Origin of the sequence: Paenibacillus cisolokensis, assembly GCF_050481165.1 — a bacterium.
Lineage (GTDB): Bacteria > Bacillota > Bacilli > Paenibacillales > Paenibacillaceae > Paenibacillus_AH > Paenibacillus_AH cisolokensis.
In genome coordinates this window covers 1-57,671 of sequence record NZ_JBCNFP010000029.1, presented here as the reverse complement: position 1 = coordinate 57,671, position 57,671 = coordinate 1, and the positions used below count along the sequence as shown (strand labels likewise).

Here is a 57,671-nt window from a genome sequence, read left to right as displayed (position 1 = left end):
GCGCGATCAGATCGAAGCAAGAATCCAGCAGTTTGCAGCCGAAGGCAAATAAAATACGGAAATGTTCGCTTTTCATCCAGTGAGTACATGAGATGAAGATTGGTGAGAATGAAGAAAAGAGGAGGGGTTCTCCTTCAAGCTGAAAAAAGAATAATCGCCTAAACTTAGGAGGCTGCTTATGAACGCGCTAATATTTCGCGGGCCAGGAAAGTTCGAGTGGGTGGAGAAAGACAAGCCGACGATTCAGAAACCGACGGATGCCATCGTAAAAATCACGAAAACGACGATTTGCGGCACGGACTTGCATATTTTGGGCGGCGACGTGCCGGCGGTAACCGACGGCCGGACACTGGGACACGAAGGTGTCGGCATCGTTGAAGAAGCGGGGGCGGCCGTCAACAATTTCAAGCACGGAGACCGCGTGCTGATTTCCTGTGTCACATCCTGCGGAAGATGCGAGTACTGCAAAAAAGCGATGTACGCGCATTGCGAAGACGGCGGCTGGATTTTGGGACACCTCATCGACGGCACGCAGGCGGAATACGTTCGCATCCCTTACGCCGATACGAGCATGTATCATATTCCTTCGGGTAGCGATGAGGAAGCGCTTGTCATGCTCAGCGACATTTTGCCGACGAGTTTGGAAATCGGGGTCATAAACGGCGGCGTTCAGCCGGGGGATGTGATCGCGATCGTCGGGGCCGGTCCGGTCGGGATGTCGGCGCTTCTGACAGCGCAGTTGTATTCGCCGGCGGAGATTATCATGGTCGACCTTGACGATAATCGCCTGGAACTGTCCAAAAAGTTCGGAGCTACCCATACCATTAACAGCTCCGAAGGAAATGCGGTCGAGCGCGTGATGGCCTTGACCGATGGCAAGGTGTCGATGTGGCGATTGAGGCCGTCGGGTTCCCGGTAACCTTCGATATCTGTCAGCAAATTTTGAAGCCGGGCGGACGGCTGGCCAACGTCGGGGTGCACGGCAAGCCTGTCGAGCTGCATCTGGAAAAATTGTGGATTCGCAATGTCAAGATCACAACCGGGCTGGTTAGCACGAGCATGACCCCGATGCTGCTAAAGACCGTGCAGTCCGGGAAGATCAAACCCGAACAATTGATCACTCACCGTTTTCCCCTGAACCAGATCGCAGAGGCGTACGAGGTGTTTAAAAATGCAGCCAAAGCAAAAGCGATGAAAGTCATTTTATACAACGATTGAATTCCCGTTGAAAGGAACGGTTTACACCGTTTTTTTTCTTTTTTCTGGGATCAAACATTACTCCCTGCTCTCCCTGTTGTCCATCGCCGCGGGGTTGCTGCTCGCATGGCTGATGTGGAGAATGGTTTACGTCCCGCTGACGCAGTTAAGCAAAGAGATCCGGCAACTGGGCAACAGCAGATTCCATTCGGAAATCAAAAAGACGAACATCCCGGAATACGACGAGCTGCTGCATCAGTTTTGGCGCACGCGCAAACAGGTATGGGAGCTTCTGCTCGAGGTGGAACAGAAAGAGAAGCGCCGTGCCGATCTGGAAGTCGAGAAGCTGATGTACCAGATCAATCCCTACTTTCTGTACAATACGCTGGATACGGTTTCATGGATCGCCCGTCTGAACGGGCAGGATGAGATTGACAAGCTGGTCACGTCCTTGAACAAGCTGCTCCACTATAACCTGGGCAAGCAGGGGCAGGAAACGACCGATGTCCGACAATACAGCCTTATCCGTTCAATATTTGAAGCAGTTGTTGGAGGCATGGAACTGATATGTCCGTCGAGCAGCAGATCGACAAGTTGTTGTCGCGTATGACGTTGCAGGAGAAAATCGGGCAAATGATCCAGACGGGCACGTTCGAGGAAGCCGACAAGGAGAAGATTCGAATGGGCCGGATCGGCTCCGTGCTCGGCGTAACCGGTGCGGACCTGGTTAACGAGCTGCAGCGGATCGCGGTGGAGGAGTCGCGGCTCGGCATACCGCTATTGATCGCCGGCGATGTTATTCATGGCTACCGCACGACGTTTCCGATTCCGCTCGCGGAAGCTTGCAGCTGGGATATGGCCTTGATCGAGGAGACGGCCGCCGTGGCCGCCAGGGAAGCGTCCGCCGCCGGCATTCATTGGATTCTCGCGCCGATGGTCGATATCGCGCGTGATCCGAGGTGGGGCCGCGTCGCTGAAGGAGCGGGCGAGGACGTCTGGCTGGCGGCGGCAATCGCCCGCGCCCGCGTAGCGGGCATCCAGCGAACGATTGGGAAGACCGTCCGCACATGGTCGCTTGCCCCAAGCACTTTGCCGGCTACGGGCTCGCTGAAGCCGGAAGGGACTATAACACGGTCGATGTCTCCGAGCGGAGGCTCAGGGAAACGTATTTCCCACCGTTCCAGGCGGCCTTGGAAGCGGGGGCCGGCACCATGATGTGCGCGTTCAATGAGCTGAACGGCGTGCCGTGTACGGGCAACCGGTGGCTTCTCACCGACGTGCTGCAGCAGGAATGGGGCTTCCAGGGCTTCGTCGTGAGCGACTGGGAATCGATCGACGAGCTTGTGCAGCACGGCTTCGCCGAGTCCAGGGAGGAAGCGGCCCGGATCGCCATCGAAGCCGGCGTGCATATGGACATGCAGGCCCGAGTCTATAACGAGTACTTGGAGCAGCTCGTGAACCGGGGGATCGTGCCGGAGTCTGTAATCGATGATGCGGTGCGAAGAATATTGCGCATCAAATTCCGGGCGGGCTTATTCGACCAACCGTATACGCCTCCCGAGCATGCGGCTTCGCTGCTCCTTCATCCCGACCATGTGAGGACGGCCAGGGCAATGGCGCGGGAGTCCATCGTTCTCCTGAAGAACGAGCATAACGTGCTTCCTCTGACAAGCCGTGTCCGTAAACTGGCGGTCGTCGGACCGCTCGCCGACGATCGGGCTGCCGTTCTTGGCTGCTGGGCCGGTCAGGGACGCAGCGAAGACGCGGTGTCCATCCTGCAGGGCATCGTCGCGACGGCGGAACCGGATGTGGAAATCATGTTTTGCCGGGGATGGCGCGAAGAGACCGCAGAACCGGACATCGCGCAAGCCGTCGATATCGTCCGGCAATGCGAGACCGCCGTTGTCGTATTGGGGGAAACCGCCGATATGAGCGGCGAGAACAACAGCCGCACCTCGATCGAGCTTCCGAGCGGTCAACTCGAGCTGCTCAAGGCGATCCATGCCACGGGCGTGCCGGTTGTGCTCGTCCTGGTGAACGGCCAGCCGCTCGCGCTGGAATGGGCGGACCGGCATATACCGGCTATCGTGGAAGCGTGGCATCTGGGAACACAAGCAGGCATGGCCGTCGCCGATATTTTGTTCGGCAAGCATAATCCGAGCGGCAAGCTGCCGATCACGTTTCCGAGAAGCACCGGTCAAATTCCGATTTATTACAGCGCGAAGAAAACGGGCAGACCGGGGCTGAAACGTTATGCGGACAGCGAGGTTGAGCCGTTGTATCCGTTCGGCTACGGACTGAGTTATACCCGGTTCGAGTACGACCGGTTATCGATCAGCAGCACCGAGATAAAGGCCGGCGACACGATAACGGTATCGGCGCGGATTACGAATGCCGGAACGATGGAGGGCGCGGAGACCGTCCAATTGTATATATGCGACGAGGCTGCCAGCATCACGAGACCGGTCAAGGAATTGAAAGGGTTCGCGAAAATTTCGTTGAAGCCCGGAGAAAGCCATCTGGTGGAGTTCCGGCTTTCCGCCGAGCAGCTCGGATTTTTCAATGCGGACGGCCGCTATGTCGTGGAACCGGGCCGCTTTACGGTGTGGATCGGCCCCGACAGCAGAGGGGGATTGTGCGGAACGTTCTCCGTCATTCCCTGAATTTCGGATGAAGCATAAACGGCGGGGGAACGGCGCATGTCCTGCAACGGAATCGCCGCCCCCGGGACCGGATGCCGGATCGAACCGGCCAATCGTCCGGCTGCCGCCCGGATCAAAATAAAGGGGAAAGCAGACGCGCAAAAATTTCTTTCCGTTTCTGGGATTTCGGCCGCTTCTCGAATTCCGCGGGCACGATTTCTTCGCTTTCCCCAAGATCGCGAAAAAAATCGGCAACGAGGCGGTTGACGACCTGGCCGTCAAAAAACATCGCATTAATTTCGAATTGGCCGATAAAGCTTCGCATGTCCAGATTCGCGCTCCCGGAGCAAGCCGTTTCGTCGCATATCACAACTTTGGCATGGATAAACCCTTTTTGATAGCGATAAAACCGGATGCCGGCCTGCAGCAAGTCCTGAACGAAAGACAAAGAAGCCCAATATACGACCTTTGAATCCGGAACCGCGGGAATAATGACGCGCACATCGACGCCGCGCATCGCAGCCGTTTTTAATGCCAGGAAGACGGCGGGATCGGGAATGAAATAAGGGGTTTCGATATAAATGCGCTTTTTCGCCGATACGATCAAGGTGAAAATCAGCTCGAGAATCGTTTCATCCGGTCCGCTTTTGATCATTTGCACGAATTCGTTCCCTTGCGCCGGCCGAACGGGATAATAGACAGGATCGTCCAGCAGCTGCCGTTTGACCACAAACCAATCCCGGGCAAAGGTATACTGAATCCACAGCACCGCATCCCCTTTTATGCGAAAATGGGTATCCCGCCAGTAGCCGATTTCCGCTTTCCGCCCCAAATATTCGTCGCCGACATTCAACCCTCCGATAAAGCCGACTTCTCCGTCCACCACGACGATTTTCCGGTGATTTCGATAATTGATCCGCTTGTTCAGGAAGGCGGGTACCGGGGGAGAGAAGCACCCGATTTCCACGCCGGCATCCTTGAGCTCCCGCAAATACGTTTTCCGCAAGCGAAGGCATCCGATTCCGTCGTACAGCAGCCTCACGTTTACGCCTTCCCGCGATTTTCGGATTAGTAATTGTTGGAAACGCTTGCCGATCTCATCGTCGCGTATGATGTAAAATTCAATATGGATATAAACTTTTGCCAGGGAAATCGATTCGAACATCGCCGCAAAGGCTTCCGTTCCTTCCGTATAGACCGTTGTCTGATTGCAGACGGTAATGGGAAGGAAAATGTTGTTTTTTAGCATCGCCCGCAAACGTTCGTCGCCAACGTGCTGCCGGACCGTTTCCGGCGGGAGACGCTGCGCGCACCTGTCTGCAAGTTTTTCCTTTAAAGGGGCCAGCATCCTGTTCGTTTTGCAGCGTGCGGGATCGATCCGGGAATATTCTTTGCCGATAAAATAATAAGCCGCGAATCCGATCAGCGGGAAGACCATCAGGATGACCAGCCAGGCAACCGCTTTTTGCGGACGGCAATATTCATTAATTAGCACGATTGCCATCTGGCCGATGATCAGCAATAGGGCCGATATGATCCAGAGCAAGGGTATCGTCTCTCCTCCATGGCCGCCTGAGCGTGTTGTCGTTTCGTAAGAAAGAGCTTTGATTAAGTTGTCCCAAAAAAGTTCGAACCCGACATGGGAACTTCCGGTTTTGGGATAAAAGTTATCCCATATGTAGAATCTATCCATATCAAAAGACTGGAAAAAAGGAGCTGACCTGTATGGGATTCGGCAAACAAGGCGGCGACAAGCTGATTATCGGCATAGATGTGGGATCGACGACCGTCAAAGCTACGGTGGTGAATCCGGAAACCAAACAAATTCTGTGGTCGGACTATCATCGCCACCATACGAAACAAGCGGAAAAAGTATTGGACATGCTGGTTGCGATCGGCAACGAATTTCCTGACATCATACAGGAAAACATTCGCGTCTTTGCGACGGGTTCCGGCAGCGGTCCCATTGCCCCGCATATTGGAGCGAAGTTTGTCCAGGAAGTAAATGCCGTTACGATGGCTGTCGAGCATCTTCACCCCGATGTCGGGAGCGTCATCGAATTGGGGGGACAAGACGCGAAGATTATCATTTTCAAGGAAAACGAGGAGACGGGGAACAAGCAGGCGCTGACCTCTATGAACGACAAATGCGCATCGGGGACGGGCGCCACCATTGACAAGTGCATGATCAAAGTGGGAATGCCCATGGAAGAAGTGGGAAAGCTGCACTTCGACGTCACGCGTGTCGCCCATTTCGGGTCGAATCAGCCTGCCTGTTTGTTCTCGTTCACCAGGAGCATTTGATTTTTTTTGTGCAAGCCTTTTTTGTAATATACCGCAATCAGGAAGACAAACCAGAGCGGTCCGACCACGAGGGCGATCCGCGTGTCCGGCGAGAAAGCCATCAGGATGATGACCAGAGCCAGAAACGCCAAGGACACATAAGAGCTGTAAGGCGCCCAGGGCATTTTGTAGGCCAGCTGGCTCCGCTCGGTTTCGGACAGCGATTTACGGAACCGCAGCTGCGAAATCAGGATTACCGCCCAAGTCCATACCGCTCCGAACGTGGCAATGCTCGTCACCCAGATGAATACTTTTTCCGGAACCAGGTAGTTCAGCACGACGCCGACGAGCAGCGCGAGCGCGGAGACAATAATGGCGGTTGCGGGTACGCCTCTCTTGTTCAACCGATTGAATTTCGGAGAAGCTTCCCTTTGTTGTGCCAGATTGAACAGCATGCGGCCGGTGCTGAAAATCCCGCTGTTGCAGGAGGACAAAGCCGCCGTCAGCACGACAAAGTTGATGATGCCCGCCGCATACGGAATGCCGATCTGATCGAAGGTCATGACGAACGGACTGCCTTTTTGCCCGATTTCATTCCAGGGATAAATGGACATGATCACGAACAGAGCGCCGACGTAGAAAATGAGAATTCTCCAGAAAACGCTGTCAATAGCGCGGGACAGCGACTTTCTAGGGTTTTGAACCTCGCCGGCGGTAACCCCGATCATTTCAATCCCCAGATAAGCGAACATGACCATCTGCAAGGATAAAAATACGCCTTTGAAACCGTTCGGGAAAAATCCGCCGTTCTCCCACAAATTACTGATACCGGTCGGGATGCCGCCGTTGCCGATACCGAAGGCAATCATACCGACTCCAAGCACAATCATGGAGATGATGGCTACAATTTTAATCAGCGCAAACCAGAATTCCAGCTCGCCGTAAGCTTTGACGGCAATCAGGTTGACAGCGCTCATGATGACCAGCGCGGCCAATGCCCAGATCCAGCGCGGCACGTCTGGGAACCAGAACCCCATATATACGGCGACCGCCGTAATTTCCGCCATGCAGGTAATGACCCACAAAAACCAGTAGTTCCAGCCGGTCAAATATCCGAACAGAGGTCCCATATAGTTGCGTGCGTATCGGCTGAAGGAACCGGCAACCGGGTTCTGAACGGCCATTTCCCCAAGCGCGCGCATGATGAAAAAGATCGCGAGGCCGCCAAGGGCATAAGCAAGTAAAATCGCAGGCCCCGCCAATTTGATGGCGGATGCGGAACCGAGAAACAATCCGACCCCGATCGCCGCTCCCAGGGACATCAATGTGATGTGCCGTTGTTCAAGCCCCCGTTTCAACTCGGTTGTGTTGGAATGATTGCTCATGTTGAAACCCCTTTCAAGTCATCAATCCGTTTGACCGGGGCTTCGATAGTCTGGATACGTTGGCGGAGGCGATCTACAGCGCGCTCTGCTGTCCGGTCACGATCGAAGACGCCAATCACCGGCTGTTGGCATACAGCTCTCATGAAGATATGACAGATCCCGCCCGAATTTCAACCATTATGGGACGCAAGGTTCCGCAAAAAGTGATCGGCTCGCTATGGAGAAACGGCGTGATGAAGCGTCTTTTGCAGAGCGAAATTCCGGTCCGCATCTCCGCGGTGGAGGAGATCGGGCTGGGGGACCGGGTGGCCGTCGCGATCCGAAAAAATCAGGATGTGCTCGGTTTTATCTGGGTATTGGAAGTGAACAAGCCGCTCGACGAACCGGAGCTGCGTCAGCTCCAATGGGCGGCCGAAGCTGCCCGCTCGCAACTGGACCGGCTTCAGATGAAATCCCGGAAAGAGGAGAAAAGCTATCACGATTTTTTCTGGCAGCTACTGACCGGCCACCTGAAATCGGACGAAATCGTTCGCGGAAGGGCGAAGCAGCTGGGGCTGCAGCTGCCGGAACGGTATCACGTGACCGTGCTCCAGTTCGATGCGCCCATCTCGGACAAGCTGCACCAGCAAATTCGTTATACATTGGAAACGACGCCTTTCGTCCGGATCGTCCTGCATGCGGTGACCGATTCCCAATTGGTGCTGCTGGCGGCGGCGCCTTCCCCCTCTGCGGATGATGAGGAGGAGCCGCAGGAGCCGCTTCTGCGAATGGTCCGCCAAATGAAGCAGCGATTCGGGATTTCGCCTGTCCAAAGCTGCAGCGGGATGATCTACGACGACTACGCCATGGTGGAACGAAGCTACCAGGAAGCCTCCGCGCTGCTGCAGATCAAGCAGCGGTTTCCCGAGGAGACGAAAGCGGTGTTTAACTACACCGATCTGGGTTATTACCGCTATCTCCCTCATATTTTGCAGGAAAAGCAGCTGCACCGGTTCGAAAATCCCGCGCTGCGAAAAATACGGAAGTATGACCGTGAACTTCACAGCCGCCTGCTGCAAACGCTCGAAGTGTTCCTGAACAACGACAGCAATGTCAAAGCTGCGGCGGAGCTGCTGCATATTCACATTAACACGCTCACCTACCGCTTGAAGCGTATCGCCGAGATCGGGGGGATCGATCTGAACAGCATGGATCAGAAGGTTACGCTCTATCTCGATTTGAAGACGGAAAAAATGGAGCAGTAACCGGGAATGACGTTCCATCGCGCAGTGGAGGCTTTGTTTATTTTCACAAGACCCCGGCTATTTTTTCTGAATTTGAAACAACGAAATAAAGCGCTTTCTCCCTTATACTTGCGGTAGACCGCAAAACAAAAGGGGAGATACTGATATGAAAATCGGAATTCCGAAAGAAATCAAAAACAACGAAAATCGGGTGGCGATCACGCCGGCGGGCGTCGACGCTTTCGTCAAAGCCGGACACGAAGTGATAATCGAAACGAATGCCGGAGTCGGAAGCGGTTTCACCGATGAGGACTACGCCGCAGCCGGGGCGACGATTTTGCAACAGGCGGCCGACGTCTGGGCCGGCGCCGATATGGTCATGAAAGTGAAAGAGCCGCTGTCGTCCGAATACGGCTATTTCCGTGACGGACTGATTTTGTTCACGTACTTGCATCTGGCGGCGGAGCCGGGATTGACCCGGGCGCTGATGGACAAAGGCGTTACCGCCGTCGCTTACGAAACCGTGGAAGTGAACCGCACGCTGCCGCTTTTGACGCCGATGAGCGAAGTGGCCGGCCGGATGGCGCCCCAGATCGGCGCGCAGTTTTTGGAAAAGCCTTACGGCGGCAAAGGCGTGCTGCTCGGAGGCGTGCCCGGCGTGAAGCGGGCCAAAGTGACGATTATCGGCGGAGGCATCGTAGGCACCAATGCGGCGAAAATCGCCGTCGGGCTCGGCGCTCACGTGACGATTATCGATCTGAATCCGGAACGTCTGCGTCAATTGGACGATATTTTCGGCAGCGGCCTGCAAACGATGATGTCCAATCCGTTCAATATTGCCGAAGCGGTGGCGGAATCCGATCTGGTCGTGGGGGCGGTGCTCATTCCGGGCGCAAAAGCGCCGAAGCTGGTTACGGAAAGCATGATCCGCTCCATGAAGCCGGGTTCGGTCGTTGTGGATGTGGCGATCGACCAGGGCGGGATTATCGAGACGGTAGACCGCATCACGACCCATGACGACCCGACGTTTGTCAAACACGGTGTCGTCCACTACGCTGTCGCGAACATGCCGGGGCCGTTCCGAGAACGTCGACGATCGCGCTGACCAATGTGACCTTGCCGTACGCCCTGCAAATTGCCAATAAAGGCGTCATCCGCGCCGTGAAGGAGAACAAGGCGCTGCTTCAAGGGGTCAATGTCGCAGCGGGAAGCGTGACGTACAAAGCGGTGGCCGACAGCCTTGGCCACGAATACGTCCCGGTCGAAGAGGCGCTGGAGAAAATTCCGTCTGTCCTGTAACGATGTCCGTCTCCTCCGGGCTTCGGTCCGGAGGAGGGATGCAATTGCCGCATCGGACAGCAACGTTGCCAGAACGGAGGCGCTACATCATGTTTGGTTACAGAGAGACTTGGGCCGAAGTTTCGCTCGACGCCATAGCCCATAATGTAAGGGCGATCAAAGCGGGGATCAAGCCTTCCTGCCGCTTCATGGCGGTGGTTAAGGCGGACGGTTACGGTCATGGCGCGGTCCAGACCGCCAAGGCGGCGCTTGAAGCCGGAGCCGATCGGCTGGGCGTGGCCTTGTTGGACGAGGCGTTGCAGCTGCGGGTGTCCGGCATCGATTGCCCCATTCTCGTGCTGGGGTACATGCCCCCCGCGTCCGTCGAAGCGGCTGTAAAACATCGCATCGCCGTGACCGTATCCACCAGGGAAGAGCTGGAAGCCGTGATGGAATGCGCGGCCAGCCATCGGCAGCATGCCGATGTGCATTTGAAAGTGGATACGGGGATGTCGCGGCTCGGCGTGACCGACCGCGAAACGGCTCTTGACCTGGCGCGGCTGGCAGCGAGCTCGCCATGGATCAGGCTGGAAGGCATTTTTACGCATTTTGCCAGCGCCGACAGTCCGGACGAGACGTACACCCAGGGCCAGTTCCGGACGTTTCTGGCTTATATCGCGCATCTGGAGCGCCACGGTATCCGGGTACCGGTCAAACATTGCTGCAACAGCGCGGCGACCCTGCGTTTTTCGGAGATGCATCTGGATATGGTTCGGGTCGGCATCAGCTTGTACGGCTTGCTGCCTTTTGCCGGACCTGTGCCGGGATTGCCCGAGCTGCGGCCGGCGATGCAGTGGAAAACGAGAATTGCGGCGTTGAAGCAGATACCCGCCGGGCAGCCGATCGGATACGGCTGCACGTATCGGCCGGAACGGCCCAGCCGGATCGCGGTCATTCCGGCCGGATATGCCGACGGGCTGTCCCGCCGGTTGTCCAACCGGGGCAGCATCATGATCGGCGGACGGAAAGCGCCGATCGTCGGCAGGGTATGCATGGACCAGACGATGGCAGATGTCAGCGCCATCCCCGGCGTTCGGGTCGGGGACGAAGCGATCCTGTTCGGCTGCGCCGAAAAAGGCTGCCTGCCGGTCGACGAGATGGCTTCCCAGCTGGATACGATCCACTACGAAATCGTCTGTACGGTCGGCAAGCGGGTTCCCCGCGTATACTTGCAGGGACGGACGGTCATCGAGACCGTCAACCATGTGCTCTCACAGACGGGAGCTTTATGCTGTCATTCTGCCGAATCATCCGGCACTTTGTCATTACACGCCACAGGAGGTCATCATGAACCAGCAGGTGGGAATTAGCGGCACGGGCAGAATCGGCCGGCTGTTAATCCGGAAAGCGTTTGCGTCCGGCATCCCGGGGGCGCAAGTTACGGTAATCAATTCGACAAGCCCGATCGGGACGGTAGCGCATTTGCTGAAATACGATACGGTGCACGGCAAATGGGACGCCGACATTCAAGTCGAAACAGACAAGCTGATCATCAACGGGCAAGAGGTGGCGTTCGTTTCGGAACGCGATCCGTCGCTGCTGCCGTGGGACAGATACGGGATCGACATCGCGATCGACGCCACCGGCAAGTTCAATGATCGTTCGGGAGCGTCGAAGCATTTGACGGCGGGCGCGAAGCGTGTCGTCGTGACGGCCCCCGGCAAAGACCTGGATCTGACGGTCGTGATGGGTGTCAACGAATCTAGCTACGATCCGGACAAGCATACGCTGTTGTCCACCGCATCGTGCACGACGAACTGCCTTGCGCCGGTGCTGTATATTCTCGACCGCGCGTTCGGCATCGCCTCCGGCTGGATGACGACGGTTCACGCCTATACGAACGATCAGAACCATCTCGACAATCCGCACAAGGACTTGCGGCGCGCGCGGGCCTGCACGCAGTCGATCGTGCCGACTTCCACCGGTGTCGGCAAAGCGCTGGCCGGGGTGCTGCCGCATCTGGCCCCCGTCATTCGGGGGTTGTCGCTGCGCGTGCCGACGCAGGACGTTTCGCTTGTCGATTTGACGGCCGAGGTTCGCCGTCCCGTATCCAAAGAAGAAGTGCGACAGGCGTTCAGGGCAGCGGCGCAAGGCACGCTCGCGCCGTATGTCGAGTACAACGAGCTGCCGCTCGTATCGTCGGACTACGTCGGCAATGACAAGTCGGCGGTTGTCGACGGCCTTTCGCTGATGGCTTCGGGACGGCAAGTGAAGGTGCTGGCATGGTACGACAACGAATGGGCGTACGCCTGCCGGGTGCTGGATTTCGTCGCCCATGTCGCCGGACAGCATGCGGAGAAGGCGAGCAAGCGATTAAGCGAAATGCCGATACGCTGCTGACGAACGGGTGCCGGCTTTTTTACCGAGAATGCGGTAACTTTGCCGTCAACGGAAAGGGGACGAATCGCGTCAGTTCTTGGACACGGTTCCATGCCCTCGTTTCTTCACCAAAGCAATGCAGAACAGCAGCATCGGCACACCGAGCAGTACCGTCAATATCGTAAAGGTAACCGAGGTCCCGAGGGCATGGATAAGTTCCTGCAGGTTGTTTGCAATCCAGTGACTGAACACAATTAAAATAAAACCGAGCGGGTAGACAATAGGCCGGTAATCGGACAGATTCATCCATTGAGCGGCGGCAAGCACGAGTACGTAAAAAAACAAATAAATTTTCATAAAAGCGCCAAATACCCAAATCGCGACATATAGTGATTCCAGATGAGAGAAAAATTCGGCCAGGCTGATGTACCTTGCCAAAATGAGAAAAGGATAAGTGAAATGGCCCGTAATTTCTCCCAGGAGCAGCAGCGTCACCAAATTGGCAATCACCAACGTCACGATCACCGCGATTAAAGCGATCGAGACGCTTTTGGCCGCTTTCTCGCGGTCGCTGACAAAAGGAAGAAGAAACGTTACGGTAATAAATTGGCAGTACCAGGACTGCAGAACGGTTGAACCCGCAACCGAAGGCATAATCCCTTCCGCCATGACCGGAAAAATATTCAACGGCTCCAGATCGGGTATGATCGGAAGCACGTTCGATAAAAAAAGAACGATAAAAACAGGCAGGATCAGCTGCGCGAATCTGCCCGTTATTTCTACGCCTCCGCGCGAGGCTATTGCGCATACCAGCACCATGGTGCCCGACACGACGATGAGCGGGGTCTCCGGGAGAAAAGCCTCGCTCACGAATTCGCTGTACAGACGAGTGGTACCGCTGTTGATATATAAATAGATAAACAGGATCAGGAATCCGATCACTTTTCCGGGCCATCGTCCGATAATTCGCTCGCTTGCCTGGACGATATTATGACCCGGATACATGTCATGAAGTTTGAAAGCCAGATAGATGGTCATCCATCCGCTCAAAGACCAAATTGGCGAAATCCACAAATCCTGTTTCGCATATCGGAACGAAATCGACGGCGAATTGAGAATCGCCGTAGGGGCAATGACCAAATACATCAACATTCCCAGCTGCAGTGCCGAAATTTTCCCTTTCTCGATCATTTTCAATGCCCTCTTTCCATGCGTTTATTTCTCGAAAATTGTCCCCAGCGGTTTATAAATGGCGTTCATCAAATGCGTAGGTCCCGGCATTTCCGGATAAAACACGAGCAGGAAAGCCAGAATTCCTCCCAAAACGGTTAAAACGGAAAAGGCCGTCTTCTCCTTTTTCATTTCTCTCTTCATTTTCGGCCATTCGTATACGGTCATGATCGCCAATACGACCGCTATTCCCAGCATAAAAGCCCATCTCATCGTTTCACTCACCTCTATTACGGCTTAATAAGGCTTTTACCGGTCATTCCCGGTATTGAAATGACAGTCCTTGTCTCCAGTTTCACTTTCACTTGCGGAAAGATCTCATCCCAGCGATCCTCAGCCCGCTTCCACGTTTTCGGATACTTTCGGTAAAAAGCGTCGGCAAAACCGAAAATGTCGGCGTTCATGTTTTGTGCTTTCGTCAGGGCCAGCTTCACCCGATGCTCAATATCGTTTCCAAGTTCCGTCTCCAGCTCTTTAACATTATTCGGTTCCATCAGATTCAGGTCTGTCGTATTTTCAACGATATCGTTCAGCGTCTCAATCCGGGCCGTGATGCTCCAGTTATCGCCGTCAATGTGCGGGACCAATGCCGTACTGCTTTTTTTCAGTTCGAAGGATACATATCCTTGCGTATTTTTCGGGGAGAAGGTGATGGTGGCCAAATTGATTTCGTTTCTCAGCCACATAACCCCCCTGGTGGCGTATTCGTTTATGCGGCCGACCATTTTCCCGTTTTTCAAAACGGCGGAGCCCATAATAAACGGAAACGGCGTTTGCTTTTTGAAGCCCGGTTTGATTTCCAACCAGGGGATGATTGCAGCCTTGGATTTGCCCGCCATCATTTGCGCCAATTCTTTCAACGTAATATTCAACCCGGTTTGGGACTTGGCCACTTCCCGCAGCTTATCTGCGATCGTTCGTTCAATCGAAGGCGGAAGCATCAGCACATCTTTCGCCAGCCCTTTGCTGACGAATACGTTGCCGCGTTCTCGCGGAGCGGGGTGCCGGGTCAAAAATTCGATCGGTTCGCCAATGCCTTGCTTTGCTAATCTTTCCCCGAAAATAAACACCTCGTCATGTCCCCAAAACACTTTGCGCGGCAGCATTCGCTGCAGCTTGGATGTCGCATCCGCCAGGGTGAGCCCTGGCGCGGATCGAACGACGGATACATTGGCCCCCCCGCCGCTGGAGTCGGACATCCCTCCTATCTGTTGACCGCCTGTGCCTGATTGAGATGTAACATATATATTTACGGACAGCTCAGGGTAACGATCTTCCGTCAGATCGATACCAGCCGCTGTAATGATCGCCAGATCGTTCACTTCCGTTCGGTCCCAGCAGCCGGCCAGCAACAGAGAGTGGATGGAAAAGAAGAGCAGGAGAAGAACGGTTTTTCGTTTCGTCGTATCCATGCAAATCCTCCTTTCGGTTACCCTTCTCCATTGCCTTTGGGCGGATGAGGCTGCTGTCCGGGGGCCTGCCGGTATTGGTTCCATTCCCCGGTTAAGTGAGGACGGGTATTCATCTTCCAACGCGGAGCGCGCCAGAGCACGTCTTTCAGATCGTTGCGTTTCAGAGGAGCCAATGGCGACATGTAGGGAACTCCAAACGAACGAAGCGTGAGAAGATGATACAAAATGACAATCACCCCGAGGATCAAGCCGAGCAATCCCAGGAAGCCCGCAAGGAACATCATCGGGTAGCGAAGAAGTCTCATGGCAATGCCGACGGTGAAGCGGGGAGCCATAAACGAAGCAACCCCCGTCACCGCCACGGCCAATACCATTGGAGCGGAAGCGATACCGGCCGCAATCGCCGCTTGACCGATCACGAGCGCCCCGACAATACTGACGGCCTGCCCGATTTGCTTCGGAAGTCTGGCTCCGGCTTCGCGCAGCGCTTCAAATACGGTTTCCATGATCAAGGCCTCTATAAGCGCAGGAAACGGCACCTGTTCCCGTGACTTCGCCATCGTTAATAACAGGGCGGTCGGTAGCATTTCCTGATGGAACGTAATAGCGGCGACATAGAACGAAGGGCCCAATAACGAGACGAACAGAAACAGGTAGCGAAGCCAGCGAATGGCAGAACCTACAAAGTATCGCTCGGAATAATCATCCGGCGATTGCAGCAGGGAAACGATGGTCACCGGAGCGATCAGTGCACTGGGGGTTCCGTCAACTAACACGACGACATGCCCTTCCAGCAAATACGAGCTTGCCACATCCGGACGTTCCGTCGACAGAAGTTGAGGGAAAGGGGAATAAGGGTTGTCTTCAATCAATTCCTCGACAGCTGCGCTTCCTAATATACCGTCGACCTCAATCCGCTGTAATCGGCTCGTCATTTCCTGAATTAAACCAGGGTCCGCAACTCCCTCGATATAGACAATTGCGATTGGGGTTCTGGAATAGATCCCGATATTCATCGACTTGATTTTCAGGTTCGGACTTCTAAATTTCCGCCGCAGCATAGAAGTGTTGGTCCGCAGCGTCTCGACGAACCCTTCCCTTGGGCCCCTTAATACCGATTCGGATATCGGTTCTTCAATTCCGCGTTTTTCAAACTTCGATAAAGCGAACGCCAATCCCTGATTTTGTCCGTCCATAAGCAGGACAGGATTTCCGCCAGATACTTCCGCGATAATGTCCGCTACGGTTCGGACGTCTTTTATGGAAGAGACGGCAACCTTTTTGCGAATATTCGGCAGTGTGTGCTCCGCATCGATATTCTGCTGAAGCGGTGCCAGCACATGCTGGTCGGCCTCCTCGAGATTGACAAGACCATCGATGTATGCAAGTAAGGCTTTTGTCTGTTCGCCGATCAAAAACTGATGGAGAATGACGTCGGAGCAATCCGCATAGACGGTCTGCAGGAGTTTCAGATTTTCGTTCAGAGCTTCAGAAAGATGGATCTCAGTTTGCGGATCTTTGCCCGGGGCGGCAATTGACGGTTTTTGCCGATCGGAATGCAGCAGCCGGTTCAATCGTTTCTTCATGTTGCCCATCGCGATCCCCCTGTCAAAAAATAACAAGACCGAAAAACCCCGTTTTCATCCGTTTCCTATTATGGGTTATAAATGCACCCAATATGCAAAATTTTGGCGTTGGCGGGCGGGGCGGCTGGGAGACTTGTGGCGAAAGCCTGTTTCCAGGAAAGAGGAAGGTTTTTGACTTATAAATCATAAGAAAAATTTAATATGAGTAATATACACAAATTTAAGTTACCTTATTGCGTTTAATATAACTCATATTTTATAATTATGACATACTAATTCGAAGCGATTCGAGAGGGGGGTTACCATGTCTGACCGCGTCGGTTCAAACAACGAACTGGGAGTCGTCATTTGCCGGGTATGCAATGATGTCCTTTATACCTTGCCTACGAATGGCTATAAAAAATTTTACAGCGTTTGCACCAAACCGGAATGTTCCGGACAATTCAAAAAAGGAGAGGTCACTTCAACATGACGGAAAAATGGGTTTATTCCTTTGCCGAAGGAAATGCGAATATGAAACCGCTATTGGGGGGGAAAGGCGCGAATTTGGCGGAAATGACGCGGGTCGGGCTCCCTGTGCCGCAAGGATTCACCATTACGACCGAAGCGTGCCGCGCTTTCTTCAAGTCCGGCAAGCGCATGATGCAAGAGCTGAAACCGCAACTGCTGCACGCCCTTGAGCGGCTTGAAGCCGCGAAAGGACAAAAATTCGGCGACGGGTCCAATCCGCTTCTCGTATCCGTCCGGTCGGGCTCCGTCACTTCGATGCCGGGGATGATGGACACGATCCTGAATCTCGGGTTAAACGACAATACGGTGGCCGGATTGGCGAAGCTAACCCGGAACGAACGATTCGCTTACGATTGCTATCGCCGGTTGATCCAGATGTTCGGCAATGTGGTATTCGGAATTGAGGCGATTCATTTCGAACAACTGCTGCTGCGCTTGAAACATTCGCTTGGCGTCAAGCAAGATCAGGAAGTGGCGGCCGAGGGCTGGCGGCAATTGATCGACGATTACAAATTGTGCGTCAAGCGCCACGCGGGAAGAGATTTTCCGCAGGATGCGCACGAGCAGCTTGAGCTGGCCGTGGAGGCAGTCTTTAAGTCGTGGAACAATCAGCGGGCGCAAATTTACCGCAAAATCAACCGGATTCCCGATTCGCAAGGCACAGCCGTCAATGTGCAGAGCATGGTATTCGGCAATATGGGGGACGATTGCGGAACGGGCGTCGTATTTACGCGCAACCCTTCCACGGGCGAAAATGCTTTGTTCGGCGAATATCTCGTCAATGCGCAGGGCGAAGATGTCGTGGCAGGGGTGAGAACGCCGCAACCGATCGACAGATTGAAATCCGACATGCCGGACATCTATGACCAGCTGGCGCGTGTCTGCAAGCAATTGGAGCATCATTACAAAGATATGCAGGATATCGAGTTTACCGTGGAAAGAGGAAAGCTCTATGTACTTCAAACGCGAAACGGCAAACGTACCGCCCAGGCGGCATTGAAAATTGCGGTCGACCTGGTGGCCGAAGGCGTAACGGACAAATATGAAGCTTTGCAAAAAATCGAGGTTTCCCATCTCGACCAGCTGCTTCACCGGGGCTTGGACGAATCGAAAGTGACGGAAGTATTGGCCGTCGGGCTGCCCGCCTCTCCTGGCGCTGCGATCGGTGTCGCGGTATTTGATGCGGATACCGCGGCGGAGTGGAAGAAAGCAGGGAAGCGGGTCATTCTGGTGCGTCCGGAAACGACGCCCGAAGACATTCATGGCGTGCTCGCTGCGGAAGGCGTGCTGACAAGCCGCGGAGGGATGACCAGCCATGCGGCCGTGGTGGCGCGCGGTATGGGTAAACCTTGCGTTTGCGGCTGCGAGAGCATCCGTATCGATCCGCAGAACAAGCATATGCTGGCGGATGGCATCACCATCGCAGAAGGAGACTGGATTACGTTGGACGGGGTCACCGGAAGGGTTATACGGGGGGCCATTCCGCTTCAGGAAGCCAAGGTGACGGATGAGCTTGTCCGGATGCTGCAGTGGGCCGATGAAGTGCGAACGTTGCGCGTCTACGCGAATGCCGACAACCCCGAAGATGCCAGAACGGCGCGCGCATTCGGAGCGGAAGGAATCGGACTTTGCCGGACGGAGCATATGTTCTTCGCACCGTCCCGTCTCGCCGTCATGCAGAAGATGATTATGGCGGATTCGCCGGAAGAACGCAAGAAGGCATTGGATCAATTGCTGCCTATGCAGCAGGCCGATTTCGAAGGGATCTTCGAAGCGATGGACGGCTTGCCGGTTACGATCCGGCTGCTGGACCCGCCTTTGCATGAATTTTTGCCTCAATTGGACGAACTGCAGCACAAGCTTCAGCAGGCGGATTCGGACGCGGAAAGACAGCAATGGAAGCACATGATCCGCAAGGTTCAATCGCTGCACGAATTCAACCCGATGCTCGGACACCGGGGATGCCGATTGGGAATTGTTTATCCGGAAATTTACGACATGCAGATCGAGGCCATATTCAAAGCTGCGGTCGCCTGCATGGACAGAGGAATCGCCGTGCTGCCGGAAATTATGATTCCGCTGGTCGGCGATGCGAGCGAATTGAAAATGTTGCGGGAGCTGGTCGATCAAGTGGCGGATCAGGTGCTGGGAGCGGACCACAGGCGCGATTGCAAGTATAATGTCGGCACGATGATCGAGGTGCCGCGCGCCGCGTTGACCGCCGACCGCATTGCGGCCCATGCGGACTTCTTCTCGTTCGGCACCAACGATCTGACGCAAATGACGTTCGGATACAGCCGGGACGATGCGGAAGGGAAGTTTCTGTCCCATTATTTGGACAAAAAGCTTCTGCCCCATAATCCGTTCCAGGTGCTCGATGCCGAAGGCGTCGGCCAACTGATCGAACTGGCCGTCCAGAAAGGGCGGTCGCTCAAGCCGGCGCTGAAAACGGGCATATGCGGGGAGCATGGGGGAGACAAGGACTCCATCGCTTTTTGCCACCAGACCGGGCTGGACTATGTCAGCTGTTCGCCGTTCCGGATTCCGACGGCGAGAATCGCTGCCGCCCAGGCGGCCATCATGCAGCAGCGTCAGGCCGGGAAGCCGGAAGAAGCGGCAGCGGTTTGATCCTTCTGTCAGATCGGTTACAATGGTGGGAGATATACGATTTTGCAGGGGGGAACCATGATCGAACTATCATCCCGCCAATTGGAAATTTTGGAACTGGTACAGAAGCATGCTCCGATTACAGGGGAACAAATAGCCGAGCTTCTTGGCGTAACCCGGCCTTCTATCCGTTCCGATCTGTCGCTCCTTACCATGCTCGGCTATATTGACGCGAAACCGAAAGTCGGTTACTTTGTCGGCAACCGTACGGCGAAAGAAACTTCGGACGTGGCGCAGATCACGCAGCGGCTCGTAAAGGAAGTGATGAGCATCCCGGTCGTGCTTCGGGAAACGGCTACCGTGAACGATGCTGTCGCCACCCTGTTTCTTCATAATGTAGGGAGCCTGATCGTAGCGGATGCGTCAGGCGCGCTGGCAGGCGTCATATCGAGGAAAGATCTGCTCAAATTGACGCTTGGCAACGCGCAGGCTCCTTCCGTTTTGCTGGGCATGGTCATGACCCGTTACCCCAATATTATAACGGTCACGCCTGAAGACACCGTCCATGAAGCGCTGCGGAAAATGATCGAGCACGAAGTTGACGGTTTGCCGGTCGTACAGCCGCTCGACCGGGCAGATGGGGGGAGCGGCGTGGAGGCGGTGGGCCGAATTACGAAAACGACCATTGCCAGGCTTCTGTTCGACATGACCGCGCATCTGCAGTAAAAATCAGATTGCTGAAAAAGATGCAATAGCGAAAGCGCCTTGTTCGTTGCGCTTTCGCTATTGCCTTTTTTGGTGAATTTCGGGCTAGACCTCGTCCGCCCCCGGCATCACGATCGTCTCTCCCGCGTCGTCCCAGCGCCATATCCGTTCCTTGCCTTGAAGACGAACGCCGCCCAGCCAGCAATCGATGCCGTTTAGAGCCACCCGGTCTTCTTCGCCGTCCAGGACGCGGCGTCCGGCCTTCGTCAGCACGACGCGGGCGTTGCGGAATTCGGGCGAGGGGGCGGAGTCGGCGCAACCGGGCATGGCGTCGCCGGCGTCTTCGATGCGAATCAAGGGATGCGGACCGGACGCCATCTGCTCCAGAATATGCCAATATTGAATATCCCCCATGCCGAACCAATGAAGCCGCTCTCCCGTTTGCCGGAACAACGCCAAAGGCTGTTGCAGGCCGCGGCGCACCTCTTCCAGCGTCGTTGTTTCCACGATGCCGAGTCCGTTGCGGAGGGAAGGAAAGCGGGACAAATGGAAGCGAAACGCCTCGCGAACGAAGGGCAGCGCGGCCACGTCCCCCTGAAGCAATCGAACGAGATGGCGCGGATCGGGCGAGGCGTAGGCTTCCCAGCATGCCCGGCCAAGCTCCAGCTCCCGCCGCCCGACCGGATGCCACGTACCGGACAGCGTTTTCAGCTGTTCGACAGTCAATTGGCCGAGCCCCCGGAAAGATTCGACCCCGGGAAAAGAACCGATGCATAGCAAATTCAGTGTTGTCCGGCCCGGCGATTGCCTTGAAAACCAGTGCAGCAAATAGCATAACATCGTCTGGTCAAACAGGTCGTGTTCGAACCAAAGCACGATTTCGTCGTAGTCTCGGAAATGGCTGAGCCGCTGTTCCTGCGATCGGCAGCCCTCGATATACTCCTGGCGCGGAATCCGCAGCGCGTTCTCCAGGTAATCGGCGCGGAGCGCCCGGCCAGCCGGCTCGGACGGATCGGGAAAGACCGGACCTTCCGAATAAATTTCCCGCCAGACGAGTATGTCGCCGCGAACGTCGCCTTGCTTCAGCTTGGCCGCCACCGTATCGCCGTTGACAATATGCAGCATCCGTTCCGCCTCCTTTCTTTCCTATTTTATAACAATCGGAGGTGTTTGGCGCGGATAGATTTCCATAGATGCAATGGAGACTTTTGATGTATACTGGTCGTATCTCACCGACTCGAAAATGGGGATTTTTATGGCGTACGAACTCAAAACGAAAGAAACGGATCATTCGGTCGTCGAGTTTATCGAAAATGTCGAGAACCCGAAAAAACGCGAGGACGCATACCGGTTGCTGGATATTTTTACGGAAACGACCGGCTATGAGGCGAAGATGTGGGGACCGAGTATTATCGGATTCGGTTCCTACCATTATAAATACAAAACCGGTCACGAAGGCGATGCGCCTCTCGTCGGCTTTTCACCTCGAAAAGCAAAAATAAGTTTGTATTTGATGCTGGATGAATCGGTAAGAGAAGAATTGTTGCCCAAACTCGGAAAACATACGTCCGGCAAAGCTTGCGTATACATCAATAAATTAGAAGATATCGATATCGAGGTTTTGAAAGTGTTAATCAACCAATCGATCAAATTTTTGAAAGAAACGTATCCCGACTGAATCTGTCCCGCCCTCATATGCCATGCAAAGCCGGAAACCGCAATATTGCGGTTTTTTCTTTTAAACCGGAAACATATACTCCTAGTACACAAGCAGAACTAATTGCGCGCAAGGGAGGGATGAGTTTGGATCAAAAGATAGCAGTCATCGTGATCCACGGAATAGGCCGGCAGAAGGAAAACTTCGCCGATCCGTTCACCCGGTTGCTGCTGGAGCAATACGCAAAAGAGACGGGCGAGAAGCATCCGGAACAGCATTTGGCCATCGAACCGGTCTACTGGGCGAAGGTGCTGGAAGAAAGGGAAGAAGCTTTGAAACGAAATATCGTTCGTCCCTATCAATTGCGTTATCAATGGCTGAGACATTTCGTCATTCATTATCTGGCCGATGCGGTTGCTTACCAACCGCTTGGGACGAACGATCAAACCTATCAGGCCATTCATGAAACGATCAGCGCCGCCTTGCATCGATTGTCGGAGGTGGCGGGAGCGAATGCGCCGCTTTGTGTCGTGTCGTACAGTCTGGGCGCCGTCATTGCGAGCAACTATTTTTACGATTTGCAAAACGCGAACGGCTGGAAGCCCGTTATCTTCAATCCGGACTCGGCATTGGAACGGGGAGACACGCTGTTGCTGTTTTACTCCTGCGGCACGACGCTGCCGTTATGGAGCTTGCGCTATCTTGATTTCGACAAGCCGATCCGCGTACCAAGCCGCCCCATGCGCGAGCTGTCCCCGGATATCGAAGGAGAATGGATTAATTTCTATGACAAGGACGATATTCTCGCTTATCCTCTCCGCGGCGTACATCCGGCCTATGCGGATGCGGTTCGGGAGGATATCGAAGTTCATGTGGGAAACTGGATAACCGGTTGGAATCCGTTTAGCCACAGCGGGTATTTCGCCAGCGACCGGGTCGTCGGGCGCATGGCCGAAGGATTGGCCAAAGCTTGGCGGCAAACGAATCGGCTGGCCTGAGGGCCTTCCGTCAAATCGTCGCCCGTCCGTTGGCCCGCACCGTCATCTGTCTAATCGCCTCCGGTCCGTTGCGCGCCCCGCCTTCAACGCCCCCTTCTCGCGGCAGATTGCTTTAGCAGATTGCTTTAGCGAAAAAATGATGCAAAAATACAGGAATTTTGGATTGAAAAGGTAATAATGGAACGAAATTCTGCGAAAATGCAGTAATTTTTTGTGATTTTCGCTTGTCTGGCTTGAACGGGTTCAAAAAACTGTATAATCGCAGGAATTTTCACATTTTGGTTATTTTACCCCCGGAAAAATTGCACTTTTACAGCTTTGTTCGTTATTGGGTTTCATCTTCCGGATACCAGCCGCCGCGGAGCCGGAGTAAAGCAAGCCATTTCGGGACTGATGGCAGTTCGCAGCGGGGTTGGAGCGAGCGAATAAGACCCTGGAGCTTCGCAATTCGTCTTATATAGCAGCATTTTACACAATTCGCGATCCGGACAGCCGGCGTTCGGTCCGCCCCGTCCATTCGGTATAAAGAAAAGCATTATGGGGGGAAATTAATACTGTCGATGGAAAAAACCGGAGGTTCGGACGATGCCAGGAAGCAAGGACAAACAGCGAATGTGGAGCGTTTTATTCGGGAATGTTCAGAAAGCTCTAGGGTCCCCCCCGGATCTGATCTGCCGATCGGTGTTGGTGAAGGAAGAGCAATCGGTACAATGCATGTATCTGGAAACGATGGTGGATACAAAGATATTGGACGATTATGTCTTGAAATCGCTAATGGCGGGCACCTTCCCGGAAGCGAAGCATCCCGATGCCGCAGCAGACGGGTTTTTCCGCGAACTTCCCTTGTCGTTAAAGCCTGAAGATTTGCTGAAGCAAACGGTCGATGCTCTGTTGGCGGGTCAATGTCTGTTTGTCGACCCCGCAAGGGAGCGCATTTATATGATCGATGCGGCCGCTCCCAAACAGCGCCCGATTGACGAACCGAAATCGGAATCGATCATCCGCGGGCCGCACGAAGGCTTCACGGAAAGCATCGATACCAATATCGGACTGATTCGCAAAAGAATCCGAAATCCGCATCTGCGAATGGAGAAACTGAATATCGGCAATCAAACCCGGACGACCGTGATGTTGATCTATTTGGACAATCTCGCTCCGAAGTCATTGGTGGAGGAGGCGAGGCGGCGGCTGTCGGCCATCGAAACCGATAGCGTGCTGGAGAGCGCCTACATCGAGGAGTATATTCAGGATCGAATATGGACTCCCTTTCCCACCCTCACTAATACGGAACGTCCTGATGTGGTATCGGCCCACTTATTGGACGGGAAAGTAGCTGTTATGGTCGACGGGACGCCGAATGTTCTTCTGGCCCCGATAACGTTTTTGGAATTTTTCAGTTCGCCGGAAGATTATTATCAGCGGGCGGATATCGCCACGTTTCTTCGCTGGATTCGCCTGATTTCTTTTTTTACGGCCGTCTTCGTGCCTTCGATGTTTGTTGCCGCAACGACTTTCCACCAGGAGCTGATCCCTACCCAATTGTTAATCAGCTTGTCGGCGCAGAGAGAAGGGGTTCCGTTTCAGGCGTTCGTCGAAGTAATGCTGATGGAAGTGGTGTTCGAAATTATCCGGGAAGCGGGTCTCCGCATGCCCAGAGCGGTTGGGCAGGCGCTGTCGATCGTAGGAGCTATCGTGTTTGGACAAGCGGCAGTGGATGCCGGTCTCATCTCTGCCGCCGTTGTCATTGTGGTGGCCATCACCGGCATCACCAATTTTGTCGTCCCTGTCTACAGCTTCGGCGTGTCCCAGCGCCTCGTCCGCTTTTCGTTCATATTGTTGGCCGGTACGATGGGGCTATTCGGCATCTTGTGCGGCGTGTTGTTTCTGGTCGCTCACCTCGTGTCGCTCAAATCGTTCAGTGTCCCTTACTTGACTTCCGTGGCGCCGGCCCATAAATCTGACTGGCAGGATGAACTGGTCAGAATGCCCAGACCGTGGATGCATGCCAACCGGTTACCTGGATTTATAAACCTTTTGAAACGAAAAAAATGACCTGGAGGAACGATAATGGCGCGTATATCGGCAGTCAAAGCGTTCATCCCGATTGTTCTGATGTCCATTCTGCTGACCGCCTGCTGGGACAAGACAGAATTGAACGAACTGGCGCTTGTCAGTATGGTCGGCGTGGACAGCGATCGGGAAAGCGGCTTGAAAACGATTTATTACCAGATCATTAACCCGTTAAGCAGCGTATTTTCCAAAGGAGCGCCCGGAGACAATGAAGCTCCTATATACACGTACAAAATTGCCGGGCGCTCTTACGGGGAAATGAAATCGACCATTCATAAATTATTATCGCGCAAGCTTTTTGTGGCCCATTATCGAGCGCTGATTGTTTCGGAAAGGGCGGCCAGGCAAGGAATACGCGACTTCGTCAACTATATCGAAATGCAGCCCAATGGCCGTTCCTCGATCCCGTTGCTGGTAGCGGACGGCCCGATATCTCGTATCATGAAAACCTTCACTCCGTTGGAAAGGGTACCCTCGGAAGCCATTGATTCGAAGCTGAAGCATTTGACCAGCGATTCGTTATTAGGGGGAGAACATGTGAAGGTGAGGGATTTTATTGAACGGATGCAAAAATCGGAAGCCATTGTGCTGCCGATGATCAAGGAGACCGAGAAAAAAACGAATTCGAACAGCAACCAGGCGTCAACGCAAATCGACGCCAATCAAAACAATCTGATTATTGAAGGGGGAGCGGTGTTTCGGGATTACCGGATGGTGGGCAAGCTCAATGATACGGAATTGATATGGTATCACTTGTTAAGCGGCGATAAGGGGCGGCACACCAAACTGTTCGAGGTGGACGGAAAGCGGATAACGATGCAAATGCAGTTGGCAAACATGGACTGGTCGGCCCATTGGCGCAATCATAAACCGGTTGTCACGATCCATATCGATCTTGAACTGTCCACCGTTTATGCCATTGAATATGTTCCGCAGTCCCGGAATGAAGTGAAACAACTCGAGAACGAAGTGGCGCAAATCATTCAAGATGATTTGTACGCTTTTTATCAAAAAACCAAAGCCAATGGGTGGGAATTGCTGAAGACCAAGGAGACCGTGGATCGGTACTTGACGAAGAAGAACCAAGCCGAAAAGGTCATCGCGATGAAAGACGTGGAGGTCATGATCAATGTGAAAGCCAGACTATTGCAGATCGGAAGCATTAGAAAAACGTACTAGGAGGAAAATCCAAAATGAATTCGAGGATGATTTCGCGCTGGCAGTTTTTCCTTCTAACCATTAATTATATTTTGGGAACTTTGTTCTTTGTACTGATCCAGGCGCTGATCCGTCAAGGCGGACAGGATGCCTGGCTAATGCCTTGGTGGGCAGGCACGGCCGGCATCCTCTTTGCCTTGATCTGGATTATCCTTTATCGCTGCCATCCAGGAAAAAGTCTGGTTCAAATCTCGCGGGCGACGTTGGGCCGCGTCTTCGGGACGGTTATCGCCACTTTATATTTTCTGTACTTTTGCATCTTGGCCGGATGGGTGCTGCGGAATTTGAGCGATTTCATGAACGGCACCATTATGCCTGAGACACCGAAGAGCGTATTCCATTTCATGTTTTTGCTTGTCGCTTGCTACACGGTGGCCAATGGCGTCGAAACGATTGCACGGCTCAATCAGGTGCTCACTCCTTTTTTGTTTTTTCCTTTTTGGTTTGTCATGTTGCTGGCATCCGTCAATTGGGACTGGAGCCGATTTCAGCCTGCTTTCCTTATCGAAAATTGGAAAAATATTATTGGATTTTACTCTTTTTTGGGCTTTCCTTACATGGAAACGATCGTGCTGATGATGTTGTTTCCGTTGGTAAACAAGAGCGCCGGCCGTTCATTTGTTATGGGGATCGTGACAGCAACCCTATCGCTAAGTTTGATCCTGTTTATGATCATCGGTTTATTGGGGATCGAACGGGCATCCAGGCTTACCTTTCCGATCTATTCGGTCGTGCAGGAGATTTCCATCGGCGAAGTGATGATGAATATTCATTCGGTTATTTCGGTTATTCTGCTCATTCTGATTTTCATCAAATTGTTGGTGCTCGTATACGCCGCTTATGCAAGCTTGAATCAGATGTTCCTTCCGGCAACCAAATGGCCTTTTCTGATTGCTATAACCATTATCATGACGGCCATGGCCGGATCGATTTATGAGAACCCGATTCAGAACAGGGAATGGAACGAAAAGTATACGTTTGTGTACGGCTCTTTCTTCGCCCTTTTTATTCCCTGTTTGCTTCTTGTCATAACTTGGGTGAAGAACATCGTTCGGAAAACATACAGGAGGTCAACCGGTTGAATATGCTGACGTTTCACATCTGGTTCGTACCTTTAATCGGCGTCGTTTTGTTTCGGCTGCTGCAAAAGAAACATATTCGGGATGCGGTTGTCTTTCTGCCGTGTCTTTTGTGGGATACGGGTTATGGCTATGCATTGTCAATCAGCGTCCCTTTATTATTACGATCTTTCTTGCCAGCATCATCGAAGCGATCAAGAAAAGTTTTTAAATCCGTAACAGAAGGGCAGAATGAGGATGAAAGTGGGACTGGCTTTGGGGGGCGGAGCGATACGCGGGCTCGCTCATATCGGCGTGTTGAAAGTTTTGAAGAAACATCGAATCCCGATCGATTTTATTGCGGGTACCAGCATGGGCGGCGCCATAGGCGGGCTGGTCGCGGCCGGAATCGACATCGAGGAAATCGAAGAGTTCGTGCTGCGCACCCCTTCCTATCGGCTTGTGGATATCGGAATCCGCAAGCGCGGGATTTTTGCCGGAAACAAAATTTACGCCATGCTGATTCGATTTCTCGGAAATAAAGGGCTTGGCGATATTGTGATCGAGAATCTGGCGATTCCGTTCCGTGCCGTGTCGGTCGATCTGATGAAAGGGGACGTTTTTGTTTTTGACGAGGGCAGTCTCGTCCTGGCCATTCGGGCCACCACATCGGTTCCCGGTATTTTCTCCCCCGTTCGCCATCGGGGCAAAGTGTTGGTGGACGGGGGCGTGCTCAACAATCTCCCGGCTGATCTGCTGCGTCCGGAAATGGATGTCGTCATCGCGGTCGATGTCGAAAGAGAGCATGAAGAGCAGGAGCCGCGCAATCTTTTCGAAGTGGTCTACCGTTCTTTTACGATTATGACGACGGTGCAGCGCCGGGCCAATCTCAAGTACGCGGATGTCGTGTTTCGGCCGGAAGTCGGGCATTTCTTCGCCTTCGACATCGGCAGAATCCGCGAGTGCATCGAAGCGGGGGAACGGGAAGCCCAAAACAAAATTCATGAAGTGCTGACATTGCTGAATTGAACCCGAAACGGAGGCTGCGGTGACGATGGATGCTGTCAAGAAAGGATTGGCGTTCGGTCTCAGATGATGGGAAAAAGAATGCGCCATATCAGTCGGTATCGGGCGATCGCCCTCGCTTTAATTCGTCATGGATTCGGATTTGTAGTGGAGGAAATCGGTTTTGCCCCGTTTCTCTCCCTTCCCCGCAGACGGTTCCCGGAGCCCGAGCAAAAGGCCCCCAAAACGGTTGGCGAACGGATCCGGCTCGTTTTGCAGGAACTGGGCCCCACTTTTGTGAAATTGGGGCAAATCGCGAGCACGCGTCCCGACTTGCTTCCCGAGGAGATCATCGTCGAACTGGAAAAATTGCAGGATCGGGTCCCGCCTTTTTCATTTCAAGAAGTATGCGGCATCGTGCGGGATGAACTGGGGGATGAATGGCATAACCTGTTTCAGCGTTTGGAAGAGCTGCCGCTGGCCGCGGCGTCGATCGGGCAGGTTCATCGTGCGGTGCTGCGGTCGGGCGAGAATGTAGCGGTCAAAGTTCAGCGGCCGAATATCGCCGGCGTAATCGAAACGGATCTGGAAATACTCCAGGATTTGGCCGCCCTTGCCGAACATCGTCTGGAATGGGCGAAAGCGTACAAAATTCGCGATATGGTGGACGAATTTTCCAAGGCGCTGCGCGCGGAACTCGATTATACGATCGAATACCGCAATGCGGAGAAAATGGCGAACCAGTTCGGAAGCGATCCTGCCGTTTACGTGCCGAAAGTGTTTTTCGAGTATTCGACCAAAAAAGTGCTCACCATGGAATATATCGAAGGGGTAAAGCTGAACGATCCGGTCAAGCTCAGGCAGGATGGATATAACACCAAACGGATAGCGGAACGACTGGCAAGAGCGATTTTTCAGCAAATTTTCCACAACGGATTTTTCCACGGAGACCCTCATCCGGGAAATGTGTTCGCGCTGCCGGGCGACGTGATTGCCTTTATCGATTTTGGCATGGTCGGCCGGCTGAATCCGGAGATGAAATATCATTTTTCGTCACTCGTGATCGCCCTGATGCGCAAAAGTTCGGACGGCGTCATCAAATCGATCCTCCGCATGGGAATCGTGCCCGATGATGTGAATATGGCGGCGTTGCGCGATGATGTGGAACAGCTGAGAGAGAAATATTACGGCGTTCCGTTAAGCCGCATCAGTCTCGGTGAGGCCGTCAATGACTTGTTTCGCACCGCGTTTCGGCATTCCATCCGCATTCCGGCGGACTTGACGGTACTGGGGAAGACGTTGCTGACCGTGGAAGGCGTGGTGGAAAAGCTGGACCCCGATTTCAGCATTTTCGATATCGCGGAGCCCTTCGGGCGTCAGTTGCTGAAGGAACGGCTGCATCCGAAACATGTGGCGGAATCGTTATGGAAACGCGTTAACAATTTCGGGGAAATCTTGATCGATCTGCCCAAACAGATGAAAGAGGCAGCCATATGGATCAAACGCGGGAAATGGCGGATCGAGATGGCCGTACCCGAACTGGATCTCATATTGAGGAAATTGGACCGAGTCGGCAATCGGCTGTCATTCAGCATCGTGTTGCTCGCTTTCAGCATCATTATGGCGGGCGTCGTAATCGCTTCTTCTCTGGGGCGGCAATCCACCCTGCTGTGGAGGATTCCGGTGATTGAGATCGGTTTCGGCATGGCGACGCTGATGTTCTTGTGGCTGCTCTTTTCGATCATCCGATCGGGCAGATTTTAAGGCTTGTTCGCCGAAACGATACTGCGACCGCCATATTGCTCAAAGGTATTGTTTTCCATGAACAGGAAATAATAAATGCTATACGTTGACCGGACGACCGGAGACGTACATTTTTGCGGGAAATCCGGTCAAAGGACGGTTAAAAAAATAAAAAATTGGCCTTGCGCTCTCTTGCCTCCATCCCCCTTATCTCGACGCTAGCCAATTCCATGCTGATTCCTGTACTTCCGAGCATCTCCAGAGAATTAAAGATCAGTTCGCTGCAGGTCAGCATGCTCATTACGGTATACGCGGTCGCGGCGATTTTGCTGATTCCCGTCGCAGGCTATTTATCGGACCGTTACGGACGCAAAACGATCATTATTCCCAGCTTGATCATAACGGCAATAGGCGGCGCCATCTCGGGATTGTCGGCGATCTTCCTGGAACAGTCGGCCTATTGGCTCATTCTTCTGGGCCGTCTGCTGCAAGGGATCGGCGCGGCCGGCGCGGCGCCGATGGTCCTTCCGCTTGTCGGGGATCTGTTCGAACGGGAGCAGGAAGTGAGCGAAGGGCTCGGTATAATCGAAACGTCGAATACGTTCGGGAAAGTGTTGAGTCCCATCGTCGGAGCGGCGCTCGGGATGCTGGCATGGTATGCTCCGTTTCTCGCCATTCCTTTGTTTTGTGCCATTTCAATCGTATTGGTCGCCTTCCTGGTGGAAGCGCCGAAGGAACCGAAACCGCAAGTGAACTTGAAAGCATTTGTTCAATCGATCCGTACCGTTTTCCGCGAGAAGGGGAGATGGCTGTATGCGGCTTTCCTGATCGGGGGAATTTGCATGTTTGTCGTGTTCGCCCTGCTGTTCTATCTGTCGTCGACGCTGGAAGACAAGTACAGACTGGACGGGGTATGGAAAGGCGCGGTGCTGGCGATTCCGCTCGCCACATTATGTATGGCCTCGTATGTGACAGGCAAAAAAATCGGCAAAGACAAAATACGAATGAAATGGGTAAGCTTTGCGGGATCGGTCTTGTTGACAGCATCGGTGCTCGTCATCGGCTGGTGGGAGAATATCGTCTATATGATCGCCGCCATGGTGTTCAGCGGGATTGGGATCGGGCTGCTGCTGCCCTGTCTGGATGCCATGATTACGGAAGGCATCGAGAAGGAGAAGCGCGGGACGATTACTTCGTTTTACAGCAGCATGCGATTCATTGGCGTGTCCCTGGGCCCGCCGGCCGTGTCGCTGCTCGCGCAATCCGGCCATTCGGTCTTGTTCGCGACCGTCGGCGGCATTTGCGCCGTGACGAGCTTGCTGTCGTTGTTTTTCATCCGGCCGCGAGAAAGCGGAAGCCCGCAAGGCAGCGTCAGCTAGCGGGGTTCCCTGCTTGTTGCACGCATTGAAATCTTCCATCGGTCATAGTTTCACAATGGTCCTGCCGCGTTGCCGGCCTTTCAATATGTCCGACAAGGCGCCCGGCAGCTCGGCCAACGAAATTTCGCTGCATATGTCGTCCAGCTTGAAATTCGGTTTTAAATCGGTCGCCATTCGCTGCCACAACCGCAGCCGCAAATCCATCGGGCAGTAGACCGAATCGATGCCCAGCAAGTTGACGCCCCGGAGAATAAAGGGAAGCACGGTCGTCGGCAGCTCGCTGCCGCCTGTCAATCCGCTGACCGCTACGGAACCGCCGTATCGGATCGCGCTCAAAATATAAGCGAGCGATCGGCCGCCGACCGGATCGACAGCACCCGCCCACAGCTGCTTGCCCAACGGGCGAATATTCTCCGGCAGCAGCTCCGAGCGATGGATGACGGTTCCGGCTCCGAGTCTTCGCAAAAAGTCATGCTCGGCATCCTTTCCCGTACTGGCCGCGATCTCGTATCCTTTGCGGGCCAGCATGGCGACCGCCATACTTCCGACCCCGCCCGTCGCCCCGGTCACCAGCACCGGTCCTTTGTCCGGCGCAACGCCGTGCTCCTCCAGCCGATGAACGGACAGCGCCGCCGTGAACCCGGCCGTACCGTAAGCCATCGCCTCTTTCAAGGTGAGGCCTTCGGGGAGGGGAACGACCCACTCAGCGGGAACGCGCGCGTATTGGCTGAATCCTCCATGATGCGAAACGCCGAGCCCGTAGCCGGTCACCAGCACCTCATCGCCTTCCTTGAACCGCGGGTCCCGCGATGACGCAACCGTACCCGCCAGATCGATGCCCGGCACGATCGGATATGTCTTCACGACTTGTCCGTCCGGGATCGATGCAAGCCCGTCCTTGTAATTCACGCTTGAATAAGCTACGCGAATCGTCACTTCTCCTTCGGGCAAGTCTTCGATCGTCAGGTCCTGCACGTCCAGGCCAAACCGGCCGTTCTCACGGCTCACTACAAGCGCTTGAAAGGTTGGCATGCGATGATCCCTCCAGATCGTTCATCCATCCGCCGGTAAGGAATGGACGTATTCTTCGGATATCATTTTAAAATATAAGGATAACATGAACAACAAAAATTGTCTTTACATTATTTTCCCTATGCCATACGATAAAAGTGGCTAGCGCCATGACATAACGAGTGAACAGGGAGACGAGGCTGCCTGGCTTGTCTCTCTTTTCTTTTTTTGAACGGGTGAAGAAAGGAGACGGATCGGATGGCACACCCCCCGAAACATATTGTATCGGCTGCCGCCATTGTATTGAATGAAGAGAACAAAATTTTGCTGCTTCGGGGACCGAGGAGAGGCTGGGAGATGCCCGGAGGGCAGGTCGAAGAAGGCGAATCGTTATGCTCCGCCGTCATCAGGGAAACGAAAGAAGAGACCGGCATCGACATCGAAATTATAAGATTTTGCGGCATTTTTCAAAACGTTCGAGACTCGATATGCAACACGTTATTTTTGGGGAGACCGGTCGGCGGACAGTTCCGGACGTCGGACGAAAGTTTGGAGATCGGCTATTTTACTATCGAAGAGGCGCTGAATATGGTCACATGGAAGAACTTTCGCGAACGGATCGAATACTGCATCACCCGGCAGGAACCGTTTCTGGTGGAATTCAATGCATGATGGGAGGGACGATGCCCGATTCGGGAGAACGATGACTACCTATGAATCGGGGATCAGAATGATGCTCATTCCGAACGAAGACGGCATTCATTGCCATATGTCCTATGCGAACGGGCCGCAGGCCGTTCACGGATTTATCGTTCCGGATCCGGAAGCGGCATACCGGCAATTGGAGGAACGGGGAATTCAAGTCGGAAGCATGTCCCGCTATCAAGGCCTGTCCTTCGGTTTTCATGATCCCGACGGGAACAGGATCGAGCTGTGGGGCGACTATCCGAAAGCGCTAACAGCGGGCGATCATGCAGGAGCGCGGAATCGGGAAGTGCGAATTCAGCGGCTGGAAACGCCGGATCAGGCGGAGGGCTGGAGAGCGGCATTCGCCAAGCACGGTTTGGTCAGAAGCGACGATTACTATGACGATTGCTTGCGGGAAAATCGGAACGGTACGCGGATGACCCTATTGGCTATGGTCGATGGGGAACTGGCGGGTTGCGCGCATGTCAAGTACATATCGGGCTATCCTTATTTTCGCGACCATGGCATTCCGGAAATTAACGATTTGAATGTGTTCCCCGAATATCGGAGGAAAGGAATCGCGAATCAGCTGCTCGATCAGTTCGAAAGCCGAGTTTCCGCCACCCACAAGCGAATCGGAATCGGTGTAGGACTGTACCGGGATTACGGTCAGGCCCAACGGATTTACTGCCGCAGGGGGTACATACCGGACGGAAACGGGGCGGCCTATCACGGCCAGGCGGTAGAACCGGGTTCGACTATCCGTGTCGACGATGATTTGGTATTGTATTTTACAAAAGAGTTCTCCCGATAGCGGCGGAACGGGTACCAAGGCGATAAACTTGAATAAGGAGGGGACGATGAACTATCCGCTATACGATCGTATCGGAGCCGGCTATGACACGACCCGAAAGGCCGATCCGGAAATATGCCGCCGGAGACAGCGGGATAATTGGACAGAAAGGACCGAAATGGAAAGCCGATATCATAAAGGAGATGAATGCCAATGTTAAACGCCGGACAGAAAATAACCCCGTTCCTGACGTTCGACGGTCAGGCCGAAGAAGCGATGAATTTCTATGTTTCGTTGTTCGAGCAATCCGAGATTGTCAGCATAACCCGTTACGGTCCGGAGGGATTCGGGAAGGAAGGCAGCGTGATGCACGCGACGTTTACGCTGAACGGCCAGGTTTTCATGTGCATCGACAGCAGCGTTAAGCATGAATGGACGTTTACGCCCGCGGTTTCCTTGTACGTTTCGTGTCAATCCGAAGAAGAGATCGACCGGCTGTTCGACCGGCTGTCGCAAGGAGGCCAAGTCCTGATGCCGCTCGATTCGTATCCGTTCAGCGCCAAATTCGGTTGGGTGAACGACAGATACGGCGTATCCTGGCAATTGAGTCTCGCCCGGGACTGAATCGAGCGAAACGCCCGGCCGGTACATTGTCCTGTCGGATGAGGGGAGACCTGGCGTTCTTGTGTGCGGCTTGGTGGCGTATATATGATGGTGAAGTTGAAGTCCGGCCATTGACAGACCAACGGTGCAATGGTATGATTGCAATCAAAAAACACACTAAAACGATAAGAATTATATGATATATACCGATAAGCGAGTCTACCGGTCAACCGGAGGCACGGAGGTGATTCAGTGATTTCACCCCGTGCCTTTTTTGATTTTACGAGCTGGAGGTATCTCTATGGATTTGCGATTATTAAAAACGTTCCAAACGATCGTCAGGCGGCGGAGCTTCCAAAAGGCGGCGGAAGAGCTTCAATATGTGCAATCGACCGTGACGATGCAGATCAAAAAGCTGGAATCCGATCTGGGCGTCCAACTGCTCGAACGGAGCAAAAAGGTCCGTTTGACGGAAGCGGGCCGGCTGTTCTACGAGCAGGCGGAGCTGCTGTTGAAAAACTATGAATATCTTCAAAATCTGATGAAGGAATGGGAGCAGGGAGAAGCGGGCATGATCCGGCTTGGCGCGATGGAACCGGCCGCCAGTTGGCGGCTTCCCGCCCTATTGGCCTCCTTCCGGGAACGGCACCCGAACGTGCAGCTCCGGATGCAAATCGCCAATACTTATGTGCTGCACCGGATGCTGGAGGATGACATCATCGATTTGGCCATTTGCACGACGCCCGATTCCGGCGAAGGCATGCTGTTTGAGCCGCTGTTTACGGAGAAGCTGGGGCTGCTTGTTCCTGCCGGAAGCGAATTGTCGGCCAAGCCCGAGATCGTGCTGCAAGATTTGGAGAACCAGCCTTTGCTGCTGACGACGACCGCATGTCCTTTTCGCCGCGAATTGGAGCGATTGCTCGCAGAGAAAGGGGTGACGCCCAAATGGGGGCCGGAGGTCGGCACCTTGTCCGCCCTTCCGTTCTATGTGAAGCAAGGCTTCGGCGGCGCGTTCGTCCCTTGCATTACCGTTGCCCCTCCGCCGGAAGGAACCGTGCTCAAGCCGATTGCGGACTGGAATGTCGGACTCGTCACCGGACTGCTGCGCAAGTCGGGCAATACGACGCTTGGATTGGCTGGCGACCGGCTCCTTGCCGCGTTGCGGGAATCGTTGACGAATTCGGCTCTCGGCAGCGCGTCGATTCAAAAAAATTGAACATTTTCATGATTTATTTCCATTTTACACCCCGGGCTATTGGCCCCTATAATGTTAATAAATCCGATGTGACAACATGGGGATTGACAGAAGAGAGGCGGTGAACGTTCAACATCATGTGCACTGCTGAATTCCTTGCTCTGCCCGAAGCGGTGTCTTTGGTGCGCAGCGGGGATACCGTCGCCATTGGCGAAAGTCTGGAGATGTCGCCGATGGCGTCGATCCGGGAACTGATTCGCAGCGGCGTCAGGGATTTGCATCTCGTATGCAGCGGGTCGGCGGCGATAGGCGCCGATCTGCTGATCGGTGCCGGATGCGTCCGTTCGATCGAATTGTCCCATATGATGCTCGGCGAGTTCGGATTCGCCCCCCATTTCAGACGCTCGGCGGAGAAGGGAGAGGTTCGGGTTCTGGAGCATACCTGTCCGGCCATGGCATCCGCGCTTCAGGCGGGCGCGATGGGCATCCCGTTCATTCCCGTGCACGGGCTGCTCGGAACGGATCTGTTGACGGTCAGGGAAGACTTCCGTCTCATCGATCATCCGTACCGGCCGAACGACCGGATCGCGGTTGTGCCGGCGATTCGGCCCGACGTCTGTCTGCTGCACGGCTATCAGGCGGACCGGGACGGCAACGTCGTCGTCAGCCGGCTGCAGAATGCGCGGGTACTCGCCCAGGCTTCCCGAAGATGTGTCGTGACGGTGGAGGAAATTGTCGAATCCGGACAACTCGATCTCCGGAGGGGAACATGGCTTTCCGCCCGATATATCTCCGCCATCGCTGAAGTGCCGTACGGCGCTCATCCGACGGGCTGTCCCGGGTATTACGAAGAGGATCGCGAGCATATCGGCCGGTATGTGAAATCGGCCGTTCAACCGAAAGATTTCACAGAATATTTGGACAATTATATTTTCGCCTGTGCCGGGCATGCCGAATATGCGGCGGTTCATGCGAAGAAAGACGGGGGGTATGCCGTATGAATTGGACGCCCGCCGAGCTATTGATTTGCACGTTGTCCCGCCGGTTGCGCGACAGGGAGACGGTCGTCGTCGGCAACTTTTCGCCGGTCCCTGCGGCCGCGGCTCTTCTGGCGCAAGCAAGTCATGCGCCGCGGGCCAAAATCTGCATCCTGGGCGACGAGCGGAACTGGCCGTACGAAGAGGCCCAGCAATTGTACGATGCGGTGCAGCGCGGGGAGGCGGACGTCTTCTTCCTGAGCGGTGCCCAGATCGATGCGTACGGCAATGTCAATTTGCATGCGATCGGCCGCTACGAATCGCCGGAGGTCCGGCTTCCCGGCGGCGCCGGCGCCGCATTGTTTTATTACCGGTGCAAACGGATACTCCTGTTCAAAACCGATCATCGGCCGAGGGGGTTTCCGGAACGGGTCGACTTTATTAGCGCCCATGCCGGTCCGGAATACCGGCAGGACGGACTGGGGCAGTTGGACGGCGTATATACGCCGCTTGCGGTCATGAGACGTTCGCCGCATACGGGCCGGCTGCGGCTTGCCGCCGCGGCACCGGATACGACCGTGCAGGACATTTGGCAAAGAACCGGATTCGAGCTGGAGTCGGAACCGGAACCGGAACGGATCGAGCCGCCTTCCCGCGAAGAACTGCAGTTGCTCCGGGGCTTGGTGAAAGACAAGATGACGGGGATTTACCCGAGATTTGCAAAGGAGGAGCTGGGTAATGGTTGAGTTTATTACGATGGCGCCCACGTCGGGCGACGGACAATATGTCGGCAATTCGCAAGGAGGGACGGTGTCCCGGCTGCAGGGCTGGAGCGAGACGACGGAACGCGAACCGTCGCTAGCGTATATCTCCCGCATTGCCGAGGCGGCGGAGAAAGGAGGCTTCGGGACGCTGCTGCTGCCGACCGGGAGCAGTTGCCTCGACTCGCTGGCGATTGCGTCGGCGTTGATCCCGAAGACGGAACGGTTGAATTTCCTGTTTGCGGTCAGACCGGGGTTTACGGCGCCGGCCGTGTTCGCCCGGCAATTTGCCACCTTCGATTACTTGTCCGGCGGACGGGCGCGGGTCAATATTGTGACCGGCGGCATCCCGTCGGAATTGGCCGCAGACGGTGATTTCCTGGAGCACGACGCCCGCTATCGGCGGACGGAGGAATTCATTACGCTGCTGAAACGGCTGTTCACGGAGCAGAACGTCAATCATAAAGGCGAATTTTATCAATTGGAAAATGCCACCCTTTTCCCGAAACTGGTGCAGCAAAGTCCGCAAATTTATTTCGGCGGCGCTTCGCGGGCAGGAGTCGTGACCGCAGCGTCGGTCGCCGATGTCTACATGATGTGGGGGGAAACGCTCGACAACACCCGGGAACGGCTTGAGGAGGTCAAGCGGGAAGCGGCGTTGCGCGGCCGGACTTTGAGCTACAGCCTGTCCTTCCAGGTCGTGCTCGGCGATACGGAAGAGCAGGCCTGGAACAATGCGAAGAAACTGATCAGCCGGATCGATCCGGCCGTCCTGGAGAAAAAGCGGCAGTCGTTTACAAAAGGGGACTCCGTCGGCGTGAAGCGGCTGCATCAATTGATGCTCGAATCGAAGGACCGCGATTTCCGCGTCGGCCCCAATCTGTGGGCAGGTCTGACGCAGGTGCTGAACGGCAATTCCATCGCCCTTGTCGGCACTCCCGATCAGCTGGCGGACCGGCTTATCGAATATATCCGCCTCGGCTTCGACAAAGTGCTTCTCCGCGGCTTCCCTCATCTGGAGACGATCGAAGCGATCGGCCGCGACATTATTCCGCGGGTACGCGCCCGGCTGGCGCAGCAGTCGAAAACCGCCGTAGGGGAGTGAGGAACGATGACGATTCGTTACGGCTTGGCCGCATTCGAGAACGATCTTCGCGCCATTTTGGGCCGGGCGTCCGACTTCCGGCAAATTATCGAGGAAGCGCGCCCGCTTTTCCGGCAGCTGCTGGATGATGACGAGCTCGTTCCGGAAGCGTACCGGCAGCCGCTGCCGGATAAATATGCGCAATATTTGCTGTACAAGCCGGAGGACAACGTTTTCTCGGTTGTCGCCTTCGTGTGGGGGCCAGGCCAGACCGCGCCGGTTCACGACCATTTGACATGGGGGCTGGTCGGCGTCTGGCGGGGCGGGATCGAGGAGAAACGATACCGCCGGACCTGGATCGAAGACGGGCGGCAGGAGGCGTATAAGCTGCAGGAAGTCCAGACAGTGCGGGCTTCGCAAGGCGATATCTCCTACGTTTACCCGCCCGATCGTGACATACACGGCGTGTCCAATCCGTTTGACGATACGGCCATCACCGTTCATGTTTACGGAACGGATATCGGACAGCAGCAGCGGTTTATCTACGACATCGATTCAGCGGACGCGCGCCCGGTTGTTACCCGGCATGCCAATGCGCAGCCGATTTACGCGGCGGGGGCGTTGCCGGACAGGGACGTTCCGGCCGGCCGGTCCGGTCTGCGGAAGGAGGGGTGACAGCAAGGTGAGCAAGTTCGGCAAACCCGTAAGACCCGGCGGCGGTCCGTTATCCGGTCTGCGCGTCATCGAGTTCGGCCAGATCGCAGCGGGGCCGTTCACCGGCATGCTGCTGGCCGATCTGGGCGCGGATGTCGTCAAAGTGGAGAAACCGGACGGCGGGGACGGCATGCGGGAATGGCCTCCGTTTTTCACCAATAACGAAGGCGATGCGTACAGCGCCAACTTCGCGTCGCTGAACCGCAACAAAAGAAGCGTGACGATCGACTTCAAGTCCGAGGCCGGGCGGCAGCGGCTGCGTCAGCTGTGCGATCGGGCGGACATTGTCATCGAAAATTTCCGTCCCGGCGTGCTGGGCAAGTACGGCTTCGGTTACGAAGCGCTGGCGGAGACGAACCCGCGGCTTGTCTATTGTTCCATTTCCGGCTACGGACAGCAGGGACCGTATGCGAAGCGGGGCGCTTTCGACGTGACGATTCAGGCGATCAGCGGGCTTATGAGCGTGACGGGCGAGGAAGACGGCATTCCCGTCAAATGCGGCGTTCCGGTGGCGGACTTCGCCGCCGGGTTATACGCGGCTTACAGCATTGCCGCCGCCGTCTTCCAGGCAAGGGAAACCGGGAAAGGCGCCTATATCGATTGTTCGATGCTCGGCAGCGTTCTCGGCATTTCCGCCTTGCAGACGAGCGAATATTACGGCAACGGGACGCCGCCGAGGAAACTCGGCACCGCTCACCCGCGCAACGCGCCGTACCAGGGGTTCAACGGCAGCGACAAGCCGTTCGTCATCGCCGCCGGCAACGACAAGCTGTGGCGGAGCGTCTGCGAGGCGGTCGGCATGCCGGAGCTGGCGGACGATCCGCGATTTGCGAGCCAGACGCTCCGCGCGAAGCGGCAGAAGGAGCTTGCCGCCATCTTGCAGGAGCGGTTTGCGCGCAAGCCGGCCGCGGAATGGCTGGCGGAATTCGAGCGTCGCGGCGTGCCGTGCGCTCCCATCAATACGTATGAGGACATTTTGCACGATCCCGCGGTCCGGGAGATGGGACTGATCGAGCCGCTGCTTCTCCCCAACGGGGTGACGACCAGCACCGTCAAGTTTCCGGTCCACATATCGGGGACGGAGACGGCCGTATACCGTCAGCCGCCCCGGCATGGCGAGCATGACGACGAAGTGTTCGCGGAATGGCTGGCGCCCGCCGTCCATTCAACCATAAACAGGTAATTTGACATTTGACAAGGAGGAATGAAACATGGCTGAAGTTAACGTGATTTTGTGGAGCAGGGAAGGATGTCAGGCTTGCCGGCAGACGAAGGCCTATTTAAAGGAAAAAGGATACGCGTATTCCAATATCGACGTGGAAGGAAAAGACTTTTTGCGGGATGTGCTGGAATTGAAATACGGCATTCGCCACGTTCCCGTCATCGAGATCGGACGGGACGGGGTGTACGAGGCGGTATTGGACGGCGATCCTAACCGGATCGAAGCTTTGCTGGCCGGGTATCGAACGGAAGGGAAGCCGGCAGGCGTTTAACGAAAGACGATGGGGGAGACATTCAGATGACGATCGGCAATGCCAAACAGGACAACTTCAAACGGAATCGGCTCACCGGCATTTGCCTGCTGATCCTGCTCGCCGTTATCGCTTCCATGCTGGGAGGCTGCGCTTCCCAAAGCGGGAATACGCCGGCAGCAGGGGAACAAGCGAAGGATAACGGGACGTTTCGGGTCGGTTATCAAAAAGGAGGCGAAACCCTCCTGCTGAAAAAGAAAAAGCTGCTCGAAACGAAGCTCGGGGAGATAGGGTACAAGGTGGAGTGGGCGGAATTCAATACCGGCAGCTCGATTCTGGAAGCGCTCAGCACCGGAAACATCGATTTCGCCAATTCCGGAGATGCCCCGTCGGTGTTCGCGCTCTCCAAAGGCCATGATTTCGTCTACGTCGCCAGCACGCCTTCGGCCGAGAAATCCGAAGGGATTCTGGTGAAGGACGATTCGGGCATCAACAGCGTCGCCGATCTGAAAGGGAAGAAGATCGCGTTCAACAAGGCGTCGATCTCCCAGTATTTGCTGACGCTGGCGTTGCAAAAGGAAGGTCTGACGATCGATGACGTCGAGCCCGTCTATCTCAATCCGCCTGAAGCGAGCGTCGCGTTCGCGCAAGGACAGGTCGACGCATGGGTCGTGTGGGACCCGTATTTCACCGTGGCGGCCGATACCGAAGGCAACCGGATTTTGACGGATGCCACCGGCATCGTTCCGTACCGCTCCTTCTATGAGAGCACGCGCCAATTTGCCGAAAAGCATCCCGATGTCATCGAGGAGACGGTCAAGCTGCTTCAGGGGGTAGCCGAAGAAATCGACAAAGATCCGTCGGAAGCGGCCGCCTTGCTGCAAGAGGCGACGAACATTCCCGTTGCCACCTGGGAAAAAATATTGAAAAACCGGCCGTCCGAAATCAGCTTCATGGACGAGGAAGCGGCAGGCGATTTGCAGAAAATGGCGGATGATTTCGTGGAAATCGGTTTTATCGACCAGCCGTTGAAGATTAACGATGCGGTATGGAAGCCGCAATGATGCCGGCACGGACGCCGGTTGACTGGAGGGAATGAAGTGAGACGTATAGGGACTGTCGGAGCGTTTAAAAAGGTTTCTCCCTGGATCGTGCCGGTGGCGATCGTTCTCCTGTGGCAGCTGCTGTCCGACTTGCGGCTGTTGTCGGCGACGATTTTGCCGGCTCCGCTTGCTGTGGCGAAAGCGGCCCTGCAGTTGGCCGAATCGGGACTGATCTTCCATCATATCGGATTGAGCGCGCAGCGGGCTCTGATCGGCTTCGCCATCGGCGGATCGATCGGCTTTGCGCTCGGCCTGATCAACGGCACATCCCGATTTGCGGAAAATATGCTGGATACGACGGTGCAGATGCTGCGGAATATTCCTCATCTGGCGCTTATCCCGCTTGTCATCGCCTGGTTCGGCATCCAGGAGGAAGCCAAAGTGTTTCTCGTGGCGCTCGGCGTTTTCTTTCCCATTTACGTCAATACGTTCCACGGCGTCCGCACGGTCGACAAAGGGCTGATCGAAATGGCGAAAGTGTACGGGCTGCGAGGATGGGGGCTTTTCCGGCAGGTGATTCTGCCGGGCGCCATGTCCTCGATACTGGTCGGCGTCCGCTATTCGCTGGGCGTCATGTGGATCTCGCTCATCGTGGCGGAGACGATCGCTTCCGATGCCGGCATCGGCTACCTGGCCATGAACGCCCGCGAGTTTATGCAGATGGACGTCGTCGTATTAAGCATTATTTTGTACGCTTTACTCGGCAAGCTGTCGGATGTCATCGCGAAGCTGCTGGAAAACCGGCTGCTGCAATGGCATCCGAATTACCGCAAGTCTTCTGCGGTGCGGAGAAAGCGATGGGGCAAGCGGCAGTTATCTTTGAACAAACCATAAAGTGGAAAGACACGCAAAACGGGAACGTTGCGCGGCCATATTTACAAACGCCAGAGCGCTTCTGGCGTTTTTTCACTTCCTATTTGCCCGTCTAGCCGCCCGCGCCATCCGTCAAATCGTCACCTGTCCGTCGGTGCGCCTGTCTTTCGTCAAATCGTCTCCGGTTCATGGGTGCCCCCGCGCCGTCTTCCGTCAAATCGTCACCTGTCCGTTTGTCCACCCCGCCATCCGTAATCGTCACCCGTCCGATGGCTCGCCCCTCGCCGCTATCCGTCTAACAGTCACCCGTCCGATGGCTCGCCCCTCGCCGCTATCCGTCTAACAGTCATCCGTCCGATGGCCCGTCCCTCGCCGTCTTTCGTTAAATTGTTGCCCGTTCGTTGATTGTCCAACGTCCGTTAACGTGCCCCCGCGTCACCTTCCGTCAAATCGTGTCCGGTTCGTAGGTGCACCTCGCCCCATCTTCAGCGCCCCCGCCACCCATTGGAGAAAATTCTGCAAAAGTGCAGGAATTTTGACCTGAATAGCTGACCATGACGTAAAATCCTGCAAAAATACAGTATTTTTTGGAAATATTCGATTATCTGGCTCGAACGGATCAAAAAAGGTGCATTATTGCAGAAATTTTCGCGTTTTGGTTGTTTTTTCCTTGAAAAAACTGTATTTTTGCAGCTTTTTGCTCTGCCTAACGCCGAGTCCAGCTAACGCCGAGTCCAGCTAACGCCAGTCCGGCTAACGCCAGTCCGGCTAACGCCTGTCCAGCTAACGCCAGTCCAGCCAACGCCAGTCCAGCCAACGCCTGTCCGGCTAACGCCCAGTCCGACTAACGCCCTCTCCACCTAACCTCCCTCTACGTCTAACGCTCTGTCCAGCTAGCACCCTGTCTCCGCCTAACACTGTCCGGCTAACGCCCAGTCCGACTAACGCCTGTCCGCCTGACGCCTGTCTGCCTAACCGCCCTCTACGTCTAACGCCCCGTCCACCTAACCCCCCGCACGCGGCGCTTCGCTACGCTCTCACTTTCTTGTAGTACTGCATCGGGGAAAGTCCGACGTGCTGCTTAAACACCTTGCTGAAATAATAAGGATCGTCCAGTCCGACCAGGTAACCGATCTCGCCGAAGCTCATATGCGTGGCCTGGATCAGCTCCTGCGCATGCTGGATGCGGACCTTGTTGACGTATCTCGTAATGGTGTATCCGGTAAATTCCTTGAACACGCGGTTCAAATAATCGTAGTTCGATTCAAATTCCTTTTCGATTAGACGGCTCGTGATTTTGTCGGCATAATACCGGTGGATAAAGTCCAGCAGCGCATGGACCTTCACAATCGCTTTCGAGCCTGGCCCCTTGTCGCTGCGCAGAACGTTCAGAAAGTACGCCCTCGACAACTCGATCAGCAATTCGGAAAATCGAAGCGCGGTCAGCCCCCTGTTGAAATGTTTGCGCCGGTACAACTGAAGCAGATCGTTCATCGCGTGCATCGTCTGATGAAAACCGTTTTTGTCCGAAAGGCTGAAATGTTTTGGAAAATGGCAAACCGGTTGTTCGTCGCCTTCGCCGGCATCCTCCAGAATCGAGCGTCTGGCCAGTTCCGCAACATTGTCAACCGATAGGGCGGACATGTCGGGATGCTTGAAATGAAAATAGTAGTAGTCGCAAAGCGCCTTCCGGGTTCCTTCATGTTCCAGACCGGGCTCCAGCAAAAGCATGTCTCCGCGCCTCAGAATGTAATCGACGCCTTCCTCCCGCATATGAAGTTCGCCGTTTTTGATGATATACAGCACATATTCATCCGTATTCCGCTTGAAATGCATCCAGGGAGTCGAGTAGGATACATAGCCCATCAGCTTGATGGCAGGAACGAGTTCCACATTCACGGCCAGCATCCGCAAGCGCTATCCTCTCCTTCGGGAAAAGTCGGTATTGTACAAAAACAGCTGGCATTTCCGATTATTCTATCACAGCCGGCCGAAAATCGCATGGTGTCCGATATTCAGCATCATCGGATAAATAGACGGTTTTTCAGTCTGCAGGCCGATACGCCCAAATCGCAAACAGGAATATCCGACACCATCACAGGAATGCAAACGGTTACCCCCCTCCCGGTTCGTACTCCATAATCAAGATGAAACAAATCGATGAGGGGAGTATATAGAGAATGAAAAACGTAAGAAAAGCGGCGCTTACGGCTCTTGCACTGATCGTTGTGCTGGTCATGGCGGCATGCTCGGGCGGTAACGGGGGGAACGAAGGAAGCGCCGGCAACGGTGGCGCCGACAATGGCGGAGGAGACAAGCCGGCCGGCAAAAAAGTGACGATCGAATATTGGCATACGTACAGCGATGCGGAAGAGGCCGTGCTCACCGAAAAGATCAAGCCTTTGTTCGAGGAAGCGTATCCGAACATCGAGCTGAAGCTGACCCGCATGCCGTACGAAGGGCTGAAGCAGCAAGTCATCGCGGGCGTGGCCGGCGACGCGGCGCCGGACCTGATGCGCATGGACATCGTATGGGTGCCCGAGTTCGCGGCCCAGAACTCGCTGATGGACTTGAGCAAGCTGGACGGCTTCGAGGAGCTGAAGGCGAATACGTTCGAAGCGCCGATGGCGACGAACTATTATAACGGCGGTTACTATGGCGTGCCGGTCAACACCAATACGAAAGTTGCGATATACAACAAGGCGACGCTGGCCGAAGCGGGTCTGACGGAACCGCCGAAGACGATGGATGAACTGGTCGCGGCGGCCGAAAAGCTGAAGAGCAAAGGCAAATACGGCATCGGCATATCCGGCATTCACGCCTGGGGGCTTGCGCCCTGGTTCTGGAGCCTTGGCGGGTCCATCACCAATGAAGACTACACCGAGGTAGACGGTTATCTGAACAGCGAGGCAAGCGTGAAAGCGCTGGAGACTATCGTCGATTGGAACAACAGAGGACTGGTGCTTCCGGTTATGCTCGGCGGCGAGCCGGGCACCTGGGACGGCATCATCAGCGGCGAATACCTGATGTCCGATGACGGGCCATGGTTCTACAGCACGAAAATCGCAGAGAAGGAAGCGACAGGCTTCGATCCGCTGGAGGAGACTGTCCGGGCGGTTATGCCGGCGGGCGACGGCGGCAGCCGTTCGGTTATCGGCGGCGAGAACCTGGTTATATTCGCCAACTCCAAGCATCCGGAGGAAGCGTGGACGTTCGCGAAGTGGATGCTTACCGAAGAGCCGCAGAAGATTATGGCGGAGACGGGCCTGATCCCGTCGAACAAAGCGGCGGCCGAAGCGATGACCTCGATGAACATCCCGTTCGTCGACACCTATGTGGAGCAGCTGAAAACCGCACTGCCGCGCACACCGATTCCGCAATGGGGCGAACTGGAAGCAATCTTCAACCTGGCGTTCGAGAAGGCGATCCGCGGCGAGCAGGAGCCGAAGGCTGCGCTTGACGATGCGGTGAAGCAAATCGAAGCGATTTTGAAGTAAAACGAGACAGTATCCATCAGGGCTACTTTGCCAAGCAGCCGCTTCGGCGAAGCAGCCCTTTTTCCCGGAAAATACGCATTCCGCTTATTCAACGAAAGGAGTCCTCAAGCTTATGTCCAGTTCCTTCATGTCACCGGAGATCCGTAACGCTCCTCATACAAGGAAGAGCAGGCTAGCGATCGGCCTGAGGCAATGGATGGCGGTGCTGCCGTTCGTGGCGCTTGGCTTTATCGGCACGGCCGTATTCGTGCTTTACCCCATGGTCCGCAATATTATGATCAGCTTCCAGGACTTCAGCATCATGCCGAACGCGACGAACGCGTGGGTCGGCTTCGACAACTATTTGAAGGTGTTCCAGGACCCGAACGACCGGTTTTTCATCGCTTTGCGCAACACCTTTCTGAACGTGGCGGCCACTGTGCCGGTCAACTGGTTCCTTGCCGTGTTCTTCGCGGTGCTGATTAACGCCAAATTCGTCAAATTCAAGATTGCGTTCCGCACCATCTATTACTTGCCGATCGTGACATCCTGGATCATCATCGCACTCTTGTTCAAATATTTGTTCGCGGACGGAGACGGCGGCATTATCAACTTCATCCTGCACAAGCAGCTCGGCATCATTTCGGAACCGATCTCCTGGCGCAACCATTACTGGTCAGCCATGGTGATGATCTGGCTGTTTCACATCTGGAAGACCGTCGGCTGGGGCGTCGTTATCTATCTGGCCGCGCTTCAGGGCATTCCGAAGGATCTGTACGAAGCGGCCGACATCGACGGAGCGAACGTCATGCAGAAGTTCTGGCGCATTACGATTCCGCTCCTGAAGCCGATTACGCTGTTCGTTGTCATCAATCTCATTAACGGCGCCTTCGGTTTCTTCCCGCAAGTTTATTTCATTACCCAAGGCGGACCGATGAACCAGACGCATGTCATTCCGAGCCTGATCTACATCGAGGCGTTCCAGAATATGAAGTTCGGGCCGGCTTCCGCGATGGGTGTCATGATGGGCTTGCTTGTGTTCATTCTCACCTACACGCAAATGAAAAAAATCGGAAGACAGCGCATGTTTTAAGGAGGATCGCTAATGAGAACTTCGCTAATCAATCAAATTATCGTTTACGCGATTATCATAACCGGCGCTCTTCTGTTCGTCTTCCCGTTCATTTATATGATCCTGACGACGTTCTTCCTGGGCACGAATACGCTGCCCAAGCCGGATCAGGTCTTTTCGGTCAACATCAATTTCACGAACTATATCACCGTCTGGAACAAAAACAATTTCGTCAACTATTTCATGAACAGCGTCATCGTCACATCCGTTGCGATGGTAGGCTCTCTTTTGCTGGGCGCGCTGACGGCCTACGGCTTCGCCAGATTCACCTTTCCCGGCAAGGAGCTGATTTTCCGTCTGTTCCTGCTGACGATTTTTATCCCGGGCGTCATCAACATTATTCCGCAATTCGTCATTATCAAAGAGATGGGACTCGTGAACACCTACAGCGGCCTGTGGCTCGTTTACATCGCGGGCGGCGTTATCGGCAACGTGTTTTTCCTGCGCGGGTTTTTCGAGAGTATTCCGAAGGAGCTGGAAGAATCCGTTCTGATTGACGGCGGCGGCAACTGGCGCATCTTCTGGAACATCTACCTGCCCCAGTCGCTGCCCGCGTTGGGAACGCTGGCGATCTTTATTTTTCAAGGCACGTGGGAGGAATATTTCCTGGCGCTGACCCTCATCAAGAGCGAAGCGCTGCGCACGCTGCCGATCGCGATTCTGATGTTCAACGACAAGTACTCGACCAACTACGGCCAAGTATTCGCGGCGTCTGTAATCGCCCTGCTGCCTGTCATTCTGCTTTACATGACGTTCCAGAAGAAGTTCGTGCAATCCGGCTACAATGAAGGCGGCGTGAAAGGCTAAATCGATGACAAGGAGAATATGCGAATCATGAAAACGACTGGATTCCGGTACGGAACGACGACCGTTTGTGCCGGTATACTGCTCATGTCCGCATTGCTGGCGGGTTGCTTCGGTAAGAAAGAAACGATCGGACCGCAGAAGGCCGGCAGCGCCGGTCAGATTGCATACGTGACGACGGACAAAGCAAGGTACAATCCCGGCGAACCCGTCCGATATACGGTGACGATGGAAGAGACGGAGCAGGGCGGCGAGCTGATCGTCCGCTACAAGCATCTGGACGAGATCGTCGAAGAAACGACGATACAATGGGACGGCTCCCCGGAGGTGAAGTGGGAGTGGATGCCCCCGAAGGATGATTTCAAAGGCTATATGGCGGAAATTTATTTGAAGCAGGGCCGGGAAATTGCGGATCACGCCAACATTGCGGTGGACGTCTCCTCGGATTGGGGCAAGTTTCCGCGCTACGGCTATCTCGCCGATTTTATGGCGATGGACAGCGCGGAGCAGGAAGAGATTATCGAGCGGCTGAACCGCTACCGCATTAACGGCCTCCAGTTCTACGACTGGCAGTGGAAGCATCATATTCCGCTCAAGATGGACGGGGACCAGCCCGCGTCGCAATGGCCGGATATTGCGAACCGGATGGTGTCCTACGATACGGTCAAAACCTATATCGACCTGGCCCACGGCAAAAACATGAAGGCGATGAACTACAACCTGCTGTTCGGCGCGTTCGAGGATGCGGAGGCCGACGGCGTGAAGCGGGAGTGGGGGCTGTTCAAGGACCCTCTGCTGGAAAATCAGGACCGCCATCCGCTGCCGGACAGCTGGGCGAGCGACATTATGCTCATGAATCCCGGCCACGAAGAGTGGCAGCGTTATTTGATCGACAAGGAGAAGGAAGTGTACCGTCATCTGCCGTTTGACGGCTGGCATGTCGATCAGCTCGGCGACCGGGGCATCTTGTACGACGGCAACGCCGACAAGGTCAATTTGCCGGAAACGTACGGCCCGTTCCTGGAAGCGGCGAAGCAGGAGCTGGACGTCGATTACGTCATGAACGCGGTCGGCCAATTCGGCCAGCCGTATATCGCGAAGGCGCCGGTGAAGTTCCTGTATACCGAAGTATGGGACGCTCATCCGCTGTACCGCAATTTGAAGGAAATCGTGGACCAGAATCTGAAGTACAGCGGCGGCGGATTAAGCACCGTGTTGGCCGCTTATATGAACTACAATCACGCCGATTCGCCGGGCGAGTTCAACACGCCGGGCGTGCTGCTGACGGACGCCGTCATCTTCGCCTCGGGGGGAGCGCATCTGGAGCTCGGCGAGAACATGCTGGCGAAGGAATATTTTCCGAACAAAAACCTGACCATGCCGGATGAGCTGAAGGATGTGCTGATCGTCTATTACGACTTTCTGACCGCTTATCAAAATCTGCTGCGCGACAATGCGGCCGATATCGAGCTGCAGGCGGAAACCGTGAACGGTCCGGCGTTATCATCCGAGCCGGAGCGGGGCAAGGTGTGGAGCTTCGCCAAGGAGGCAAGCGGCAGACAGGTGCTTCATCTGATCAACTTCACCGGCGTCACCGGCATGGAATGGAAGGATGCGGACGCGACGCAGACCGAACCGGAAGAGCAGACGGACCTGAAGCTGAAAGTAAACGCGGACGGCAAGGTGAAGAAGGTGTGGATGGCTTCACCGGATTATTACAACGGTTCTGCGGTCGCTTTGGACTTCACGCAGAAGGACGGCGTGCTGGAGCTGACGCTGCCGAAGCTGAAATATTGGGACATGGTCGTATTGGAATACGGCAGCCGGCCGTAATCGAGCGATTCGGCCGCGTATTTGCGTATAAGCAAAGACGCCTGATGCAGGCGTCTTTCCGTCGTTGCCGGGGTGTTGGCTACTTTTTCATTTTGCGTTGCCGCAGCGATAGACTACAATAATGGACGGAAGAAGCAACGGAGGAGGAAGGCATGCTCGAAAAATACCGGATAACGAAACGAATGACGTTTACAACGAGAATGATCTTTGCTTTCGTCATCGTCATTCTGATCTCGACCTTGTTTACGAGCTTCTCCTTCTATATCGTATCCAACGCGACCGTGAAGCGGAACGTGCGGGACGCATCGATCCAGATCGCCAAGCAGGGCGCGGATTCCTTATCTTTTATTCTGAATGCCGGCAGCGACGTGTCCGACATGATCTACATCGACCCCCGCATCCGGCATGTGCTTTCGAACAGTCCGACGAGCGGCACGGATCTGCTCGAATGGCGGAGCAATGAGGATGAAATGAAGAGCTTCCTGAACAATGCCGTATATTCCAGCTCCTTCGTCAGCATCGTATACGTCCTGAAGGACAGCGCGACGGGATGGGGCAGCGGCACCTTCTCCAGAATCAAGCTGTCGCGCTACGATGTGGAAAACCAGCCCTGGACGGCGGAGGCCCGCAAGCTGGAAGGAGGACTCGTGTGGGGCGGGATTCAGGCGGATCAGCTCAGCAACGCCGGCGATACGACGCAGATGGTGCTGCCGATCGGCCGGGCGATCAAGGATTACGTGAGCAACGAGACGATCGGTTATATTCTCGTCAATCTGAACGGACGCAAGGTGATCGATACCATTGAGGAGATGAAGCTCGGCGAGACCGGGAGCTTCCTCGTCGTCGACGGGGAGGGGCGCATCATGATTGCCGCGAATACGGACCAAATCGGCAAGCCGGTCGACAACCCGGAGCTGCTCTCCCATATTACGGAAGATCCGTATGTCGAATTCGAGTTTCGTCAGGGCGATATTCCGTATTACGGCGTGAAGCAGGCGCTCAGCAACGGCTGGATGCTGGTCGGCACCGTCCCCGTTCACGAGATTACCGACAAGCTGGGCGCGCTGCACCGGAACATTCTGTTCTCCTTCGGGGCGTTCACCCTGCTCGGGATCGGCATGGGGCTGATCATCGCCAATCGGGTCACGCGGCCGATCAAGCAGCTGACAAGACAGATGAAGCGGGTGCAGAAGGGCGATTTGACCGTGCAGACCGATGTGCGCACAAGCGATGAATTCGGCCTCTTGAGCCATCAATTCAACAAAATGATTACCGACATCAATCGGTTGATGGAGCAGGTGACCGAGGAGCAGAAGCGGAAGCAGGAGGCGGAGCTGCGGGCGGTCATCCACCGCATCAATCCGCATTTTCTGTTCAATACGCTTGGCACGATCCGGTGGCTGATCAAATACGGGCAGTCGGAGCGGGCTTACGACGGCATATCCGCCCTGACGAGATTGCTGGAAGCGAATATGGGCAGGAAAGGCAATTTCGTGACGATTGCCGAGGAACTGGACATTATCGAAAAATATTTGGTCATTCTGGAAATGCGCTACAACAAGCGCTTCAAGCTGACCGTTCGGAAGGACGACGATGCGGCGGAGCTGCCGGTGCCGCGCATGCTGATTCAGCCGCTGGTCGAGAACGCGATCTTTCACGGCATCGTGCCGAAAAATACGGACGGCGAAATCGAAATCGAGGTTCGTCAGGAAGGGGAGGCGACCGTCATTACGGTCGCAGACGACGGCCTTGGCATTTTGCCTCACAAGTCGGAACTGACGAAGTCGGTGGAAGAAGCGGTCCAGGGCGGCGTGACAGGCATTGGCCTTCAGCATGTGTACGAAAGCGTGCGGCTTTATTTCGATCGGGCCTCGGAGGTGGCGCTGCATCGCCGGGAAGAAGGCGGCACGCTGGCCAAGATCGTCCTGTATCCGCAAAAAAATGCCGCAGCAGGAAAGGTGAGCGATAATGTGGCGGGCAATGATTGTTGACGACGAGCCGATCATTCGTTTCGGGATCAAGGCTTCGGTAGACTGGACGGGGGAAGGGATCGAGATTGCGGCCGACTGCGCGAACGGAGCGGAGGCGCTGCAGATGCTGGAAAGAGAGCCGATCGATATTCTGATTACGGATATCAAGATGCCGATTATGGACGGTCTGGACCTGACGCGGCGCGCGCTGGCGATCAATCCCGGTATGAAGGTCATACTCGTGAGCAGCCACAACGACTTCGAGTACGTAAGGGAAGGAATCAAGCTCGGTGTCGTGGATTACATTCTGAAGCATACGCTGGAGCCGGAGGAGCTGCTCGAGATCGTACGCAAGTGCAAGGAGACGCTCGAGGAAGAGCGCCGGATGCGCAGCCGGCTGAATGGCGCAGACCGGGAAAAGGCAGCGCTGCTGCGCAAACGCTACGAGGGCGAGCTGAAGCTGCATCTGATCCAGCGCACGGAGCGTCTGCCGGCAGGCGAATATCCGGCATGGCTTGACGATGCGTATGTCGCGATCCATATTAAGCTGAACCGGATATCGGCAATCGAAGAGCAGCACGGCTATTTGTACAAGTCGGTTTTGCTCGAGCAATTTGCGGATGCGCTGTACGCGGAAGTGCCGGAGGGGATCGCGGTTCAGACGGCGGAAAATGAGTTGTTTTTCCTGATGCCCGGGCCTAAGGACAATTCCGGTCCGCAGGCCGGCCCGCCGATGGCCGAACGTCTTCGCGGGCTGAAGGGGCTGCTTGAGCTCGATGGCGGAACCAGCGTAACGTTCGGTTATGCGGAAGGCCGGGGAGCAGACGAAATCCGCGCCGTCTTCGTTCGCAGCCAGGAAGCGTCCGACCGGGGCTTCTTCGAGGGCAGCGGCATCTTCGCATACGATGCGTCCGCCGCAATTCGGCGCGAAGGCAAGCATCTGCCTACGATGTATCAAACGGCTGCGGCCGCCGGCGACGAACGGGTCGGCGAGCTGCTGGAGGAATGGCGCGCCGATTGGTCGCAGGGCGGCCGCTCGCCCATTGCGCTGAAGGAAGAGGCGAGCCGCGTATTGTCCTTGATGTTCAAGCGGCATGTGGACCCCTATGCGCTTGTGGATTGCTTCGACCGGCTGTTCAAGACGGAGACGCTCGACGAGCTGTGCGAAACGCTGAAGCTCAGTATCGCGGAGCTGCGGAAGGCCCGCCTGGAAAGCTTCGATGCGCAGGGCACGGGTCATCCGATCGACAAGGCGCTGGACTACATCCGCGCGCATTATTTGGAGACGTTGACGCTGCAGCAGGTTGCCGATTTCGTTCATGTGAGCAAAAATTATTTTTCGATTCTGTTCAAGAAGGTAACGGGCCAAAATTTCATCGACTACGTTATCACGCTGCGCATCCAGAAGGCGAAGGAGCTGCTCGCCGGCACCGAGCTGAAGGTGTACGAGGTGGCGGAGCAGTCCGGCTTTAACGACGTGAAGTACTTCAGCAAGCTCTTCAAGAAGATGACCGGCCACTCGCCTGTCGATTACCGGGAGCGGCATCCGCACCGGACGACTGGCGGCGGGACCTTGAAGGGAGAGAGCGCCCCATGAAGCTGAGAACGCTCAAAGCGCTGCCCGCAGCCGTTATAATGGTCGCAGCGCTCGGAGGCTGCATGGGCAATTCCGTCATTGACGACATGAGCACGGTGAAAAGGCTTGGCGACGAGCCGCAGAAGCGCATCGTCATCTGGCATACGTACAGCGACGAAGAAACGGTTGTGTTCGAGAAGGAGGTCATTCCGAAGTTCGAGGCGGAGCATCCCGACATTCGCATCGAATCGGTAAGGCAGACCCATAACCGGGAATACCACGCCGCTCTGCTTGCGCGCGCGTCGGCAGGGAAGACGCCGGACATTATCCGCATGGATTATACGTGGGTGCCCCTGTTCGCTCAACGCAATCTGCTGCAGCCGCTGGAGCGGTTTCCCGAGTTCGGGAACGTGTCGCGGCAGCTGCAGGGACGCATGATGGAGACGAACCGTTACGCCGATCATACCTACGGACTTCCGCTCAACATCACGACGAAAGCGGCCATTTACAATGAGCGGCTTCTGTCCGGGCTGGGCGTTGCCGAGCCGCCGTCCTCCTTCTCCGAGCTTGTGAAGCTTGCCCGCGACAACGGGTACGCGCTGGGCATGTCGGACGTCGGCATGTGGAACAGTCTGCCGTATTTTATGGCGCTCGGAGGACAGCTGGCGGATGAAGACTTCACCCGCACAGACGGCTATTTGAACAGCGAACGGAGCATAGCGGCGATGAAGCAATTGCTCGGGCTGTACCGGGAAGGCGTCATCAATCCGTGGCTGCTGAAGGGGAACGCCGATTTGTGGCGGGAGGTGTACGACGAGGACCGCTTCCTCATGATCGACGAGGGGCCGTGGTATTACAGCATTCTTCTGAATTCCTCGGGCGTGGAGGTCGATCTGCTGGAGCGGACGAAGCCGGCGCCTTTCCCGACAGACGGCGAATACGGCTCCGTCATCGGCGGCGAAAGCCTTGTGATGACCAAAGGCGCGCGCCACAAGCCGGAGGCATGGACATTCATGAGCTGGCTGGTGAAGAAGGAAACGCAGCTGACGCTTCTCAAGGCCGGGCTCATTCCGGTCAATACCGAAGCTTTCGAGGAAGGCCGCCGCTCGGACAGCAAGGCCAACCGTTATCTGGAAGCTTTTATGGACGGGATTCAGCAAGCTTTCTATCGTCCCGCCATCCCGCAATGGAATGAGGTGGAGAAGCTGTACGAAGCGGCGATGGAGGATATATTCATGCGGGGCAGCGATGTGGAAACGACGCTTCGGGAGACGTCCGAAAAAATCGACGCGCTGCTGGCAAATCAGGAGAAAAAGTCGGTATTGTACAAATAAAGTATCTTCTTGCCATTTCCGTCCGGTTTTCCGCCGTCTATACTGAGTGGGTGACCCAAGGATGAGGAGGTTCGAGAATGAAATTGTTTCGTATCGGGTTGATCGGACTGGGCGGAATGGCGAACGTTCATATAAACGGTTTGAAAAACGTGCCCAACACGACCATCACCGCCATTTGCGATGTTCAGCATGCCGCTCTCGAAAAGGTCGGCGATCAACTGGGTATTCCGCCGGAGAAGCGGTTCACCGATTTTCACAAGCTGATTCGGGATGAAGATGTCGATGCCGTAGTTTCCGTGACGCCCAATCTGGTGCACGCGGAAATTATGAGAAGTTGCTTGGAAGCGAAAAAGCCGTTTTTGTCGGAGAAACCGTTTACGATGACCTTCGACGAGGCGGAAGAGCTGAAGCGGTATTATGAACAGGGGCCTGTCCCTGCGATGATCGGCTTTAGCTACCGCTATACGCCGGCTTTCCGGTATGCCAAGGAATGGCTGACGCAAGGGAAAATCGGGGACGTACGGAGCTTCTCGGTTCAATATTTGCAAAGCTGGGGGGCCGCCGTTTACAATCAGCCTTTCGTATGGAGATTGGACAAAAGCGTGACCGGCACCGGGGCGCTTGGCGATTTGGGCGCGCATATGATCGATCTGGCCCACTACCTGATCGGCCCTTTCCGGGAGTTGTCGGCGAATTTGGAAACGTTTATTTCCAGCAGAAAAAGCCTGACCTCCGACGAATGGATCAAGGTGGAAGTGGACGATTTTGCCAGCTTTCAGGCACGGATGGCAAACGGTGCGGCCGGTGTGTTCCAGACGTCGCGCAACGCGATCGGTTCCGGCAATCAACTGGAGATCTCGTTGTACGGCGACCGGGGAACGCTGCATGCCAGCACGCTTCATCCGGACAAGCTGGTCTGGATCCACATCGATGAGGAAAGCGGCGAACTCGTGGAGAAGAAGTTGGATGTTCCGCAACGGGTCAAGCTGTCCCAGTGGGAAGACTTCGCCGGTCTGCTGGCCGGAACGCCGAGCGACAGCTTGCCCGATTTCAAGGCCGGTTATGAAAATCAGAAAGTACTGGAGGCCGTCGTCCGCTCGAATGAATGGAAACGGACGGTTTCGGTCGAGGACCTTTCCGCACGGACACTTGAATAGAAAGAAGGCGATCCGTTCATGCTGCCGTTCAGGACATCGTTAAACGCTTCAACCTTGTTCCCGTTCAAGCTGGAATTGAAGGAACAAATCCGCGTAGCCGCGGAAGCGGGATATGAGGGAATCGAAATTTGGATGCGCGATTTGGAAGCTTATGCCGCTGCCGGCCATACGTTGGCGTCGTTAAAAAGATATATTGCGGATACGGGAATCGGCGTCGTGAACGCGATCGCCTTCTTCAAATGGGCGGATGAAGACCCTGCGGTCCGCGAGCAAAGCTTCGGGCAGGCCAAGCGGGAGATGGAGATGCTGGCCGAAATCGGCTGCGGCGCGGTGGCGGCTCCGCCTTTCGGCCAAGTGGAGAACGTGCCGCTGGAGGAGATGGCGGTTCAATATGCCAGATTGATCGAGCTCGGCAGGCCATTGGGCGTCGAGCCGTATCTGGAGTTTTGGGGAAGGGCCCGCAAGCTGTCGAAGCTCAGCGAGGCCGTATATGTCGCGATGGAAAGCGGGTATCCGGATGCGAAGCTGCTGCTCGATCCGTTCCATATGTACGTCGGCGGCAGCCGTCTGGAGACGCTGTCCTATTTGAACGGCAGCCGGATCGGGATCGTTCATGTCAATGATTATCCGGCTTCGCCCGGCCGGGAGCATATCGCCGACCGGGACCGTCTGTTCCCGGGCGACGGCATCGCTCCTTCCGCCACATTCGCGAGATTGCTCTACGAAATCGGTTACGACGGCTTTCTGTCGCTGGAATTGTTTACGGAGGATTTCGGCGGCGAATCTGCGCTTGATGTAGCCTCCCGCGGTTTGATGAAGATGCGGGCCGCGTATGCAATCTCCGGCCAAACGGCAAATAATTCTTGAATAAACAGAGACCGTTACGGCATGCTGCTCGTCGTCGCCGTCATCTACACGATCGCGCTCGTTGCTGTCGGCATGCTGCTCACCGGCTTGACAAGAACGCCGGAGCAATTCGGTATTGTGCTGCAGATCGCCGCTGCCGCCATGCCGCTCCTCGGCGGAGCCTACTGGCCGCCCGGGACGGTCACGAATCCGATTATTCTGGCCGTCTCCGAATTCGTTCCGCTTACGCATGCGATGCAAGCGATGAAAGGGATCGCCTTGCAGCAGTACGGTCCGGCCGAACTGGCTGCGCCCTTGGCAAAACTGCTGCTGATTGCCGTTCTCTGCATGGGCGTCGGCATCAACATGGACGAGCGGCGTTCCCATTAGCGGCGGCGGGACCGAGCGTTAGCGAAACGGCCGGCTGCCGGCTGTGCCGCCCGGCGCGCACCTAGGCCGCACGGCGCACGGCCATAACCGCACGGCGCACGGCCATAACCGCACGGCGCACGGCCATAACCGCCCGGCGCACGCCATAACCGCCCGGCGCACGCCATAACCGCACGCGCACGGCCATAACCGCACGCGCACGGCCATAACCGCACGCGCACGGCCATAACCGCACGCGCACGGCCTCAACCGCATGGCGCACGGCCATAACCGCATGGCGCACGGCCATAACCGCATGGCGCACGGCGAATAAGCACTTCGTTTCCGCAGGAAACGGGTGCTTTTTTAATATTAAACCTGAATTTCGAAAGTGCG

50 protein-coding genes and 4 pseudogenes (1 of these 54 running past the window's edge) are annotated in these 57,671 nt (G+C 55.3%); 43 read left to right on the top strand and 11 right to left on the bottom strand.

Annotated elements, in window-relative coordinates:
• From arsC to ABEV74_RS05520, 6 genes and pseudogenes are all read left to right on the top strand, one after another.
• On the top strand, positions 1-52 hold the final stretch of the coding sequence (arsC, locus tag ABEV74_RS05545; RefSeq protein ID WP_062493778.1) for an arsenate reductase (thioredoxin). Its footprint begins 368 nt before the window's first position; only the last 52 of its 420 coding nucleotides appear in the window; its start codon lies beyond the left edge, outside the window; its stop codon occupies positions 50-52.
• Between the two features lie 126 nt (positions 53-178).
• A pseudogene (locus ABEV74_RS05540) lies at positions 179-1,218 on the top strand (zinc-dependent alcohol dehydrogenase family protein).
• Positions 1,219-1,225: 7 nt separating this feature from the next.
• Positions 1,226-1,807 carry a sensor histidine kinase gene (locus ABEV74_RS05535; protein WP_430144126.1) on the top strand — a complete coding sequence of 194 codons (582 nt, stop codon included), beginning with the start codon at positions 1,226-1,228 and terminating at the stop codon, positions 1,805-1,807.
• Positions 1,765-2,412, top strand: a complete 648-nt coding sequence (locus tag ABEV74_RS05530; protein ID WP_430144123.1) for a glycoside hydrolase family 3 N-terminal domain-containing protein — start codon at positions 1,765-1,767, stop codon at positions 2,410-2,412. The genes ABEV74_RS05535 and ABEV74_RS05530 overlap by 43 nt, the downstream gene beginning before the upstream one ends.
• Positions 2,322-2,654, top strand: a pseudogene (locus tag ABEV74_RS05525) (glycoside hydrolase family 3 N-terminal domain-containing protein); the annotation flags it as partial. The gene ABEV74_RS05530 and the pseudogene ABEV74_RS05525, both read left to right, overlap by 91 nt.
• Before the next feature lie 156 nt (positions 2,655-2,810).
• Positions 2,811-3,860 carry a glycoside hydrolase family 3 C-terminal domain-containing protein gene (locus tag ABEV74_RS05520; protein WP_430144240.1) on the top strand — a complete coding sequence of 350 codons (1,050 nt, stop codon included), beginning with the start codon at positions 2,811-2,813 and terminating at the stop codon, positions 3,858-3,860.
• 112 nt (positions 3,861-3,972) lie between these two features.
• On the opposite strand, the gene cls is transcribed toward ABEV74_RS05520, so the two are convergent.
• Complete coding sequence (gene cls, locus ABEV74_RS05515; RefSeq protein WP_430144121.1) at positions 3,973-5,385, bottom strand: cardiolipin synthase; 1,413 nt, start codon at positions 5,383-5,385, stop codon at positions 3,973-3,975.
• Positions 5,386-5,564: 179 nt separating this feature from the next.
• Here cls and ABEV74_RS05510 point away from each other — a divergent pair.
• A pseudogene (locus ABEV74_RS05510) lies at positions 5,565-6,092 on the top strand (BadF/BadG/BcrA/BcrD ATPase family protein); the annotation flags it as partial.
• An 11-nt stretch (positions 6,093-6,103) separates the two neighbouring features.
• Here the strand turns inward: ABEV74_RS05510 and ABEV74_RS05505 are convergent.
• Entirely contained in the window at positions 6,104-7,507 is a 1,404-nt protein-coding gene (locus ABEV74_RS05505; protein WP_430144120.1) for an amino acid permease, read from the bottom strand.
• Positions 7,508-7,566: 59 nt separating this feature from the next.
• On the opposite strand from ABEV74_RS05505, the gene ABEV74_RS05500 reads away from it, so the two are divergent.
• From ABEV74_RS05500 to gap, 4 genes and pseudogenes are all read left to right on the top strand, one after another.
• A complete protein-coding gene (locus ABEV74_RS05500; protein WP_430144118.1) occupies positions 7,567-8,751 on the top strand; it encodes a PucR family transcriptional regulator in 1,185 nt (394 codons plus the stop codon).
• Between the two features lie 145 nt (positions 8,752-8,896).
• Positions 8,897-10,029, top strand: a pseudogene (gene ald, locus ABEV74_RS05495) (alanine dehydrogenase).
• An 89-nt stretch (positions 10,030-10,118) separates the two neighbouring features.
• A complete protein-coding gene (gene alr, locus ABEV74_RS05490) occupies positions 10,119-11,378 on the top strand; it encodes an alanine racemase (protein WP_430144116.1) in 1,260 nt (419 codons plus the stop codon).
• Positions 11,356-12,408, top strand: a complete 1,053-nt coding sequence (gene gap, locus ABEV74_RS05485; protein WP_430144113.1) for a type I glyceraldehyde-3-phosphate dehydrogenase — start codon at positions 11,356-11,358, stop codon at positions 12,406-12,408. The genes alr and gap overlap by 23 nt, the downstream gene beginning before the upstream one ends.
• A gap of 69 nt (positions 12,409-12,477) precedes the next feature.
• On the opposite strand, the gene ABEV74_RS05480 is transcribed toward gap, so the two are convergent.
• Genes ABEV74_RS05480 through ABEV74_RS05465 form a run of 4 tightly spaced genes read right to left on the bottom strand, consistent with a single transcriptional unit; the run spans position 12,478 to position 16,624 of the window.
• Positions 12,478-13,578 (bottom strand): GerAB/ArcD/ProY family transporter, encoded by a 1,101-nt coding sequence (locus ABEV74_RS05480; RefSeq protein ID WP_430144110.1) that lies wholly within the window; start codon positions 13,576-13,578, stop codon positions 12,478-12,480.
• Between the two features lie 24 nt (positions 13,579-13,602).
• Entirely contained in the window at positions 13,603-13,830 is a 228-nt protein-coding gene (locus ABEV74_RS05475; protein WP_430144107.1) for a hypothetical protein, read from the bottom strand.
• A 17-nt stretch (positions 13,831-13,847) separates the two neighbouring features.
• Complete coding sequence (locus ABEV74_RS05470) at positions 13,848-15,029, bottom strand: Ger(x)C family spore germination protein (protein ID WP_430144104.1); 1,182 nt, start codon at positions 15,027-15,029, stop codon at positions 13,848-13,850.
• A 17-nt stretch (positions 15,030-15,046) separates the two neighbouring features.
• Positions 15,047-16,624, bottom strand: a complete 1,578-nt coding sequence (locus tag ABEV74_RS05465; protein WP_430144101.1) for a spore germination protein — start codon at positions 16,622-16,624, stop codon at positions 15,047-15,049.
• A gap of 459 nt (positions 16,625-17,083) precedes the next feature.
• On the opposite strand from ABEV74_RS05465, the gene ppdK reads away from it, so the two are divergent.
• Positions 17,084-19,753: a pyruvate, phosphate dikinase gene (gene ppdK, locus ABEV74_RS05460; protein WP_430144098.1), complete on the top strand. Its 2,670-nt coding sequence runs from the start codon at positions 17,084-17,086 to the stop codon at positions 19,751-19,753.
• Between the two features lie 57 nt (positions 19,754-19,810).
• Positions 19,811-20,458, top strand: coding sequence for a helix-turn-helix transcriptional regulator (locus ABEV74_RS05455; protein ID WP_430144095.1), 648 nt, complete (start codon positions 19,811-19,813; stop codon positions 20,456-20,458).
• An 84-nt stretch (positions 20,459-20,542) separates the two neighbouring features.
• Here ABEV74_RS05455 and ABEV74_RS05450 read toward each other — a convergent pair whose 3' ends face one another.
• Positions 20,543-21,562 carry a DUF1835 domain-containing protein gene (locus ABEV74_RS05450; RefSeq protein ID WP_430144092.1) on the bottom strand — a complete coding sequence of 340 codons (1,020 nt, stop codon included), beginning with the start codon at positions 21,560-21,562 and terminating at the stop codon, positions 20,543-20,545.
• 130 nt (positions 21,563-21,692) lie between these two features.
• Here ABEV74_RS05450 and ABEV74_RS05445 point away from each other — a divergent pair, with 130 nt between their 5' ends.
• The 8 genes from ABEV74_RS05445 to bcbE all read left to right on the top strand — a co-directional run bounded on the left by ABEV74_RS05445 (position 21,693) and on the right by bcbE (position 31,565).
• Positions 21,693-22,115 (top strand): DUF1801 domain-containing protein, encoded by a 423-nt coding sequence (locus ABEV74_RS05445; RefSeq protein WP_430144089.1) that lies wholly within the window; start codon positions 21,693-21,695, stop codon positions 22,113-22,115.
• A gap of 125 nt (positions 22,116-22,240) precedes the next feature.
• On the top strand, positions 22,241-23,092 hold the full coding sequence (locus ABEV74_RS05440) for a chemotaxis protein (protein WP_430144086.1): 852 nt from the start codon (positions 22,241-22,243) through the stop codon (positions 23,090-23,092).
• 585 nt (positions 23,093-23,677) lie between these two features.
• On the top strand, positions 23,678-25,144 hold the full coding sequence (locus tag ABEV74_RS05435) for a spore germination protein (RefSeq protein WP_430144083.1): 1,467 nt from the start codon (positions 23,678-23,680) through the stop codon (positions 25,142-25,144).
• Between the two features lie 15 nt (positions 25,145-25,159).
• Positions 25,160-26,341: a Ger(x)C family spore germination protein gene (locus tag ABEV74_RS05430; RefSeq protein ID WP_430144081.1), complete on the top strand. Its 1,182-nt coding sequence runs from the start codon at positions 25,160-25,162 to the stop codon at positions 26,339-26,341.
• 14 nt (positions 26,342-26,355) lie between these two features.
• Positions 26,356-27,462, top strand: a complete 1,107-nt coding sequence (locus ABEV74_RS05425; protein WP_430144079.1) for a GerAB/ArcD/ProY family transporter — start codon at positions 26,356-26,358, stop codon at positions 27,460-27,462.
• A 234-nt stretch (positions 27,463-27,696) separates the two neighbouring features.
• A complete protein-coding gene (locus ABEV74_RS05420; protein WP_430144076.1) occupies positions 27,697-28,467 on the top strand; it encodes a patatin-like phospholipase family protein in 771 nt (256 codons plus the stop codon).
• Positions 28,468-28,530: 63 nt separating this feature from the next.
• On the top strand, positions 28,531-30,207 hold the full coding sequence (locus ABEV74_RS05415; protein ID WP_430144073.1) for an ABC1 kinase family protein: 1,677 nt from the start codon (positions 28,531-28,533) through the stop codon (positions 30,205-30,207).
• A 155-nt stretch (positions 30,208-30,362) separates the two neighbouring features.
• Positions 30,363-31,565 (top strand): bacillibactin exporter BcbE, encoded by a 1,203-nt coding sequence (gene bcbE / locus ABEV74_RS05410; RefSeq protein WP_430144071.1) that lies wholly within the window; start codon positions 30,363-30,365, stop codon positions 31,563-31,565.
• A gap of 42 nt (positions 31,566-31,607) precedes the next feature.
• Here bcbE and ABEV74_RS05405 read toward each other — a convergent pair whose 3' ends face one another.
• Positions 31,608-32,597 carry an NADPH:quinone oxidoreductase family protein gene (locus ABEV74_RS05405; RefSeq protein ID WP_430144068.1) on the bottom strand — a complete coding sequence of 330 codons (990 nt, stop codon included), beginning with the start codon at positions 32,595-32,597 and terminating at the stop codon, positions 31,608-31,610.
• Positions 32,598-32,834: 237 nt separating this feature from the next.
• On the opposite strand from ABEV74_RS05405, the gene ABEV74_RS05400 reads away from it, so the two are divergent.
• The 12 genes from ABEV74_RS05400 (at position 32,835) to ssuC (ending at position 42,799) form a co-directional block, all read left to right on the top strand.
• Positions 32,835-33,248 carry an NUDIX hydrolase gene (locus ABEV74_RS05400; protein ID WP_062493723.1) on the top strand — a complete coding sequence of 138 codons (414 nt, stop codon included), beginning with the start codon at positions 32,835-32,837 and terminating at the stop codon, positions 33,246-33,248.
• 31 nt (positions 33,249-33,279) lie between these two features.
• Positions 33,280-34,077, top strand: coding sequence for a GNAT family N-acetyltransferase (locus ABEV74_RS05395; RefSeq protein ID WP_430144065.1), 798 nt, complete (start codon positions 33,280-33,282; stop codon positions 34,075-34,077).
• A 192-nt stretch (positions 34,078-34,269) separates the two neighbouring features.
• Positions 34,270-34,680: a VOC family protein gene (locus ABEV74_RS05390; protein WP_430144063.1), complete on the top strand. Its 411-nt coding sequence runs from the start codon at positions 34,270-34,272 to the stop codon at positions 34,678-34,680.
• Positions 34,681-34,960: 280 nt separating this feature from the next.
• Positions 34,961-35,875: a LysR family transcriptional regulator gene (locus ABEV74_RS05385; protein ID WP_430144060.1), complete on the top strand. Its 915-nt coding sequence runs from the start codon at positions 34,961-34,963 to the stop codon at positions 35,873-35,875.
• Between the two features lie 116 nt (positions 35,876-35,991).
• Positions 35,992-36,855, top strand: coding sequence for a CoA transferase subunit A (locus ABEV74_RS05380; protein ID WP_430144057.1), 864 nt, complete (start codon positions 35,992-35,994; stop codon positions 36,853-36,855).
• Positions 36,852-37,577 carry a CoA-transferase gene (locus tag ABEV74_RS05375; RefSeq protein ID WP_430144054.1) on the top strand — a complete coding sequence of 242 codons (726 nt, stop codon included), beginning with the start codon at positions 36,852-36,854 and terminating at the stop codon, positions 37,575-37,577. The genes ABEV74_RS05380 and ABEV74_RS05375 overlap by 4 nt, the downstream gene beginning before the upstream one ends.
• Positions 37,570-38,697 carry an LLM class flavin-dependent oxidoreductase gene (locus ABEV74_RS05370; RefSeq protein WP_430144051.1) on the top strand — a complete coding sequence of 376 codons (1,128 nt, stop codon included), beginning with the start codon at positions 37,570-37,572 and terminating at the stop codon, positions 38,695-38,697. Before ABEV74_RS05375 ends, ABEV74_RS05370 begins: the two co-directional genes overlap by 8 nt.
• Positions 38,698-38,703: 6 nt before the next feature.
• A complete protein-coding gene (locus ABEV74_RS05365; protein ID WP_430144048.1) occupies positions 38,704-39,351 on the top strand; it encodes a cysteine dioxygenase family protein in 648 nt (215 codons plus the stop codon).
• A gap of 7 nt (positions 39,352-39,358) precedes the next feature.
• Positions 39,359-40,573 carry a CaiB/BaiF CoA transferase family protein gene (locus ABEV74_RS05360; RefSeq protein ID WP_430144045.1) on the top strand — a complete coding sequence of 405 codons (1,215 nt, stop codon included), beginning with the start codon at positions 39,359-39,361 and terminating at the stop codon, positions 40,571-40,573.
• Between the two features lie 28 nt (positions 40,574-40,601).
• Positions 40,602-40,883 carry a glutaredoxin family protein gene (locus ABEV74_RS05355; protein ID WP_062493707.1) on the top strand — a complete coding sequence of 94 codons (282 nt, stop codon included), beginning with the start codon at positions 40,602-40,604 and terminating at the stop codon, positions 40,881-40,883.
• 26 nt (positions 40,884-40,909) lie between these two features.
• Positions 40,910-41,926, top strand: coding sequence for an aliphatic sulfonate ABC transporter substrate-binding protein (locus ABEV74_RS05350; protein ID WP_430144041.1), 1,017 nt, complete (start codon positions 40,910-40,912; stop codon positions 41,924-41,926).
• A 36-nt stretch (positions 41,927-41,962) separates the two neighbouring features.
• The gene (ssuC, locus tag ABEV74_RS05345) at positions 41,963-42,799 is read left to right on the top strand and encodes an aliphatic sulfonate ABC transporter permease SsuC (protein WP_244863275.1); all 837 of its coding nucleotides are present in this window, start codon (positions 41,963-41,965) and stop codon (positions 42,797-42,799) included.
• Between the two features lie 91 nt (positions 42,800-42,890).
• Here ssuC and ABEV74_RS05340 read toward each other — a convergent pair whose 3' ends face one another.
• The gene (locus tag ABEV74_RS05340; RefSeq protein ID WP_430144038.1) at positions 42,891-43,040 is read right to left on the bottom strand and encodes a hypothetical protein; all 150 of its coding nucleotides are present in this window, start codon (positions 43,038-43,040) and stop codon (positions 42,891-42,893) included.
• Positions 43,041-43,807: 767 nt separating this feature from the next.
• Positions 43,808-44,686 (bottom strand): AraC family transcriptional regulator, encoded by an 879-nt coding sequence (locus ABEV74_RS05335; protein WP_062496986.1) that lies wholly within the window; start codon positions 44,684-44,686, stop codon positions 43,808-43,810.
• 272 nt (positions 44,687-44,958) lie between these two features.
• Between ABEV74_RS05335 and ABEV74_RS05330 the strand changes: the two genes are divergently transcribed.
• The 10 genes from ABEV74_RS05330 (at position 44,959) to ABEV74_RS05285 (ending at position 57,296) form a co-directional block, all read left to right on the top strand.
• Positions 44,959-46,275 carry an extracellular solute-binding protein gene (locus ABEV74_RS05330; RefSeq protein ID WP_062493703.1) on the top strand — a complete coding sequence of 439 codons (1,317 nt, stop codon included), beginning with the start codon at positions 44,959-44,961 and terminating at the stop codon, positions 46,273-46,275.
• Between the two features lie 112 nt (positions 46,276-46,387).
• Positions 46,388-47,347, top strand: a complete 960-nt coding sequence (locus ABEV74_RS05325) for a carbohydrate ABC transporter permease (protein WP_082655273.1) — start codon at positions 46,388-46,390, stop codon at positions 47,345-47,347.
• Between the two features lie 12 nt (positions 47,348-47,359).
• A complete protein-coding gene (locus ABEV74_RS05320) occupies positions 47,360-48,193 on the top strand; it encodes a carbohydrate ABC transporter permease (RefSeq protein ID WP_062493699.1) in 834 nt (277 codons plus the stop codon).
• A gap of 27 nt (positions 48,194-48,220) precedes the next feature.
• The gene (locus tag ABEV74_RS05315; RefSeq protein WP_430144035.1) at positions 48,221-50,023 is read left to right on the top strand and encodes a glycoside hydrolase family 66 protein; all 1,803 of its coding nucleotides are present in this window, start codon (positions 48,221-48,223) and stop codon (positions 50,021-50,023) included.
• Positions 50,024-50,175: 152 nt separating this feature from the next.
• Positions 50,176-52,014, top strand: coding sequence for a cache domain-containing sensor histidine kinase (locus tag ABEV74_RS05310; protein ID WP_430144033.1), 1,839 nt, complete (start codon positions 50,176-50,178; stop codon positions 52,012-52,014).
• Positions 51,992-53,590: a response regulator transcription factor gene (locus ABEV74_RS05305; RefSeq protein WP_062493693.1), complete on the top strand. Its 1,599-nt coding sequence runs from the start codon at positions 51,992-51,994 to the stop codon at positions 53,588-53,590. The genes ABEV74_RS05310 and ABEV74_RS05305 overlap by 23 nt, the downstream gene beginning before the upstream one ends.
• A complete protein-coding gene (locus ABEV74_RS05300) occupies positions 53,587-54,903 on the top strand; it encodes an extracellular solute-binding protein (protein WP_430144030.1) in 1,317 nt (438 codons plus the stop codon). The genes ABEV74_RS05305 and ABEV74_RS05300 overlap by 4 nt, the downstream gene beginning before the upstream one ends.
• 77 nt (positions 54,904-54,980) lie before the next feature.
• On the top strand, positions 54,981-56,060 hold the full coding sequence (locus ABEV74_RS05295; RefSeq protein WP_430144027.1) for a Gfo/Idh/MocA family protein: 1,080 nt from the start codon (positions 54,981-54,983) through the stop codon (positions 56,058-56,060).
• Between the two features lie 18 nt (positions 56,061-56,078).
• Positions 56,079-56,927 (top strand): sugar phosphate isomerase/epimerase family protein, encoded by an 849-nt coding sequence (locus ABEV74_RS05290; protein WP_430144024.1) that lies wholly within the window; start codon positions 56,079-56,081, stop codon positions 56,925-56,927.
• A gap of 21 nt (positions 56,928-56,948) precedes the next feature.
• Positions 56,949-57,296, top strand: coding sequence for an ABC transporter permease (locus ABEV74_RS05285; RefSeq protein WP_430144021.1), 348 nt, complete (start codon positions 56,949-56,951; stop codon positions 57,294-57,296).
• 61 nt (positions 57,297-57,357) lie between these two features.
• Here ABEV74_RS05285 and ABEV74_RS05280 read toward each other — a convergent pair.
• On the bottom strand, positions 57,358-57,671 hold a 314-nt coding region (locus ABEV74_RS05280), incomplete at its 5' end, for a hypothetical protein (protein WP_430144020.1).

Excerpts from the sequence above, each read along its gene's own strand:
- ABEV74_RS05520 (WP_430144240.1), top strand. The coding sequence starts at position 2,811 with ATGGCGCGGGAGTCCATCGTTCTCCTGAAGAACGAGCATAACGTGCTT.
- ABEV74_RS05330 (WP_062493703.1), top strand. The coding sequence starts at position 44,959 with ATGAAAAACGTAAGAAAAGCGGCGCTTACGGCTCTTGCACTGATCGTT.
- ABEV74_RS05435 (WP_430144083.1), top strand. The coding sequence starts at position 23,678 with ATGCCAGGAAGCAAGGACAAACAGCGAATGTGGAGCGTTTTATTCGGG.
- ABEV74_RS05350 (WP_430144041.1), top strand. The coding sequence starts at position 40,910 with ATGACGATCGGCAATGCCAAACAGGACAACTTCAAACGGAATCGGCTC.
- ABEV74_RS05445 (WP_430144089.1), top strand. The coding sequence starts at position 21,693 with ATGGCGTACGAACTCAAAACGAAAGAAACGGATCATTCGGTCGTCGAG.
- ABEV74_RS05480 (WP_430144110.1), bottom strand. The coding sequence starts at position 13,578 with ATGATCGAGAAAGGGAAAATTTCGGCACTGCAGCTGGGAATGTTGATG.
- ABEV74_RS05355 (WP_062493707.1), top strand. The coding sequence starts at position 40,602 with ATGGCTGAAGTTAACGTGATTTTGTGGAGCAGGGAAGGATGTCAGGCT.
- ABEV74_RS05310 (WP_430144033.1), top strand. The coding sequence starts at position 50,176 with ATGCTCGAAAAATACCGGATAACGAAACGAATGACGTTTACAACGAGA.
- ABEV74_RS05475 (WP_430144107.1), bottom strand. The coding sequence starts at position 13,830 with ATGAGATGGGCTTTTATGCTGGGAATAGCGGTCGTATTGGCGATCATG.
- ABEV74_RS05505 (WP_430144120.1), bottom strand. The coding sequence starts at position 7,507 with ATGAGCAATCATTCCAACACAACCGAGTTGAAACGGGGGCTTGAACAA.
- ABEV74_RS05290 (WP_430144024.1), top strand. The coding sequence starts at position 56,079 with ATGCTGCCGTTCAGGACATCGTTAAACGCTTCAACCTTGTTCCCGTTC.
- ABEV74_RS05470 (WP_430144104.1), bottom strand. The coding sequence starts at position 15,029 with ATGGATACGACGAAACGAAAAACCGTTCTTCTCCTGCTCTTCTTTTCC.
- ABEV74_RS05365 (WP_430144048.1), top strand. The coding sequence starts at position 38,704 with ATGACGATTCGTTACGGCTTGGCCGCATTCGAGAACGATCTTCGCGCC.
- ABEV74_RS05325 (WP_082655273.1), top strand. The coding sequence starts at position 46,388 with ATGTCCAGTTCCTTCATGTCACCGGAGATCCGTAACGCTCCTCATACA.
- ABEV74_RS05300 (WP_430144030.1), top strand. The coding sequence starts at position 53,587 with ATGAAGCTGAGAACGCTCAAAGCGCTGCCCGCAGCCGTTATAATGGTC.
- ABEV74_RS05315 (WP_430144035.1), top strand. The coding sequence starts at position 48,221 with ATGAAAACGACTGGATTCCGGTACGGAACGACGACCGTTTGTGCCGGT.
- ABEV74_RS05415 (WP_430144073.1), top strand. The coding sequence starts at position 28,531 with ATGATGGGAAAAAGAATGCGCCATATCAGTCGGTATCGGGCGATCGCC.
- ABEV74_RS05305 (WP_062493693.1), top strand. The coding sequence starts at position 51,992 with ATGTGGCGGGCAATGATTGTTGACGACGAGCCGATCATTCGTTTCGGG.
- ABEV74_RS05405 (WP_430144068.1), bottom strand. The coding sequence starts at position 32,597 with ATGCCAACCTTTCAAGCGCTTGTAGTGAGCCGTGAGAACGGCCGGTTT.
- ABEV74_RS05320 (WP_062493699.1), top strand. The coding sequence starts at position 47,360 with ATGAGAACTTCGCTAATCAATCAAATTATCGTTTACGCGATTATCATA.
- ABEV74_RS05335 (WP_062496986.1), bottom strand. The coding sequence starts at position 44,686 with ATGCTGGCCGTGAATGTGGAACTCGTTCCTGCCATCAAGCTGATGGGC.
- ABEV74_RS05285 (WP_430144021.1), top strand. The coding sequence starts at position 56,949 with ATGCTGCTCGTCGTCGCCGTCATCTACACGATCGCGCTCGTTGCTGTC.
- ABEV74_RS05370 (WP_430144051.1), top strand. The coding sequence starts at position 37,570 with ATGGTTGAGTTTATTACGATGGCGCCCACGTCGGGCGACGGACAATAT.
- ABEV74_RS05295 (WP_430144027.1), top strand. The coding sequence starts at position 54,981 with ATGAAATTGTTTCGTATCGGGTTGATCGGACTGGGCGGAATGGCGAAC.
- alr (WP_430144116.1), top strand. The coding sequence starts at position 10,119 with ATGTTTGGTTACAGAGAGACTTGGGCCGAAGTTTCGCTCGACGCCATA.
- ABEV74_RS05450 (WP_430144092.1), bottom strand. The coding sequence starts at position 21,562 with ATGCTGCATATTGTCAACGGCGATACGGTGGCGGCCAAGCTGAAGCAA.
- ABEV74_RS05380 (WP_430144057.1), top strand. The coding sequence starts at position 35,992 with ATGTGCACTGCTGAATTCCTTGCTCTGCCCGAAGCGGTGTCTTTGGTG.
- ppdK (WP_430144098.1), top strand. The coding sequence starts at position 17,084 with ATGACGGAAAAATGGGTTTATTCCTTTGCCGAAGGAAATGCGAATATG.
- ABEV74_RS05395 (WP_430144065.1), top strand. The coding sequence starts at position 33,280 with ATGACTACCTATGAATCGGGGATCAGAATGATGCTCATTCCGAACGAA.
- gap (WP_430144113.1), top strand. The coding sequence starts at position 11,356 with ATGAACCAGCAGGTGGGAATTAGCGGCACGGGCAGAATCGGCCGGCTG.
- ABEV74_RS05455 (WP_430144095.1), top strand. The coding sequence starts at position 19,811 with ATGATCGAACTATCATCCCGCCAATTGGAAATTTTGGAACTGGTACAG.
- ABEV74_RS05420 (WP_430144076.1), top strand. The coding sequence starts at position 27,697 with ATGAAAGTGGGACTGGCTTTGGGGGGCGGAGCGATACGCGGGCTCGCT.
- ABEV74_RS05375 (WP_430144054.1), top strand. The coding sequence starts at position 36,852 with ATGAATTGGACGCCCGCCGAGCTATTGATTTGCACGTTGTCCCGCCGG.
- ABEV74_RS05385 (WP_430144060.1), top strand. The coding sequence starts at position 34,961 with ATGGATTTGCGATTATTAAAAACGTTCCAAACGATCGTCAGGCGGCGG.
- ABEV74_RS05430 (WP_430144081.1), top strand. The coding sequence starts at position 25,160 with ATGGCGCGTATATCGGCAGTCAAAGCGTTCATCCCGATTGTTCTGATG.
- ABEV74_RS05400 (WP_062493723.1), top strand. The coding sequence starts at position 32,835 with ATGGCACACCCCCCGAAACATATTGTATCGGCTGCCGCCATTGTATTG.
- ABEV74_RS05425 (WP_430144079.1), top strand. The coding sequence starts at position 26,356 with ATGAATTCGAGGATGATTTCGCGCTGGCAGTTTTTCCTTCTAACCATT.
- ABEV74_RS05530 (WP_430144123.1), top strand. The coding sequence starts at position 1,765 with ATGTCCGTCGAGCAGCAGATCGACAAGTTGTTGTCGCGTATGACGTTG.
- ABEV74_RS05390 (WP_430144063.1), top strand. The coding sequence starts at position 34,270 with ATGTTAAACGCCGGACAGAAAATAACCCCGTTCCTGACGTTCGACGGT.
- ABEV74_RS05465 (WP_430144101.1), bottom strand. The coding sequence starts at position 16,624 with ATGGGCAACATGAAGAAACGATTGAACCGGCTGCTGCATTCCGATCGG.